The organism is Tautonia marina (assembly GCF_009177065.1).
In the GTDB taxonomy this organism is placed as follows: Bacteria; Planctomycetota; Planctomycetia; order Isosphaerales; family Isosphaeraceae; genus Tautonia; species Tautonia marina.
Map to the genome: position 1 here is coordinate 56,168 of NZ_WEZF01000001.1, position 57,671 is coordinate 113,838.

Below are 57,671 nucleotides of genomic sequence, written 5' to 3' on the forward strand. Positions count from 1 at the left end.
TCGACCCTTCGGGACCTGGCGGCTGAAAAGGGCATCAAAGAGGTGCCGCTGACCCTGATGGACACCCCCGCCGGTCCTCCCTCGTACAAGATTGCCGAGGACGCCGAGGTGACGGTCCTGCTCTGGCGATTCGCCGAGCTGCGCTCGAAGCACTCCTTTGGCCCCGGTGAACTGACCGAGGCTGATATCGAACGCGTGCTCGCCGATCTGCCGAAGATTCTGGACGAGTGATCGACTGACACGTCCCGCTGCTCCCTCGTCGTTCGGGGGACGCGGCGTTCCTCAACGGTTTCTTGAATGTCCGGGCTTGCCTGACGTGCCGAAACGGTCGCCGACTTCCATCGATCCGTTTCGTCTGGCTCTGACCTGGCGAAACTGCAAGCTCCGAAACGTGATGCGTCGTCTTTCATGTCGAGACGGCGCACGCAAAGACGGCCCGAGACGCGGGGGTGTCTCGGGCCGTTTGGCATGGTGGGTTGTGGGTGGGGGTGGGCCCGATCCGGTCGTTGCAACTCGCCTGGAATGAAGGCGAGGCGCGGTGCTCAGCCAGCCAAAGCCGTTTCCGCGATGAGAGGCATTAGCGGCGACCACGGAAGCCTCGGCCGAAGCTTCGCACCCCTCCTGCGTACGGACTGATCATCCGAGGCGCATACGGGTTGCCGACTCGGTAGCCGGGACCGTAACCGTAGCTGTAGTTGAGCGGGTAGCGGGGATATCCGCGCGTGACCATCACCCCGGCATCCGGAGCCACGTAGCCGTAACCATAGCCACTGGTGTAGTAGGGGGTGCCGGTGGTGTAGGGGGCGATGGTCGGATAGGCATAGGCCGGGTCGGTCGCATACGGTGAGACAACACCGCCGTACGGGATGCCGGCAACCGCGGTGGGCTGGGCCGCGACGGGCTGGCGGACGATCACCTGGGCTCCTCGGCTGACCGTGGGATAGCCGTACGTCATGCGGACCTGAGCAAACGCGGTGGACGTCAGGCTCACGAGCATCGCCACGGCGACAATGAGCGATGAGGCAAGGCGCATCATAAGAGGGTTCCCCGTGTGTGTGTCGATCGAAGGCAGGGTTGGCGCCGAGATTGCCGGAAAAACGGTCGAAACGGCGTTCCGGGCGATCGTGTCTTGTCCTGTCTTGCCGGACCTTCCCAAGGCTCCGAGGCGCCCGACCGGGGGCGGATCGTCTCCCCGGTTCGCTTCCCAGTGGCGGCAAGTCATATCTGACTCTAGTTCAGGTTGCGGGCAGGTTCCTTAAAAAAATCGGGTCGCCGTCCGTTGCTCAGCAGGAACGACGAACGCTCTGGCCCGAGGGAACGCCAAGGGCAGGGCAGTGCAGGGAGGCGGGATCGCGGTGCCCAGGCGCTCAGGGCTCTTGGTTGTCGGTCTGGCCCATCGGCGTGAAGCTCGGCCACCCTTCGGGGGGTTCTTCGTGATCGTCCCTGGCCTGGGGAGTGTATCCGGGCATCGTCCGGGCGGCCTGCTCAGCCTCGCGCCGGGTGGCCTCGTCGGGACGGTGTTTCTCGACCTGAGGGTCGGGCTTCTCGTCGTGATGGGGGGCGCGGCGGTTGGTCATCGGAATCGCCTCAGTTTCATGTGTAAGGATGAGTACGCAGGTGATAGGAACTTCTGGTCGTGCCGTCAATCATTCCTGGGCGTCGGGGCCGCGAGGGCCGCTCGGATCACCGGGAACCTGGGGATCGTCGGCGCGGTTTGGGGTTCGGGGAGCCTTGGCCTCTCGGCCGAAGGCGGCCTCGTCGTGTCCCTGGCCGACGGGCGGCTCGATCCCTTCATCGCCGGTCGTTTCGTCGGTTCGGTGCAGGGGTTTCTGGCCCCAGCCGAAGGCATCTCCCTGGGGGGGGCGGTTTGGGTCGTCGGCCACGGGAAGCCTCCTCGTGGGTTGAGTCTCAAGGGGATGTGTTCCGAACGCGAGGGCCCCTCTCGATCCGAGCCGGATGAGAGGGCAGGTCGAGGGGGAGTGATCCTGATCACTCGGTCTGTCCAAGAGACGCTGTGCATCCTGCGTGCCGCGGTTGGCGTTCGATTCCAAAGGTGAGGCCCGGGATGTAGACGAGGATTCGAGGTGTCGTCCTCTCGTCATCCGGCGATCCTCGGCATAGACTACGCGGAAATCGTTCCCGAGCCCTGGTGATTCATTCCTTTGAGACGAACTCGACGGAGCGGCCTCCATGAACCCCTTGATTCTGGCGTTGTCTCGATGGTGCCTCGTGACGGCTGGGGCCCTGGTCCTGGCGTCGGCCTCTGCCGCGTCGGCCTTGCCCGATGAGGGGGGAGATCCGGACGGCTCACGCAACCGGGCCGCGACCAGCCCCTTGCCTCGGGGCGACGGACTGGCCGCGGCGTTCGAGGCCGATCGTGGGATCGAGGCCCATCCCGACGTGATCTTCGCTGACGATTTCGAGGGGGATGCTCCCATCGGCGCGACGTGGGACGAGGTCAGCTACCGTGGCGGTTCGGTGCTGAGCCTGGTCGATGAGTCGGCCGCCGACCCTCGCACCGGGTCGAAGGCGCTCCGGGTCGAGGCCCGGCTTTCCGAAAATACCGGAGGCGGCTTGACCACCTGGTTCGAGTCGAGCGAAACCCTCTTTTTCCGGTTTCTCGTGAAGTTCGACCCCGATTGCGACTACGTTCACCACTTCGTCACCCTTCGGGCCAACAAGGGCTTGACCGGCGGCGACCGCTGGTCCGGGTTCGGGGGAGCGGGGAACCGTCCGGAAGGGGATGAGCGCTTCTCGACCGCCATCGAAGCCTGGGGCGATTGGGGCCGACTTCCTCCTCCCGGCCAGTGGAACTTCTACAGCTACTGGCACGAGATGACGGCCTCTCCCGATGGCCGCTACTGGGGGAACGCCTTCCGACCCGCCGAACAGCCGAACATCCGCAAGGGGGAGTGGATCTGCGTCGAGTTCATGCTCAAGCACAACACCCCCGGCGAAGCCGACGGCGAGCAAGCCTACTGGATCGACGGCAAGCTGGCCGGCCACTGGACCGGGATCAACTGGCGAACCTCCCCCACCTTGATGGCCAACGCCTTGACCCTCGAAAGCTACGTGACCGACCGCTGGACGAAGCAAGAGGTCAACGTTGTTTTGTTCGACGATGTCGTGATCGCCCGCTCCTACATCGGTCCGCCTGCGGCCCCCTGATCGGAGCCGGAGCCGGACCCAGACCCGGGGGCGCGACGGGCCGCGCGCTCCCGTTCCTTGCGAATGGCGACGAGCATTTCGTCGAGCTTGCCCAGGAATCGCGAGCGATCGGTCTTGGCAAAGGCCGACGGCCCGCCGCCGTACTGCCCGGCCTGGCGAAGCTGGTCGAGGATCGCCCGGGTGGCCAGCCGCTCGCCGATCGAGTCGTCGGTAAACGGATAGCCTTTCGGTCCCAGGGCGCGGGCCCCGGCCTTCAGGCAGCGATCGGCCAGGGGAATGTCGGCCGTGACGACGAGATCGCCGGGTCCGATCTGCTCGGCGATCCAGTCGTCGGCCGCTTCGAAGCCGCCTCGGACGACGACTAGCTCAATCTGATCGTGCTCGGGCACCCGGAGCGGCGCATTGGCCACGACCCGGACGGTTTCGCCATAGCGCCGGGCGACCCGGTAGACCTCGTCCTTGACCGGGCAGGCATCGGCGTCAACGTAAATGGCCATGACAACAAAGGGCTCCGAGATCAAAGGGGATCAGGAACAAGGCATTCCGGAACGCTTCGCAAGTGCGGGGCCTCGCTCCGTTTTGGGCGAACATTACGGAAAATCGACCCGCCGGAACGGGGCGATTGATCGACGATCGAAGCCGGTTCCGCCGGTCAGGCATAGAATTCTCAGGAACCTCGTCCGATGCTGGAAGGGGGTGTTGCCGTCGTCTCGGAGGTCGAGACGAACGCCAGAGGGTTCGAACGCCCTGGTGGCAACCAGTGTCGAGAGGCGGATCGGGAGGGTGAACTCATGGCCGACGAGATCAAATTACACAAGCCCTGGATGGTCGCCGTCTGGCCGGGAATGGGCCATGTGGCGATCAGCGCCGGCTATTATCTGATGGCCAAGCTCGGCATGCACATGGTCGCCGAGTTCCAGGCCGAGGAACTGTTCGACGTTGAGCACGTCGAGGTCAAGCACGGCCTGATCCGCACCGGACGGCTGCCCCGGAGCCGCTTTTTCGCCTGGCACGACCCGGAAGGCCGCCACGACCTGATCGTCTTCATTGGCGAGGCTCAGCCGCCGAGGGGCAAGCTTTCCTTCTGCCGTCGATTGATCGAGTTCGCCAAGGAAATGGGGGTCGAGCGGGTCTTTACCTTTGCCTCGATGGCCACCCAGATGCACCCTTCGCACGAGTCGCGGACCTTCGGCGCGGCGACCGACCAGACAACGCTCGACGAACTGACGCAACTGGAGCTGACGATGCTCGATGACGGGCACATCAGCGGGCTCAACGGCGTCTTGCTCGGCGTCGCCGCCGAGGCCGGCTTGCCGGGCACCTGCTTGCTGGGAGAGATGCCGCACATCTTCGCTCAGCTTCCGTTCCCGAAGGCCGCGCTCGGCGTGCTCGAAGTCTTCTCGACGATCGCCAAAATTCAGCTCGATCTGACCGAACTGGCCGAGCAGGCGGTCGATGTCGAGCAGCGGCTGGGCGAACTGCTCTCCCAGGTCGAGCATGCGATGGAAACCCAGCACCAGGAACCGACCGAGGAGGAGGCGTTCCTGGGCTCCGACGGTCCCGAAGAATCGGAGGAGGAGGCCGTCAGCGCCAAGGACCGCCAGCGCATCGACCGCCTGTTCGAAGAATCGACCCGCGATCGCTCGAAAGCGTACGAACTGAAGCGCGAGCTGGATCGCCTTGGTATTTATTCCGAATACGAAGACCGTTTTCTTGACCTGTTCAAGCGTTAAGAGGGAAGGGTTCGACCACCCGTCGCCGGAGGGAGTGTTCAGGATCGTGCCTCGCTTGCTCAAGATGCTTGTCGGAGCGTTCGCCGTTCTCATCGGTGCCCTGGGAACGGTCTTCGGGGTCGGCGCGGTGGTCGGGTCGTGGACCCTGGCCGATCGCCTGAGCCGGGAGGTGCCGGCCTCGATCGCCGACCTCGAGCAGGTCGTCGATCTGGTCCGGCAACAGGGAGACGCCTCGTTGACCCTGATCGACACCGTCCGCGATCGCGTCCGGTTTGTGGGAGAGACGGTCGAAGACCTCTCGGGCATCGCCGAGCGCGACCCGAACGCCCCGACGTTGCTCGAAGCCCTCGACCCCGACATCGAGCAACGGCTGGAAGCGGCCGAGACCTTCATTCTTGCCTTGCAAGACAGCCTTCGCAGCCTCAATCGGGCCCTGGTTCTGCTCGATTCGGTCCCGTTCTTCCCAAGGCGGAGTCCCTCGGAGCGCTCGGCCGACGCGCCACCGCTGAGGAGCGTTGCCGACAGTTTGAACGAAGCCACCGCGCTGCTCGACGAAGCCTCTCGCACCCTGAATCGGATTCGACTGGGCCAGGCGCTGTCTCTCCGGCAGCGGACGCAGTTTCAGGAATTGCTCGACGAGGTCGATTTCACGCTGGGGGATGTCCGCAATCAGATTGACACGTTCTTCGCCAGCCTGAACCAGGCGAGCGAGCGCCTTGCCGTGGTCCGATCGGCGTCCTCGGTCTGGATCGACCGGGGGGCGGGGGTGGCGACGGTCTTCTTTGTCTGCTTCGCCGCCTCGCAGTTCAGCCTGATGCTGCACGGGTGTGCTTTGGTCAACCGGGCGGCACGGTTCAGGCCGATCGGAGCGGAACCTCAGGCGGCCGGTTCCGATCCGGAGCGTTCGGGGAAGCGGCCGGCGCCCTGAGTGTTGAGCCACCATGTTGCCGGGCCAGAACCGACCCCAGGGGAGGGGACCATGACGACCGACCCTGTCTTCGCCGTTCGCCATCGAGTCCGATCGTTCCTCGGCCGATGGCGGCGCAGGACGGAAGGCTCGGGGATCGTCCTCGCCGTCTCGGGAGGGGGCGATAGCGTGGCGCTGTTACGGGCATCGTGCGAGGTGGCGCAGGATCTCGGCCTGCGGCTGTCCGTTGCCCACTTGCACCACGGAGCCCGCGCCGAGGAGGCCGACCGCGATGCCCAGTTCGTAAGCGAACTGGCCGATCGCCTCGGTCTGCCCATGGATCTGGGCCACTGGCGGCCGGAGCGTCTTGCCCATTTCGAGGCCGACGCGAGGCAGGCCCGCTACGGGTGGCTCCTCGACATCGCCCGGCAACGCTCGGCCGAGGCCGTGGCCGTCGGCCACACGAGTGACGACCAGGCCGAAACAGTCCTCCACCGGATCATTCGGGGCACGGGCGTTCGAGGACTGGCGGGCATTCCTCCGCGCCGACGATTGGCCGAGGGGATCGAGCTGATCCGCCCCTTGCTGACGACCTCTCGCGACGAGGTCCGGGCGTATCTGAATGCCCTGGGCCAGCCCTGGCGAGACGACTCAAGCAACGCCGATCCGAACCGAACGCGGACCTTGATCCGCCTCGAAATGCTCCCGAGGCTCGCCACGATCAACCCGAAGGTGACCGAGGCCCTGATCCGGCTCGCTCAGAGCAGCCGAGACGCCGCCCGAGAGGCCGAACGGCAGGCGGCAGGGCTGGCCCGAGCCGTGGTGGTGACGGTTGAGCCGTTCGAGATCACCCTGCGACGCGATCGACTGGCCGGCCTCCCCCGGTCGGTTCGGACCGAGATTCTTCGAATCGTCTGGCGGCGGGCCGGTTGGCCCGAACGGGCGATGTCGAGTGATCGCTGGCGGCGCATGGCGGCCCTGGTCACCCGCGATCACGGGCGGTACGCGATCGGGGCCGGGGTCGATTTGCTGCTGAGTCCCGATCGAGTTCGGCTCGTTCCTCAGGCTCCGGTTGAAGCTCCCGTCATTCCCCCCGCGTCGGCCACCTTACCGATTCCTGGAACCGAGGTTTGGGCCGATTGGCGCATCGTGGCCGAGATCGACCCCGGCCCCGAGGTTCCCAGCGACGAACGCATCGATCTCGACGCGGTGGACCCGTTCCTCGATGCCTCGGGGGCGCATCTGGTCATCAGCGCTCCGCTGCCGGGCGACCGCTTCGCGCCGCTCGGCATGGGGGGGCGATCGATGACCCTGACCGACTTTCTGCGGGGCCGACGCATTCCCCTGGCGGATCGCGGGCGGGTGCCCGTGGTCCGAGATCGTCGCGGGGTGATCTGGGTCGTCGGCCACCGGATCGCCGATCGGGTCCGTCGCACCCAGGGAACCACGCGGCTGCTTGGCCTGCGCTGCGAGGCGGCCCGACGGTGATCGGAAACGACACCTGGGCCGCTCGGTTCCGATCGTTCCACAAATCCTCGCTCAAATCATTTTTTTGGAATCGGCGCTCCTGGATCGGTACGATGCAAAGAGGCATCGAGGCCGGTTCGGGGGAAGGGCTCCATCTGGGGAGGATCACGCGCGTGGGATGGTTTGGATTCGGAAAGAAGACGACCTACATCGTCGCCGTCTCGCACGAAGGGCCCAACCGCCTTCGGCTCAACGGAAATCACTGCCGGGGCGCCCAGTTCAAGCGCAATGCCGCCGCTCACGGTCAGACGGTGCTGTGGATGGAACTGACCACCGGAGGCGGTCGGATCGATCAAGGGCTCGGCCCTTCCGCGTCTCGTCTCGATTCGAAGGAGCTGGAACGCCTTCAGCGCGACGTTCCCCTTTCGATGGCGTTCAAAGCGATCGTCGAGGAGCTTGACGCCGGCCAGGAGCAGGCGAGCAAGTGGTACAAGCGGGGCGATTGATCGGCCCCGACCGGTCGGGGCGCCGATTACCGGAGTCTCGCCAGCCGACGATCGATGGCGTCGAGCCCCTCCGCGGCCCCCAGCGGCAGCCCGATGTGGCCGAGGGGGACCTCTGGCGCCCGGGGGTTCAAGCGGATGAGCGTACCTCCGAGCTGCTCGGCGGTGCGCTCGCAGAGGGATCGGATGGTCGAGATCGCCGTTCCAGCCCCGCATTCAACCACCACGATCGGCCCCGCGTCGATCACGGTCGAGAGCCACGCCCCGAACCGCCGCTCCTGGGCGTCGGTGAGCGAAGCATCCCAGTCAAAATCGCCAAACATTAAGATGTTTGGGCGCGCGATGCCGTGGCATCGCGGGCATTGGGGCAACGGCTCGGCGGCCCGAAGCTCCTCCATGTCGATCATCAGGGGAGTCGGGTCGGCGTCGAACAGATCGGCCCCGCACGAGGAGACGCACTGGAAGACGTCGATCCGGCCGTGGCATTCGACCAGACGATCGGCCGGGAACCCGGCGCGCTGAAACTGCCCATCGACGTTCGACGTGACCACGAAGCCTCCCCCGGCCATCTGCTCCATCCACCGCCGCAAAATGGCGAAACCGGGGTGTGGAGTCGTCGCACGATAAAGGTTCAGCCGGTGTCCGTAGAAGCCCCAGGCGAAGGCCGGATCGTGGCGGAACCATCGGGGATTGGCCATCTCGGCGAAGCTCAGGCCGAGGCGCTCGGCCATCGGGTAGGCTCGCCAGAAACCTTCCCGGCCGCGGAAGTCGGGCAGGCCCGAATCGACTCCCATGCCTGCGCCGGCACCGATGACCAAGGCTCGGGCCGAGGCCACCGCCTCGGCCGCTCGCTGAATCAGATCGTTTGCTTGGGGCGTCGTCATTGAGGGGTTGCTCCTTCCCGGGGCATCTCCCACCCAGTCCAACGATGATCCTCGGATCGGGTGGGCTGATTGGGCTGGTCGTGGCGATTGGGGGCGAGTGTGTCGATCGGGTTTGAGTTTGAATTTGACGAGAAAGAGGCGGGGTCGGGTAAACTTGGGGGATTGTCGCAAATCACTGCTCCTGGAGAAGATCGAAATGGCGACGGCATCCCCCCGCAATGCCGCGGTGACCAAGACCAGTTTTGCCCGAGCGTACCTCGGCGACCATCCGAAGGCCGGATATCGGGCCGTCAATCAGGCCTGGAACGAGGCCGGGCATGACGGGTCGATCAGCGAAACCCTGGTCCACCGGATGCGGGCGAAGCTGGGTTTGACCGGTAACCTCCGGCCGACCCGACCTGCCAAGCCCTCGGCCTCCGCGTCCAGGCCCGAGGCCGCGACGCTCGCCACTCCCTCGAAATCGAAGGCGAAACGGGGCCGCCCCCGGAACACCCCGGCCGCCGCCAGGCCAGCACCAACCCCCGCCCCCTCGCCGTCCGAGCCTCGATCGTCGTCGGCAACGCCGAAGGTCCTTTCCGCCGTGTCGCTGGAAGCCGAGTTCGACCGCCTGCTCTTTCAGATCATCGATCAAGGAATGCCCGAGGTCGAGGAGGCGATCCGAACCGCCCGACGCCTGTTCGTACTCCATCACGGACGCTGAGGACTCCTGAACCACGCCCCGCAAAGGGCTCCGGTCGGTTCTGGGGTTTCGACGCCTCTGCCCTGATTGGCTACGATACTCGTATCGAACCGCTCCCCGACGGGGCGGCAAGGGATCGGGGATCAGAGGGGAGAGCGACCGCGATGGCCAAGAACGTCCTGGGAAGCAATCTGGAGTCGTGCAGCCTGGACCCCGTGACCGGTTTCTTCCGGGACGGCTGCTGCCACACGGGTGCCGACGACATCGGCCTGCATCTGGTCTGCGCCGAGATGACGGGCGAGTTCCTCGAATTCTCGAGACGCCGAGGGAACGACCTGAGCACCCCGATGCCCCAGTACGGCTTCCCCGGCCTGAAGCCGGGCGACCGCTGGTGCCTCTGCGTCGAGCGCTGGAAGGAGGCGCTCGAGGCCGGGATGGCTCCCTCCGTCGTGCTGGAAGCCACGCATATCTCGGCGCTGGAGTTCGTCTCGATCGAGGAGCTGAAGGCCCACGCGATTGACGTGGACGTGGATTGACCTCGCCTGGCGAGGCGGAGCAAGGGGGCCCTCGCCCGGGGAAGTCGTGCGTCCGGACTCGGAGATGCCACGGGATGTCGCTCCGAGTCCGCGGGTTTGATCGAACTGGTGGTCATGCGCAACGGCCGCCCCGCGGCGATTGGCGGCGAAGACCTTACCGGACCACAACCTCCGGATAGGGGCGGGCGTGAAGGACCTGCCATTCCGTAATCCGGCCGCGGGTCCGTTCGATGCCCTCGAAGTAGCGTTCGACCCGGATCGCGATGCGGTATGTTCCTGGCGGGCAGGGGAGCGTCAACGGGGCCACTTCGTTGATGTGCAGCCGATCGCCCGGCGTGAACGGCGGCGAGGTCCATGACCCGAGCGGTTCGGGAGGCGCGTCGCGTTCCTCGTCCTCGCCTCGGGACGATCGAGCCTCGAAGAAGCGGACGTTCAACCGGTGGGGGGCGTCGGCGAAGGTGTTCGTCGTCTTGATTTGGTAGCGAATCGGTATGCTGATCGAGCCTTGGACACGCGTCAATCGAGAGGGGCCGCGCTCGTTGAGGCTCGGAATGTCGACGGCGGCGCGACCGTACGACGGGGGCAGGTCGAACGGCGTCATCTTCCGGATCTCGCCTTCTGCCCGAGCGGCTCGGGCCGCCGGGTCGGCCATGATGAGCGATGTCACCACCGACACGCAACACAGGCCACAGAGGGTAAGTGCAACACGTTGTCTCATGAGGGGCCTCCTGTTTTCTTGTGTGTCGATCGTCAGAAGTGAGTGGTCGCATAATCGCAAGCGTCACCGGGTCGCTCAACATCCTGCCGGATTGGAAGACCAGCGGCGACGCCTCGCCCGACCTGGGCCCGGCGTTGCGATTGACCGGCCGGGAGGTCGGGGCTAAGATGCCGGCCCGCCTGGGACGCGCCGGCCGTTGACGAGATCGGACTGGAACTCCACCCATCCTCTTGGACCCGATCCCGCCGCCCCGGCCTCCGAGGGGTGGCCTTCGAGCGTACCATGCCCGAATCGACGAGACGATCGCGCTGGACCCGGTACGCGATCGTGCCGATGATCGTGCTCGTGGGTCTGGCCTTGCGGCTGCTGGCGGCCGGAGCGGTGCAGCTTTACGCCCAGCAGAAGGGCGTGCTTTGCATCTTCGGCGACACGGGAATCTACTGGTATCTGGCCGAGGCGATCCGGACCGGTTCGCCGTACGTCGTGAATCAGTGGGACGTGCCGCACTACGCGCTGCGGACCCCCGGCTATCCGGCCTTTCTGGCCCTCTGTCAGATCCTGTTCGGCCCCGATGCGGCCTTGGGGGCTCGGGTTTCGCAGGCGGTGCTGGGGGCGGGCGGAGTGGCGGTCGTCTATGCCCTGGTGCTCGCCCTCTGGCGGCGGGGAGACGAGCACGACCGTCGCCGGGCACGGCGGGTGGCGATCCTGGCGGCCACGCTGGCGGCCGTCGAGCCGTACTCGGTGGCCCTCTCGGGGCTCTTGCTGTCCGAGGGGGTGTTCGTCCCGTTGATGCTGCTGTCCCTCTGGGGCCTGGCGGTCCTCTGGCGGCCGGGTCCGAAGGTTCGGGAGCAGGACGCGGCCCATACGTCTCAGGATGAGGTTCCGCACTCGCTCGCCTGGCACGGGCCGACACCAGGGCCGGGGCCGTTTGGCTCGCTCGTCGTGGCCGTTCTCACCGGTCTGGCGATCGGCGCGGCCTTGCTCGTGAGGCCGTCGTGGGCGGTCTTCCTCCCCCTGGCCCTGCCGGCCTGGGTGCTGTTCGAGCGCTCGAAGCGGGCGGTCGGGCTGGCGGCGGTCGTCGTCCTGACGGTCGCCGCGGTGATGGCGCCGTGGTGGATGCGCAATGCCCAGGTTGTCGGCAAGTTCGTGCCGACGGCGCTCTGGGTCGGGGCCAGCCTGTACGACGGCCTCAGCCCCGAGGCGACCGGCTCCAGCGACATGAGCTTCCTGGACGACCCCGAGATCCGGGTGCTCGACGAGGTTTCGCAAGATACCGAGCTACGCCGCCGGGCGATCGCCTTCGCCCGAGAGAACCCGCAACGAGCGTGGGAACTGGCGGCGATCAAGCTCGGACGCTTCTGGAGCCCCTGGCCGAACGCCGATGAGTTGTCGGCCCCCGGCGTCGGAGTGCTCAGCGGGGTGGTGACGATCCCGGTCTTCCTTCTGCTGATCGTTGGGCTTTGGGACCGACGGAAGGACCCGAGAACCTTGGTCCTGCTCGGGGGAACGGTCCTCTGCTTCTGCCTGCTGCACATGGTCTTCGTCAGCTCGATCCGCTACCGCTTGCCAGGGATGGTGCCGGCGATGGGGCTGGCGGCGGCGGGCCTGATGCGGATGGTCGGCGGGCGGTTCGGGCACGATACGAAGAAGATGATCGCCTGGTCGGTCATCTTGCCGGTTGCGGTGTTCATCGGAGGCGGCTGGTACGCCGCCGGGCACGCGACCGACGGCGCCGAGCTGGCCCGCCTGGTCGAGCGGGAGTCGTTGCGGCTCTTGCCCGACTCGAAGGTGAGCGTCGGCCGGGTCCGCCTCCGACCGTTTACCGGCTCAGCGACACTGGAGCAGGTGCGGGTTCACCAGGGAATCGAGACCTTGCCGGGACCGACGATCGAGGTTGGCTGGCTACGGCTGACCTTCGACGTGGCCGCCCTCTTGCAGCAGCGGTTCGAGGCCCGCGAGGTGATCGTCGCGCAGCCGACCCTGCGCCTCGGGCGCCGGGACGACGGCACCTGGAACCTGGAAGGGTTTCTGGCCGACCCCTGGCCGTTGCCCCCTCCCGAGGTCTTGCCGAAGGTCCTGATCCGCAACGGCAAGATCCTGTTGAGCGATTCGAAAGGGACAATGAGCCTGCTCCGGGATGTCGTGCTGACGATGACCCCGCAAAGCTCGACCACCTATGCCATCGAAGGCACCGCCCGGGGAGACGGCTTCGAGCGGCTCGACCTGGCCGGAACCTTCAACGTCAGAACTCGCCGCGTGACCCTGGCCGGCAGCGAGCTGATTCGCCTGGAGCTGGGAGAGAGCCTCCGCAGCCGGTTGCCCGAGGAGTTGCATCCGAGCTACGACCAGCTCGGCCTCTCGGCCGGGGAGCTGGACGTCCGCGTCCATCGCCTGGAAATCGACCCCGACGATCAGGAACAACCGCTGAAGGAGCACGAGCTGGACCTGCTCGTCCGATCCGCCAGCGTGAATGTGCCCGAATTTCCGTTTCCGTTGAACGAGGTCGAGCTGCTGGCGACCCTGCAAGACGGCACCTTGCTCGTCGATCACGCCCGGGGGACCAACGGCCGGACCATCGCCCGAGCCGCAGGCCGACTCGACGTGATGGACCCGATGGCCGGGCCGTTCGATCTCTTGATCGAAGTTACCGACCTGGAGTTCGACGACCGCTTGCGGAACAAGACCCCCGAGCATCTGCTTGGTCTCTGGGAAGAACTCCGCCCCGGAGGCCGAACGCACGCCTACGTGCGGGCCGTGCGGCGGAAGCCCGGCAGTCCGGTCGGGCTCGGCCTGACGCTCGACCTTCAAGGCGCGTCGATGACCCACGCCGCCTGCCCGTACCCGATCCGGCAGCTTTACGGCCGGGTCGTCTGGGAAGGGGACCGCGTGACGATCGCCCCGCCGGGCCTGACCACGATCATCGGCAACCGCCCGGCCCGATGCTGGGGAACGATCGACGAGGTGAGCTCCGATCCCGTCGTCTCGCTCGACTTCGAGCTGGGGGCCTTGCCGATCGACGAAACCTTGCTGGCCGCGCTCAATCCCGACGTCCGAGCCGTCCTGCACCAGTTCCAGCCCAAAGGAACCGTGCGCGTCGCCCACGCCCATCTCGACCGCCGTCCGGCCCCTCCAGGGAGCGACAAGAAGGAGATTGTCGAGCTGACCGCCGCCCTCGACCTGGGGGAACCGGCCGAGGCCGGCGGCTTCGCCTTCACCTGGGAGGGGATGCCCTACGCTATCACCAACGTCAAGGGGCGCCTGGTGATCATGCCCGACCACTGGGAGTTCCACGACCTGGTCGGCTACAACGGCCTGGCCCGGATCGAATGCCCCGATGGTTGGGTTCGCCAGGTCGGTCCGAACACGTTCGACGCCGAACTGGCCATGAGGGCCACGGACCTTCCCTTCGACGAACAGCTCCGGCTCGCCCTACCTCCAGAGTGGCAGGCGACCTGGAACCTTCTGAACCCGATGGGCAAGGCCACGCTCGACGCGGCCATCCAGGTCAAGGGAAACGAGAACCATACCAGGCTGGCGGTCCGGCCCGATCCCGGCACGTCGATCAGCCTGCGCTTCACCCCCGCCCCCGACGAGCCGGGCGGCCCCGACCCTCCTCCGCTGGAACTGCCGGCGATGGAGGCGATCGACGGCCTGTTCGTCTACGACGACGGCCTGGTGACGATGGACGACGTCTCGTTCCAGTTCCGAGGCTCTCCCGTCCGTTTTCGATCCGGGGCGGTGAACCTGGAGCCTGACGGCCGCTTCGGCCTCTCGGTCGATGACCTGCGCGTGGCCCGATTCCGGCTCGACGCCGAGCTGAGAAAGCTGATGCCCTCGGTCATGGCCGAGTTCGCCCGACGGCTCGACGAAAGCCCGGCCATCCCTTCGATGCGAGGCGATCTGCGGCTCGGCTGGTCGGGACAGCCGGGCGACCCCGCCTACGTCGAATGGGCCAACGGCCTGATCGTCCTCAACGGTCAGACGATCCGCACGAGCATCCCCCTGGAGGCGATTCACGGGCGGCTCGTCGATTTCGCCGGTCGCTTCGACGGCCGATCGCTCGGGCTGTCCGGCCTGATCGACCTCGATAGCCTGACGATCGCCGGTCAGCAGGTGACGCAGGTCCGCTCTCCGCTGGTGATCGACGGTCAGTCCGCTCGCCTCGAAGCGATCGAGGGAGACTTGCTCGGCGGTCGCCTGACCGGGCAGGTCGGCCTCGGCATGGACGAGCAGCCCGAGTACAACGCCACCCTGGCCGTTGCCAATGCCGACCTCGCCCGGTTCACCGCCTCGCTGCCCGGGAAGCAGAGCTTCCGGGGGTTGCTCTCAGGGATGATCACCTTCAGCGGGATCGGCAACGAGATGCGATCGGTCAGCGGTTCCGGAGACTTTCGCGTTTCCGAAGGAGACCTGGGCGATCTGCCCGTTGCCCTGCGGTTCTTCAAGGTCCTCAACACCTTGGAGATCGGCGCCCCGTCCAGTGAAACGGCCTTCGACACGGCCGAGGTCTCGGTCCGGATCGAGAACGGCCTGGCCTACCTCGATCCGATCCTCCTGACCGGCGACGCCATCAGCCTTCGAGGGGGCGGTACGATGGACCTGCGCGGTCAACTCGACCTGCGTTTGCGGATCATGTACGGCCGAGGCGGCTTCCGCATCCCCTTGCTCAGCGATGCCTTCCGCGAGGCCGGCGGCCAGATTGCCGACATCCGGGTGACCGGCCCGGCCTCCTTCCCCTTGTTCCGCCCCGAGGTCCTGCCCGGCGGTCAGTGGGTCTTGCGGACCCTCGGCTCAGGGATGTTCAACGCCAGCACTCGGGACGATCGCCCCTCGGTCTTCCGCCGCTGACGGAAAACCGCCGCAACTGGTCCCATCTGGCAATTCAGGCCGAACCGCGCTACGATCATGGTGTGCTCATCTTGCGAAAGCGGGAGGCGAACGTGCGCGGGTTTCGCCGGGATTTTTCGGGGTTCGCTGCGCATTTCTTTTAAATTCGGGAAGAATTGCGGCGCGGAATTCCCGATTCAGGGCGATCCGCATGGCGGCCTTGAACGCTGAGTGATCGACACCCAGGTGGCAACGTGTCTCGGCCTCTCCCTTGGGTGGATCGGGTCGGCACGGACCGTTTGATTGGTCGAGCGAGTGACGCGACGATGAATGTCGAGCCAACACGCCCGCGGCGGTGGGTGCTACGCGTCGCGGTCGGACTGGCGAGCGTGGCCGGGCTGATCGTCGTGATCCGCTGGAGCCTGACCCCCTCGGATGAGCGCCGATGGGAGGCGATTGAGCAGGCCGTGCAGCGGCAGCAATGGGACGACGCCGAGCGTCGGCTCGGCTCGTGGGTCGCTCGGCATCCGAACGACGCGCGAGCCTGGCTCCTGCGAGGGCAAGCGCTGACGAGTCTCGGTCGAGACGACGAGGCCCAGGCGGCCCTCGATCGGATTCCCGAGAACGACCCCGCCTGGCTTCAGGCCCAGATGGGCCTCGGCACGATCGCCATGCAGCGGCACGATCGCATTGAGGCCGAGCGCGCCTTCCGAGCCGTCATGGAGCGCGAACCAGAGGCGATCGAGCCGAAGGTCCGATTGCTCGGTCTGTTGCTCATCCAGCGCAGGCAGGAGGAGGCAAGGGCCTTGCTCTGGGATGTCTTCCGGCAGTCCGGCGACCCTCGCCAACTCGTCTCGCTCACCAACATTGCCCTGGAAGACCGCCATCAGGAAATCTTCCGCGACCTCGCCGGCGACGGCGACCGCCTGCGAAAGGAGCTGGAACCGTACCTTGATCGGTCGCCCAACGATCCCTGGCTGCGGCGAGGTCGGGGGCTTCTCCGCCTGGAGCAAGGGGACCCGGCCGGAGCGTTGGCCGATCTTGAATTGGCGAACCGGGTGATGGACGACGACCCCGCGGTCCGACTGGCCCTGGCCGAGTGCCGGATCGTGCTGGGAGCGTCGGATCAGGCGATCGAGGCCCTCGGCCCTCAGCCCGATCGGCCGATCGAGCAGGCCCGCTGGTGGATTCTCCGCGGCCTGGTTGAGCAGGATCGCCAGCGAGATGATGAGGCGATCGCCTGCTTTCGTGAAGCGGTCAAGGCCGATCCGGAGCACCTGGGCGCCCACTACCGGCTCGGCCGTGCCCTGGTCCGCGCCGGGCTCGACGCCGAGGCCGCTCCGATCCTCGATCAAGCCGAGGCGATCCGGGCTCGCATGATCGCCATGAAAACGCTTCTTGATGATCGGCTCGGCGATCTGAGGGACGCCGAGCCTTGCGTCGAACTCGCCCGCCTTTGCCTCGCATCGAGCATGCCCGTCGAGGCTCGGGCCTGGTTCGCGCACGCCAGCCGCGTCGATCCCTTCCATCGCGAGGCGCAGGAGGCGATTGCCCAGCTTGGCGAGGTGGTGCCCGAGGTTCCTAGAGTTCCTCGGCTGAAGCACGATCTCGTCGAGCAGCCGGAGCATGCCGAGACCGCCGATCAATCCTTGTCGATCTCCGGCGCTCGCTTCGTCGACGAGGCCACGAGCCGGGGGCTCATCTTCCCGTACGACAGTGGGGCTCAGGGGGACCTGTTCATCGCCGACATGATGGGCGGCGGCGTCGGCCTGATCGATTTCGACAACGATGGCTGGCTCGATGTCTACCTCGTCAACGGCTGCCCCTTACCCGTCGATCGGGAGCATCCGCCCGCGCCGAATCGACTGTTTCACAACACGGGTGATGGAATGTTTGTCGATGTGACTGCCTCGGCCGGGGTCGGTGGTCGAGGCTACGGCATGGGATGCGCGGTGGGCGACATCGACACCGACGGCTTTGACGACCTGTTCGTCACCGGGTTCGGCTCGACGGTCCTGTACCACAACAACGGCGACGGGACCTTCACCGACATCACCGAATCGGCCGGAGTTGGCTCCGATCGCTGGAGCACGGCCGCCGGGTTTGCCGACCTGGACCGCGACAGTGATCTCGACCTGTTCGTCGTCACCTACGTCGAGGCCGACCCAAGCACCGCCCCGGAGTGCCGCGATGCCTCGGGCCGTCGCATCCACTGTCCTCCCGGCCGGTTCCCTGCGCAGAAGGAGTTGCTCTTTCGCAACAACGGCGACCTGACCTTCACTGATGTCTCGGCCGAGGCCGGTGTGGAGCGTCCCGACGGTCAGGCGCTCGGCCTGGCGATTGCCGACTTCGACATCGATGGATGGCTCGATCTGTTCGTCGCCAACGACATCACCCCCGACTTTCTCTTGCTCAACCGGGGCGACCTGCGGTTTGAGGAGGTCGGCATTGCATCTGGAGCCGCCTTTGACGGTGCCGGTCGAGCGACGGCCAGCATGGGAGTGGTGGCCGACGACCTCGACGGCGACGGCTTGATCGACCTGTTCCACACCAACTTTCGCAACGAGCCGAACACCTTTTTGCGCAATCTGGGCGGTGGTCAGTTCGCCGACGCAACCTCCGGCTCGGGGCTCGACGGTCCAAGTTTGGCCGTCACCGGCTTCGGCGCCGTGGCCATCGACGCCGAGAACAACGGCACGCTCGATCTGTTTGTTGCCAACGGCCACGTGTTTGATCAACCCTGGATCAACCAGCCGATGGCCCAGCTTCCCCACTGGTACACAGGGAAGGGGAATGGCCGCTATCAGGTGGCAAGCCCTGAGTCAGTGGGCCCGTATTTTTCCCGAGCAGTTGTCGGCCGCGGTGTGGCCAGCGGCGACCTCGACAACGACGGCCGGGTGGACCTTGTGGTCGTGCATCGTGACGAGCCGGCGAGCCTTCTGCACAACGTCTCGCCCGATCCGGGCCACTGGCTCGGCGTGAAGTTGATCGGCTCGGCTTCAGGTCCCTTGCCGGTCGGGGCTCGGGTCGTTTGCCGGGCCGGTGATCGGACCCTCACTCGATGGCAAACCAGCGGCACGAGCTACCTGGCCTCGTCCGACCCCCGCCTCTGGTTTGGCCTCGGATCGGCCGAGGCGATCGAGGCGCTGGAGGTCCACTGGCCGTCGGGAACAATGCACCGCTTCGACGATCTTCCCGTCGATCGCATCGTCCAGATCCGCGAATCGGACGGGCGGATTGTCGAGGCGGTGCCAGGGCAAGCTCCCTGACGGTCGTCTTCGGAGTCAGCGGTCCTGATCGGTGTCGTGGCGGGCCTCGCCGGTCATGGGAACGAAGGAGACGGGGGCGATCGACTCGCGGGTGATCGTGCCGTCAAAGGCTTTCTCGATTCGAACCAGCTCCTGGCCGAACCCTTCCCCGACCGGAAGAATCAGCCGACCGCCAGGGGCGAGCTGTGCGATCAGGGGCCTGGGAATTTCTGGTGGAGAGGCGGCGACGATGATCAGGTCGAACGGGGCAGCCTCGGGCCAGCCTCGATACCCGTCGCCGTGCCGCACCTCGACATTGCGGTAGCCGAGTCGGGCGAGGCGTGCTCGGGCCGAATCGGCTAATTCTTCGTGAATCTCGATGCTGTAGACCTCATCGACCAGCTCGGCAAGCACGGCGGCCTGGTAGCCCGAGCCCGTGCCGACATCCAGCGCTCGATCTCCGGGTTGCGGGCGGGCGAGCTGGGTCATCAGCGCCACGATGTACGGCTGCGAGATCGTCTGATCCTTTTCGATCGGCAACGGTCGATCGGCGTAGGCCAGGTCACGATAATCCTCCGGAACGAACTCGTGGCGGGGGACTCGGGCCATCACCTCCAGCACCTGAGGGTCGTCGATATCTCGGGCGTGGAGCTGGCGATCGACCATGCTCGCGCGCTGCCGGGCGTACTCGTCGTCTCCTCCGGTGGGCGGGCCGTCACCCGAGGGGGGGCGGCCCGATTCCCCGGGGACGCAGGCCAGCACCGGTCCCAGGCTGATCAACCACCCGAGCAATCTCACAAACGACGGTTGGAAGGTCGCAAGGCTTGGAGCATTCATCGGAGGGCTCCTTACTCAACACAAAAGAACGCGACACTTCGGAATCGGAAGTCGATCGGTCAACATCTCGGCTCGTCTCGATGAGATTCGGTGGGGGAATCACGGAGACGCCAGACGCTCAATTTCCTCCTCTGCCAGCGCCCGACGGTGCAGGCGAACCTCGGCGAGCCGCCCCCGAAACGGTGCGTTCGGACCCGAGCCGATCCGCAAGGGCACCTCGGTCGAGAGGTCAAAGGCGCCGGAGCCGTCAATCGTCTCCGATGCGACGGGCCTGCCGTCAACGAACAGGCGGAGCGTCTCTCCCGATCGCACCGCCGCGACATGGTGCCAGCCGTCGGGGAAGGTCTGATTCCAGGAGGTCATCGCCCCGGCTCGGTAGGCAAAGACCTGACCCGAAGGCAAGGTCGAAACGAACAGGCGGCCGGCGTGCTCGGCCATCGTCCAGGCGCGGCGATAGACGACGTCGGGCGTCGTGTCGAGCTGGGTCAAGAGCCGCCAGTCCTGCCCCCCCTCGTATCGGTACACCTGGGCCAGCGGAAGCGACCCGGCCATCAATCGGCCGTTGTGGGGGAGCATGCCCATCACCTCCAATTCCTCGCCGAGGCGGCCCACATCGACCCAATCCCCTCGCTCGCCGAGTCGGTAAACCCGACCGCTTCGCCAGGTGCCCACATGTAACGACCCTTGATACACGGCAAGCGAATACGTTTGCGTGTTGATCTCCGGATCGCCGAGCGCTCCCAGGTCGGTCCAGGTCTGGCCGTCGAAGCGGTACACGTGACCCCGGTCGTAGCTGGTGGCGTACAGGAATCCGTCGAACGGAGCGATCGCCTCGACCCGTTTCCCGTCGGGAGTTTCCAACGCCGTCCAGGTGGTGCCCCCGTCATACCGGAAGAATCCGGCCGGAGCGTAGAGCGACCCGGCGTAGAGCTTCCCCTGGAAGACCACCAACCCGCTCACGGCGATTGAGCCGGGCAACGGGCCGCAATCGGTCCAGGTCGTGCCCCCTTCGTAGCGAAAGACCCGGCCGCCGGGCGTGTCGTTCGGCGACTCGGGCAGGCTCGACCCGGCCACCCGGTAGCGCCCGGTTCCCGCGTAAAGGTTCCCCTCAAAGACGGCCAGGCTCGTGACCGAGTTGCTGCCATCGGGTGCTCCGCAATCCACCCACTCCGAGCCCCCTTCGTATCGGTAGACATGGCCCGAGTCGTCCGCTCCTGGCTCGCAGGTCCCGGCGTAGAGCGCCCCGTCGTGCGAGGCCAGCGCGAAGGCGAGGAGCGTCCCGTCTCCCCCCGGCACGCCGACGGGGCTCCAGTCCGACTCTCGATCGTCGTCGATTCCGAATTGCAGGTGCCGATGGTTGGCCTGGCTGAAGGTCACCCCCGCGTTGGTCTTGATTCCGAGCATCAGGCCGCGCCGGGCGGCACGATCGTAGCGGCTGATCAGATCGCCGATCGGCGTATCGATATCACCTTCTGTGAACACCCAGGCCGAGAGGGTCACATCCTCATCGCCCAGATCCAGCGACGGATGCGAAGGGACGACCAGTCCGCCCCCATGCCCATCGAACTCCGCCGCGTGTCCGGGCTTACCGTCTCGGCCGGGAGCCTGGAGATCGACGTTCCCTTCGGCCTCGGCATGCAACCCGTTTCCCGAGTGATCTCGGAAATCCCCCGCGAGGGGCCAGTAGGCGACGAGGTCACGGTCGAGGGCGTCCGAATTCGGAGTCGAGAGCCCAAGGGCGGTCAACAGGCAGAAGATCCAGGCGGTCGTCATGGAACACGGTGCTCAATCAAAGGGGTGTCGGGGAAAGCCGTCCATTCCTTCCTGTATCGTCGTCGACGCGGGGCTCATTTGCAAAACTCTTGCGCGGGGCCGTATCGGTTCAATTTCCCTCGACGAACCAGGTTCCCCGCCGCGATGCCAGAGTGACGCAGCCCCCCAGGGTCGATTGACTGAGGGTTGAGTCTCGGCGATCGGACCGATACCATAAAGTGTGGCAATCTCGCCGTTGCCAGACGGCGAATCGAGCCGTGCCCCCCGCCTTTTTTCATTGAGACGTGCGCGCACCCCCGCCTTGGTCCGGAACGACGGCCAACGGGCTCCTGGCTGACCCGGAGTCCGCCGCACCTGTCGAACCGACCGAATTTCGAACCACGACGCTCGCGAGGTGACATCGATGACGAGCCGGCCCCGAACCCGCTGCCTTGGGCTCCTGGCCGTGCTGACAACGGCTCTCCCCGCCTCTGCCGTTGCCGACACGCCGATCGACTTCGCCCGGGACGTCCGGCCGATCCTCTCCGACACCTGCTTCCGCTGCCACGGGCCCGACGAGGCCGACCGCAAGGGTGGCTTGCGGCTCGACCTGCCCGGCGGCATGTTCGAGCCGACCCCCTCCGGTGGCGTCGCCGTCGTCCCCGGCAGCCTCGACGAGAGCGAGCTGCACTGGCGGATTACCTCCGACGACGACCTCGACCGCATGCCTCCGCCCGACTCGGGCAAGAGCTTGACCCCCGAGCAAATCGCCACCCTCAACGCCTGGATCGAGCAGGGGGCCCCGTTCGAACAGCACTGGGGCTTCATCCCCCCCGAGCAATCGGAATTGCCGAGCGTCTCCGACCCCGAGTGGTGCCGCAACCCGATCGACTTCTTCGTCCGCGCCCGGCTCGAAGCCGAAGGGCTCGAACCCTCTCCCGAGGCCGACCGTACCACCCTCATCCGCCGCCTCTCGCTCGACCTGATCGGCCTGCCGCCGACCCCCGAGGAGGTGGATGCCTTCGTCAACGACGAGTCACCCGATGCCTATGAGCATCTGGTGAATCGCTTGCTCGCCTCCCCCCATTACGGCGAGCGCTGGGGACGCCTCTGGCTCGACGCCGCCCGCTACGCCGATAGCGACGGCTACGAGAAGGACAAGGCCCGCTTCGTCTGGGCCTACCGCGACTGGGTCATCAACGCCCTGAACCGCGACCTGCCCTACGACCAGTTCGTCATCGAGCAGCTTGCCGGCGACCTCCTGCCCGACCCCACCCAGGATCAACTCGTTGCCACCGGCTTCCTGCGGAACTCGATGATCAACGAGGAAGGGGGCATCGATCCCGAACAATTCCGCATGGAAGCGATGTTCGATCGAATGGACGCCGTCGGCAAGGCCGTCCTTGGCCTGACGATCTCGTGCGCCCAGTGCCACACGCACAAGTACGACCCGATCTCGCACACTGAATATTACCGCATGTTCGCCTTCTTGAACAATGCGCACGAGTCGAACGTCGCCGTCTACCTGCCCGAGGAGCAGCGCCGGCGGGCCGAGATCTTCCAGCAGATCACCGCGATCGAGGACGACCTGAAGCACCGGACCCCCGACTGGCTCGACCGGATGCTCGCCTGGGAAGAGACCGTCCGCGACGACCAGCCCGAGTGGACCGTCGTTCGCCCGGAACTCGACGCCAGCGGTGGCCAGAAGCACTACCTGCTCGACGATGGCTCGATCCTCGCTGCCGGATACGCCCCCACGAAGCACACCACCGACTTCACCGTGAAGGTCGAATCGCCGGGCAAAATCTCCGCCGTTCGGCTCGAACTGCTCAACGATCCTGAACTCCCCAAGGGTGGCCCCGGCCGGTCGATCTTCGGCCTGTTCGCCCTCTCCGAGTTCAAGGTTGTCGCCTCCTCGATCGACGGCGAGCACGGCCCCCGCGAGGTCAAAATCGCCCGCGCCTCGGCCGACGTGAATCCTCCCGAGGCCGACCTCGACCCTGCCTTCGACGACCGCACCGACACCAAGCGCGTGACCGGACCGATTGCCTACGCCATCGACGGCAAGAACGAAACCGCCTGGACCACCGACATCGGCCCCGGCCGCAGCAACGTCCCGCGCAAGGCCGTCTTCGTCTTCGACGAGCCGATCGACTTCCCCGGCGGCGCCTCTCTCACCTTCCGCCTCGTCCAGATGCACGGCGGCTGGAACAGCGACGACAACCAGAACAACAACCTCGGCCGCTTCCGCTTCTCCGTCACCGACGCCCCCGACCCCTCGGCCGACCCGCTGCCCGCCCGCGTCCGGGAGATCCTGGCCATCGCCCCCGACGAACGCTCCCCCGCACAGGTCGCCGCCATCTTCTCGACCTGGCGCACCACCGTCCCAGAATGGGCCGAGGCGAACGAGGCGATCGAGGCCCTCTGGACAACCCACCCCGAAGGCGCCACCCAGCTTGTTCTCCAGTCCCGCGACACCCCCCGGATGACCCGACGGCTTGACCGCGGCGACTTCCTCAAGCCCGCCGAACCCGTCACCCCCGGCGTCCCCGAGGTGCTCCACCCCTTGCCGGATGAGGACGGATCACCCAACCGCCTCAGCTTCGCCCGCTGGCTCGTGGCTCGCGAGTCGCCGACGACCGCCCGATCGATCGTCAACCGCGTCTGGCAGACCTACTTCGGCACCGGCCTGGTCGCCACGTCCGAGGACCTCGGCTCGCAGGCCGCCCCGCCGAGTCATCCCGAATTGCTCGACTGGCTGGCCGTGTCCTTCATGGACAACGGCTGGAGCCTGAAGCAACTGCACCGTCAGATCGTCACCAGCGCGACCTACCGGCAGACCTCCTCGGCCAGCCCCGAGCGCTATGCCCAGGACCCCGACAACCGCCTGCTCGCCCGCGGCCCCCGGCACCGTGTTGATGCCGAGATCGTCCGCGACATCGCCCTGGCCGCCAGCGGCCTGCTCAATTCCGAGGTCGGTGGCCCGAGCGTCTTCCCGCCCGCCCCCGAGTTCCTCTTCCAGCCTCCGGCCAGCTACGGCCCGAAGGTCTGGAACACCGCCACTGGCCCCGACCGCTACCGGCGCGGTCTCTACACCTTCCGCTTCCGGTCGGTCCCGTATCCGGCCCTCGACGCCTTCGACGCCCCGCCGGGCGAATCGTCGTGCGTCCGGCGGACCCGGTCGAATACCCCGCTTCAGGCGCTCATCACCCTGAATGAGCCCGTCTTCCTCGAATCGGCCCGCGCCCTTGCCTGCCGCACGTTGCGCGAGGCCGGCGAGGCCGACGCCGATCGCCTCGCACACGCCTTCCGCCTCTGTGTCTCCCGAACCCCGACCGAGGCTGAGGCCGCCGTCCTGCTGGACCTGCTCGACCGCCAGACGGCCCGTTATGCCTCCGGTGACCTCGACCCCGCCGCCATGATCGCCGACGAGGCCCCGCCCGAAGGCATCTCCCCCGCGACCCTTGCCGGTTGGACCGCCGTGGCCCGCGTCTTGCTGAACCTCGACGAGACGATCACCAAGGAATAGGCCCTGGCATCGACAGATCGGAGGCGAAACAGGCCGAAGCCGGCCGAACGTCATCGCCCTTCATGCCTGGCCCGTCCGCCTCGCTCGTCCCAGTCCTGCCTACTGCCTACTGCCTACTGCCTACTGCCTACTGCCGCCTCTGGAGACCTTCCCGTGAACTGCCAGTCCCATCAGTACCGCCACCTGGATCCGTCGCAGGTCAGCCGGCGCTGGTTCCTCCAGCAGTGCGGGGTCGGGCTTGGTTCCGTGGCCCTCGGCCACCTGCTCGCACAGGAAGGGTACGCGAAGACCCAGGTCGCGGCCGACCCCCTCGCGCCGAAGACGCCGCACTACGCGCCGAAGGCCAAGAACGTCATCTTCCTGTTCATGGCCGGCGGCCCGAGCCACCTGGAGATGTTCGACAACAAGCCGACCCTGGCCGAGTTCGACGGCACCTTACCCCCTCCCGAACTGCTCGAAGGCTACCGCGCCGCGTTCATTAACCCGAACTCGAAGCTGCTCGGCCCCAAATTCAAATTCGCCCGTTACGGTGAGAGCGGCGCCGAGATTTCCGAGCTGCTGCCGCACACCGCCAAGGTGGCGGATGATCTCTGCATCGTTCGATCGATGGTCGGCGACGCCTTCAATCACGCCCCGGCCCAGATCCTCATGAGCACCGGCGCCCAGCAGTTCGGCCGCCCGAGCCTCGGGGCCTGGACCTGTTACGGCCTCGGCTCCGAGTCGAAGGACTTGCCCGGCTACGTCGTCTTCAGCTCCGGCTCGAAGGGGCCGAGCGGCGGTAACGCCAACTGGGGGAGCGGCTTCCTGCCCACGGTCTACCAGGGGGTCCAGTTCCGCACCGGCGGCGAGCCGGTCCTCTACCTCTCCAACCCCGACGGCGTCGACGACCACCTTCAGCGCGACTCGCTCGACGCCATCTCCACCCTCAACCGCATGCGGCTTGATGAAACCGGCGACCCCGAGATCGCCACCCGCATCAATGCCTTCGAGATGGCCTACCGGATGCAGTCGAGCGCTCCGGAGTTGATGGACGTCGCATCCGAGCCCGAGCATATCCTCAACCTCTACGGCGCTGAGCCCGGCAAGCCCTCCTTCGCCAACAACTGCCTGCTCGCCCGCCGCCTGGTCGAGCGCGGGGTCCGCTTCGTCCAGCTCTTTCACGAGGCCTGGGACCAGCACGGTAACCTCGTCGGCGACCTGAAGAAGAACTGCGCCAACACCGACCAGGCCTGCGCTGCCCTGATCACCGACCTGAAGCAACGTGGATTGCTCGACGACACCCTCGTCATCTGGGGCGGCGAGTTCGGCCGCACCCCAATGGTCCAGGGCGGCTCCGACGGCCGCGACCACCACCCCAACGCCTTCACCATGTGGCTCGCCGGCGGCGGCATCAAGGGCGGCCAGACCTTCGGCACCAGCGACGAACTCGGCTTCTCCGTCGCCGAGAACCCCGTGCACGTCCACGACCTGCATGCCACCATCCTGCACCTCCTCGGCTTCGACCACACCAAGCTCACCTTCCGCTTCCAGGGCCGCGACTTCCGCCTCACTGATGTCCACGGCCGGATCGTCACCGACTTGATCGCGTGAGCAGGCTCGGGTATGGAGGAACGCTCCCACGGAGTCGGAAATCGAAATGAGCCACGGATGAAACACGGATAGAAATCAAAGAAAATCGAAGAGTTTGGGCGTTACTGCCTTCGCAATCAAAAACTCTTATTTCTCATCTGTGTTTCATCCGTGGCTCAATATCTTCCCCGGAGCCTCCCCATGCAACGACGTGACTGGCTCGGCTCGGTCCTCGCCGGCGCGGGTGCCGGCGTCTTCGCCTCAGCCCCCTCGGCAATTGCCGACGATCACCACCGTGGCCGCCATCATGATCACGGTCACGCCCCCGGCTCGGAGCAACTCGCCGACCTGAAAATTCGAGACGTCCGCGCCATCCTCACCGCCCCGGCCGGCATCCGACTCGTCGTGGTCAAGGTCGAGACCGATCAGGACGGCTTGTATGGTCTCGGCTGCGCGACCTTCACCCAGCGAGCCCGGCTCGTCGCGGCGGCGGTTGATCAATTTCTCAAGCCCTTTCTCGTCGGCAAGAGTCCGCTGGACATTGACGACGTCTGGCAGTCGGCTCATCTCAGTTCCTACTGGCGACACGGCCCGGTCCTGAATAACGCGCTCAGCGGTGTTGATATGGCTCTCTGGGATATCCTCGGCAAGGTCGCCGGGATGCCCGTGCATCGCCTCTTCGGCGGCAAGTGCCGCCAGAAGGTGCCGACCTATCGCTCCGTCCGCGGCGAGACGCCCGAGGAGGTCGAGGACGCCGTCCGATCCCTCATGGAACAAGGCCAGCGCCACGTCCGCATCCAGTACGGCGGCCGATCCGGCGGCGCCAGCACCTACGGCGTCCGCACCGGAGCCATCGACGAGTCCCAGCCCGAGAACCGCCGCACCGTTGCCTTCGACCCCGTCGCCTACGCCCGAGAGGTCCCCCGCCTGTTCGAGCACATCCGCTCCACCATCGGCGACGACATCGAACTCTTGCACGACGTCCACGAGCGCATCCCGCCCATCCAGGCCATCCGCCTCGTCAAGGCGGTCGAGCCCTTCCGCCCCTTCTTCATCGAGGATCCGTTCAGCCCCGAAGATGCCGATTACTTCACGCATCTCCGCGCCCAGTCGGCCGTGCCGATCGCGATGGGGGAACTGTTCACGAACCCCCGCGAGTGGATGCCCCTCGTCACCGATCGCCTCATCGACTTCATGCGCATCCACATCTCCATGATCGGCGGCCTGACCCCCGCCCGCAAGGTCGCCTCCCTCTGCGAGTTCTTCGGCGTCCGAACCGCCTGGCACGGCCCCGGCGACCTCTCCCCCGTCGGCCACGCGGCGAACGTTCACCTCGACCTCGCCGTGCCCAATTTCGGCATCCAGGAAGGCCGCGTCTTCTCCCAGGCCGAGCAGGACGTCTTCCCCGGCTGCCCCGAACTGATCGACGGCGCCTTCCAGCCGATCGACCGCCCCGGCCTCGGTGTCGACCTCGACGAATCCCTCGCCGCCCGCTTCCCCATCGGCGACGATCCCCCCTTCGACATGCACTGGGGCAACCTCCGCCTCGACGACGGCACTGTCATCCGCCCCTGACCCCGCTTCCCCCCGCGCCGTCCGGCTCGACGATCCCGCCTCTCTCGCGGTATGATCGCGCCGGCGGCCGATCCGCCGGGAGATCCCCTCATGAGCACCGCGACCCCCAGCCTTCCGACCTCTGCCCCGAACCCGGCCTCAGCCCGGGGCGGTCGACCCTACCTCATCACGGCCGAGACGTATTCAAAGATGCTCGCGGCCGGAGCCATTCCGGACGCCAATCGTGTCGAACTTTGGGAGGGGCAGATTGTCGAGAAGATGGGCAAGAATCCGCCTCACTCTGCCGCCTTGAAGACCCTCAACCATTTGCTGGTGAGGCTGCTGCCCGACGGCTGGCATGTCGCCCCCGAGTGCCCGCTCCGGCTCTCGCCGTTGCACGTCCCTGAGCCGGACCTCACCATCGTCCGGGGCGACCCTCACGACTACCTGGACCGCGATCCCACCCCCGCCGACGTCGGCCTTGTCGTCGAGGTCGCCGATTCCAGCGTCCCGAAGAACCTTGGCCGGATGCGAGCCGCCTATGCCGCCGGCGGCGTGTCGAACTACTGGGTCCTCAACCTCCGCACCCGCCGCGTCGAGACCCACGCCGAGCCGGTCAACGGCGACACCCCCGGCTATCTCCAGATCCGCTCCTACGCCCCCGACGAATCCGTCCCCCTCATCCTCGACGGCCAGTCCATCGCAGAGCTGCTCGTCTCATCGCTGCTGCCTGAAGAGCAAAAATTCTAGTATTCTCTTTGGTGTAAATGTGAGAATGCGATTTTGTATTGATGGTTAATCGGTCCTGGTGCCAGGCCCCTCATCTTCGTGTTTCGCACGGCCGGCCGATCCGAGAGTCCTGGCGAGCGTTGGGCGAGGAGGCCGAGGGATGAATCGGTCGAGCGCGCCGGCCTGGCTGGATGATGCCCCCTGGTATTACTCCCTGATCGGAGAGGGAACGGCTCAACCCGTCAGCATCTTCGATGCGACGGGGCGCGACGAGGTGAGCGACGAATCGCCGGGGACGCTCTGCCTGCGATTGGAGCCACGCTTCCGGTACTCGCCAAGGGTTCGGGTCCTCGATGCCGACGGGCGAGAGGCGGGCGTGATTCGCCCCGTGGGGATCTTGCCCGGCCTTCGATACGAGATGGTTCGGGAGTGCGGGCCTGCCTGGGGGCTCTCCGTCCGTTCCCTCGTCCGGAAGCGGCATGTGTTGACGCTGGCGCATGGAGGTTCCTGGACCATCGACACCCCTTTCTTCGGAACCTTCTGGAGGGGCTCCGTGCGGGGCATCCCGAGGTTGGTCGGCATCGTCGGCCCGGGGTGGTGGGGGGCCTGGCAATTCTGGATCGAACCCGGTTGGGAGTCGGTCGAGCTGCTCGCGGCCGTCGCGTTCCTCCACCGGCAGTGGGCCCACATGTGAGGGCGGCGGTCGGCCCGGAAGCCAGGGCGCTCTGAGCATGAGCATCAGCGGTGGTCGGAAGGCGTTCGGTCCTCGACGGGGGCCTTCTCCGCCCGAGCGATGTAGATCGTCAAGGGTGGCAACTCGGGGGAGACGTGCGTCTCGATCCGCTCGAACCGATCGCCGGCCAGGGCGCTGTCGAGCGTCTCATAGGCCCGATTCAGGCCGGGGGCACCGACCAGCAACACGGGGGGCAAGGCGTTGCGGTCGAGGACGACCAGCGCGTCGAACCTTCCGATGCGACGCTCCAGTTCCTCCGGCGAGCATCGCGAGAGGTCGTGCATGACGAAGCAGCTTGCCGGATCAGCCCGGAGTTCATTGATGAATCCCGTCTTGCAGACGTTCCAGTCGGGGCCGTCGCCGATGTTGCCGATGTTCCGGACACCATAACGATCGACCAGGTCGTCGATGAGTTGGCCGGCGGCCCAGTAGGTCGTCGTGCCCGGCTCTCGGTGCAGCGAGGCGCAGGACGACACGACGCCGAAGACCAGGGCGGTGACGACCAGGCCCTTCCGGATCGCGGAAGACCCTGCGAGCGAAGCTCGGATCCATCCCGCTGCGCAAACCGCCACGGCCGGCCAGGCCGGTAGCAGGAAGCGGGCGTCGAAGTGCGAGGGGACCATCAGGATGACCGCCCCGCAGCCCAGGCCAAGCAGGGTGATCCGTTCGAATGCGATCGCGTCCCTCGATCGGGCAGAGCGCTCCGTCCGGCGACTCGTGCTCGACATCAGGCCGACCACCCCCAGGGCGATCGCCACGCCCAGGACCGGCCACCCCGCCAGGTCCTCGCCCAGACTGATCAAACGTTGCCCAAGGGGAGTGGAGTCGGCCCGGCCCTCGGCGACGAGGTTATGTTGCGACGCTCGCAGGGCGAATCGCACGGTGGATTCCCCATGCCGGACATACCAGGGGCCTGCGATGGCCAGCGCAGCCACGAGCATCCAGAACCAGACGCGGGCCTTGACCAGGCGGGGAACGTCGCGACGGGCGAGGGTGGCGGCGAACCAGAGCATGGGGGCCGTCAGCAAGAGCACGATGGTGAACTTGGTCATCGCCGCGGCCCCCACGGAGGCACCGAGAAGCAAGGCCCGGCGCCGGGTCGGTTGCTCCAGGGTCCGGGCGGCCCCATCGTAGGCCCAGAGGATCCAGAGGGCCATGAACGTCTCGACCATCACCTTCGCCCCGTAGGACAGGGCCAGCGGGGACGCGGCCAGGACGAGCACGGCGACCGGGGCGGCCGTCCAACCGAAGCGACGCCGAGCGAGAACCGCGACACTTCCCGAGAGCAGGACGAAGGGGACCACCGCGGCAATCGTGATGATGGCCATCACATGCTGCCGACCCACAACCAGGGCGACGACCTCGATCCATGCCGCCAGCATCGGCGGCTTCGGCCCCTCCCCGAGCACCTCGGTCAGGGCCAATGGCCCGTCTTCCTCGACCAGCCGCGCCAGCCGAAGCCCCTGTTCCAGATACGCTGCGTCATCCCACGCCAGGTTCCCCTGCCGCGCGACGACGAAGGCGGCAAGGAACGCGGCGAGCCCGACCACCAGCACGATAGACAATTCTGTTGATATGATGTTGTGTTGAGATTTGTGCGTGCGGTTTTGCGAGTCCATGGCGCGCCTCCCTGCGGCCGGAGTCCGTCACCCTGAGCCGATTCGATGCCGGCCGGCCGCGCCATGACTGGATGCTGTGGGCTGGTGCTCTCCGATCGGCGTACGCGAGCCCTTATAAGAGCATCATGCGCCGCTCGCAATGCCAATCCCTCGATCGATTCCGTATGCTCAACGCTCACCTCCGAGGATGGCCCGCTGGCCGAGGGGAACGGCGCGGGCCATCTCATCATCGGTGACGAACCGGCAGCGGTCGTCGAGCCCGAGACAGGCGAGGGCCGATCGGTAGAACGATCGCAGGGGCTCGGGGGCGGCGACGACAATCGGGAGGTCCGCGACCGCGTCCGACGCCAGCCCGCCCAGCTCGGTGCCGATCAGGAGGCCGCTGAGCCGGGCGGCATTCTCCTCGGGAGGGGTGCCGTGGAGGACGGACCCGGCCCTCAGGGAGAACAACTCGCCGAGGAGATTGGCGGAGGCAGCGTCGCGGACGCCTCGCTCGAACGCCTCGCCGGGCGTCGGGCTGGGGGCGAGCGAGGGGCGAAGCACGCTGTGATCGCGGACGATGGCAAACAGTTCGCCGGTCAAGTAGGTGTGGAACTGTTCGAGCGTGCCGTTTCGGACGACGGCGTGCTTGGAGTGGGTGCCGGGCAGAATCACGAGGGCGTCGGTCAGGCCGTCGGCGGCGAGGCCGAGGAGGATCGTCTCCTCGCCTCGCATGATGTCGTCGTCGGTGCGGACGCCGGTGACCAGCAGGGTGTCGCACGGGAGGATGCCCGGCGCGATCCGGGCGGTCGGGAGTCCGTCCCCCGAGAGCGGGAGCGGGGCAGGGGCGTAGGGAAGTTCCCGCATCCCGATCGTGGCCGAGGCCATGCCGGAGAGAACCAGGGTCAGGCTCGTCAGATCAACTTCCGAAGCCTCCCCGATCCGATCGACGAGCGGGGCAAGCTCGCGGAGGTAGAACCCCTCGCGGTCGTCGGGCGAGCCCGCCTCTTGCCAGGCGCGGAAGGTCGGGCCGATGCCGTCGTCGGATTCGGCCTCGGCGAGCGTGGCCAGGGTTGCCGATTCCACGAGTCGGAGGCGGAGGCGGGAGGTGCCCCAGTCACCGCTCAGGAATCGGGCCGGTTGGTTTGACATCGTCGTCCCTTCACATCACCAATCGACGACGGAGCCGTCGAAGACGTCGTAGGATTCGGGGTTCGTCCACTCGTGGCCGATCTTGTCGGCCATCGCGTCATCGTCCAGCTCGATGCCGAGGCCGGGACCCTTGGGCAGGTCGATGTAGCCTTCGGAAACGCGGAACGGGTTTTTGATGTATCCGTCGCCCAGGCTCACCTGCTCCTGGCAGAGGAAGTTGGGGATTGAGGCGGCCAGCTGAAGCCCGGCGGCCAGCGAGATCGGCCCGAGCGGGTTGTGGGGGGCGATGGCGGCGTAGTACGCCTCGGCCATCCCGGCGATCAGGCGGGTCTCGGTGATCCCGCCGGCGTGGCAGAGGTCGGGTTGAAGGATCGAGGCGGCCTGTTTCTCCAGGATTTCGCGGAAGCCCCACTTGGTGAAGATGCGCTCGCCGGTGGCGATGGGCAGGTGGGTGCTGCGGGCGATGTCGGCCATCGCGTCGACGTTCTGGCAGGCGACCGGCTCCTCGATGAACATGGGCTGATAAGGCTCAAGTGCCTTGATGAGCAGTTTCGCGGTCTGAGGAGGGACGGCGCCGTGGAAGTCGATGCCGATGTCGCATTCGTCCCCCACGGCCTCGCGGAGCGAGGCGAACCCGTCGGCCACCTTGCGGACGAAGGCGGGGTTCTCGACGATCCGGGGGGGGCGGTTCTTGCTTGGGCCGGTCTTGAAGGCGGTGAACCCTTCCTCCCTGGCCTGCCGGATCGCCTCAGGGGATCGAGCGTGGGCGTAGACCCGGATTCGGGTCCGGGTCGGGCCGCCGAGCAGCTCGTACACGGGAACGCCGAGGGCCTTGCCTTTGATATCCCAGAGCGCCATGTCGATGCCGCTGATCGCACTGGTCAGCACTGGGCCGCCTCGGTAGAAGGCATGCCGATACATGGCCTGCCAGTGGTGGGCGACGGGCCTCGGGTCCTTGCCGATCAGGTAGTCTTCCAGCTCCTTGACGGCGGCGATGCAGGTCTCGGCCCGGCCCTCAACGATCGGCTCGCCGAGGCCGACGATCCCGGCGTCGGTGTGGATTTTCAGGAACAGCCAGCGGGGTTTGACGAGAATCGTTTCCAATCGGGTGATCGTGAGTTTTTCACCTGAGCCGACGATCTGACTTGCCCGATCGCCGCCGACACGCTCGCCCCGGGGGTCGTACGAGTCGCTCGGGTCGCGGCCTTCCTGGGCGGCGAAGGCACCGAGGGCCGCGGCCCCTCCGGCGGCGCCGAGCATGGACGCGAGGAAGAGGCGGCGGCGCTGCGGTGACGGAGTGGGGGTCTTCATGGCGATCACCAGGGGGTGAGGTGGGAGAGGTTGATTCGATCGTGGTTGGCAGAGGCTTATGTGGCGATTTGTGGTGTTCTCTGGTTGAGGGGTTCTGGCCCCCTCTCCCCGCGAGCGGGGTGAGGGGGGCTGGTTCGGTTTGCAAGGCGTGGCGTTCGTGCCCTGGCCCCCTCACCCGGCCTGCGGCCACCCTCTCCCCCGAGGCGGGGGAGAGGGGCGGAGTTGGGTCGGACTCGTGCGGGGCGTTTCCTTGATGAGTGTTTACTTGCTTGCTTTGAGGAATTTGACCAGGTCGGCGAGTTCCTGCGGGGTGAGCTGTTCGTCGAGGCCGGCGGGCATGATGGAGGTGGTGCCGGGCTGCATCTCCTCGATCGCGTCGCGGGCGATTTGAATGGATTCGTCGGCGTTGAGGACGAGAGTGACGTGGTCCGGCCCTTCGTCGCCGATCAGGCCGCTGAGCACCTGGCCGTCGACCGTGGCGACGACAAGGGTTTCGTAGCTGCGGACGAAGCTGGCGCTGGGGTAGGCGATGGCTTCGAGCAGGTCGCGCTCGGTGCGGATGCCACCGATTCGGCTCAGGTCGGGGCCGACCTTGCCGCCGACGTATCCCATGGCGTGACAGGTCCGGCAGGCGGCCTTCTCGCTGTTGAAGACGGCCTGGCCGCGGTAGACGTCCCCTTGCTCGACCAGGGGGAGCAGGGTCTCGATCCGGGCGAGCTTCTCGGCGGCGTCGGCGTCGAGGGCGGCCAGCAGGGCCGAGCCGCGCGCAGCCACGGTCGGGCCGAAGCGGTCGAGCAGGGTGCGGACGTCGCCCGGGGCGAGGCTCCCTCGGCTCGGCGAGGCGTCGATCGCGGCCACAAGTCGGAGGCCGAGCGTTTCGTCGTCCTGGCCGTCGAAGGCCGGAAGCAGGCGAGGGACGGAGAGCGGCCCGGCCTCGGCGATCTGATCGGCAAGCGTGAGCAAGCGATTCTCGCTCAAGGTCGAGGCCACCAGCAGATCGGCGGCTCGGGTCTGTTCGGTCGCGGGGGAGTCGGGGTCGAGGCGATCGAGGAGGAAAGCGAACAGGTCGTCGTCCAGGCGTCCGACCCCTCCCGGCAGGGCCGAGAGGGCGTCGAGCCGGGCGGTCGGTTCGGCGTCGCCGTCGTGGGCGATCCGGAGCAAGGGGGCGCGAAGCGTCTCGGCCTCGGCTCCCTTCACCCTGAGCGCCCGAGCTGCCGAGACGCCCAGCGGGCGGAGGGTGTCGGAGTCGATTGCCTCGGCCACGGCGGCGACCCAGGACGGGGGGGCCGGGTCGATGGTCGCTCGGGCCATCGCGGCCAGGGCGGCCTGCCGAGAGGCGGCGGGGGCCTTCGGATCGTCCAGGGTGTCGGCGATGACCTGCTGAATCTCGGGAGACGAGGCGAGGGCGGCCAACTGATCGACGAGGGCGTCCTGGTCGTCCTCCGTCGCGTCGCGGAGCTGCCGCTCGAAGTGCTGGGCGAGGTCGGCCCCCCACTCGGGCTTCCGGCTGGCGATCCAGGCGGCGGCCTCGCGCAGTTCGGGGTCGTCGGACGACAGCAGGGGGGCCACGTCGCCCGGCTTCAGGTGGTCGCCGGGCATCTGGTCGAGGGCGATGAGAGCGGCCCGGATCACGGTGTCGTGCGGGGCGCTGAGGCCGAACCGGGTGACCTCGGGGGCGTTCAGTTCGATCAGAGCGGCGATGAGCGAGTGCTGCACGGCCCAGTGCGGGGCGTCGGGCAGGTCGGCCATCGCCTGGAGCAGGAAGGGGACGATGGAGGCATCACCGATGCGTCCGGTGGCCTCGGCGGCGGCCCGGCGGTTCTGGGGAGAGCCGGTGTGCAGGAGGTTGACCACGCGGTCGAGGGCCTCGGTATCGCGGTGGACGCTGATGACGTGCAGGGCGGCCTGAACGACGGTTTCAGCCTCGTCCTTCAGGGCGATCCGGGCGACTTCGCGGGCATCGGGAGTGTCGATCCGGCTGCTGGCCCAGACGGCATTGAGGCGAGCTTCGGGAGCGTCGGACTGCTGGACGATCGCGGTGAGCGCGGTCACGGCCTCGGCTCCGAGCTGACCGAGGGCGGCCACGGCCCGTTCGCGGACCATCGGGCGGGGGTCGGAAAGCAGGGGGGGGAGGGCCTCGGCGGTGGCGTTGTCCCAGGCGATTGACAGGCCGCGGGGGTCGTCAACCTTCGGGGCGTCGGCCTTCCGAATCCGATAGATCGCTCCCAGGACGTCGGGCTTGTGCAGTTGCGAGGTCGGGCAGCAGAGCTTGTACCAGCCGCCGGTATCGACCACGAGGACCGAGCCATCGGCATCTTCGAGAACGTCGGTCGGGTGGAAGTCGGAGTTGTCGGACTGGATGAGGATGCCGTCGGTGGTGGTGAACGATCCGCCGTCGGGCTGAAGCTGGTGTCGGCTGACGGCGCGGAGGTTGAACTGGCAGGCGAGCAGGTTGTTCTGGAAGTCGTCGCCCAGGCCGGTGCCTCGGAGTCGTTCCAGGCCGGCCGGGGCGGCGGGGCCGAGGTGGGTGAGGACGGGCAAGACGCCGGGACGGGTGCGGGGGTGCCCCTCGATGACGTTGTGGACCTTGCCGTAGACGCCGCCGTAGAGGGCGTGGATCAGACCGTCGCGGTAGCCGCCGGCGGGGTACTGGAAGAAGGTGGTGGTGAAGATGCGCTCGCCGCCGGGGGTGAAGACGACATCGACCGGGTTATCCATGCCGCCGGTCATGACCGGCTCGATCGGCCCCTGGCGATCGGCTCGCCAGCGGAAAATGTGAGAGGCCCGGGTGACGAACGGGGGGGCGTTGTCGCGTTCGTAGGTCTGCTCGGCGAAGGCTCCCTTGGCCCAGTAGACCCAGCCGTCGGGACCGAGGTAGGGACCGTGCAGGTCGTTGGCGCAGCCGGTCAGGGTCTTGGCGTCGAGCCAGACCTCGCGCTGGTCGGCGATGCCGTCGCCAGTGGTGTCGGTCATCTTCCAGATGTGCGGCGGGGCGGAGACGTAGAGCGAGCCGTCGAGCCACATCGTGCCTTCGGGGAACATCATGCGGTCGGCGAAGACGGTGCGACGGTCGAAGGTGCCGTCGCCGTCGGTGTCTTCGAGGCGGAGGATGCGGTGCGGCTTCTGTTCGAGCTGGACCTGGACCGGGTCGTTCGAGCCGGACGACTCGGCCACGTACAGGCGGCCCTGCTCGTCGAAGGCGGCGGTGATCGGCCGATCGACCAGAGGAGGGCCAGCGGCGACCTCGACGGTGAAGCCGTCGGGAATCGTGAAGCGGTGGTCTCCCAACTCGATCACCTCGTCGGCCCGGAGGCTCGGAGAGACGATCAGGAGCGGAACGAGGAGGAGCAAGCTCGGGACGATCGTCGGAGCGGGTCGCATGGCGGGTGGTCCCTTGGTCGGTTCCGAAGGGCAATGGTCGGGTCGGTCGGTCGGTTCGGCGGGAAGCGGAGCCGGGGCACCTCGACACAAAGGCCCGGTTCGATCGCCCATTCTGCCCGGATCAACGGTGCCGGACAACCGCCAGGCCGCGCCAATCCCGGAGACGGTGCGCCTTGTCATGTGGCCCTGATGCGCCTCGGTGCGCTTCGAGGGAATGACGCAACTTGCCTGATCGAAGGCGGTTCAGTCTGTTTTTGCCATTCGTTTCGGGAAACGGTCCCGCGCACTCGGGACCGGCGAGGGCCGCACTCGGGCGGGAGAGCCGTTCGAGGCAGGTGCGCCGCCGTGTGAGGTGCCGGTGCGCTGCGGTGCGCCTTGTCGAAACAGGGTAACATTCTGTTTCGAGTGGGTTTACGTTCGAACGTCGTGGTTCGTTTCGGGAAACGGCCTGGCGCATCGGGGAGCAGGGAAGGATGCGCTCGCCCGGAACAGGGGGTGTCGTCCCTGGTGCGCTGCGGTGCGCGGGCTGGGATCGGGGCGGTGCGCTTGCAAGAGAATTCGGAAGTCATGGTTTGAGAGGGGTTTAAGGCGATTTTTTGTGTTCGTTTCGGGAAATTGAGGGTTGCGTTTTGGGATCGACCAGGCGCGAGGCTCGCGTTGGGGCGTATCGGGGGGGCAACGAGTGATCGAGAGGGAAGGTGAGGGGATTGCCTGGAAAACGGGGAGGCGCCGGCCGACGGAGCGAGCGGTCATCAAGAGCATCGGGAAATTGGGCAGGGGCAGTCACTTTCAGCGTTCGGAAATTAAAAGGAGCAGGGGGGAGCACTCGGTGGCGAGGCGTGGGAAGACTACCGGGGGGCGATCGCGGGAAGGTGGGGGAACGAAGGGGGAGAGGGCGTGTCCATTGTGACGGGGCCGGGGGCCTCGTAAGATGGGTGCCTCAGCTCGCGGTCTTTTGGATTGGAGGGGAACCCCTCCCTGACCCCGCCCTCATTCCCGAGTCTGCGGAAGAGGGAAAGGGGACGTGATGTCCGTTCGCCTTCTCCGCACCCTCTCCACGCAAGGGCGGGGGAGCGGGGGCAAGAATTGAGTCGCGCGAGCGAACAGGGTTCGAGCCGGTGGCGAGATCGAGGGGCGGTCTAGTTGGGGCCGGTCCGGGTGTCCGAGGAGTGCCCAAAGGTGATCGGCACGACGCTGAAGCGACGGTTCTCGATTGATCGTGAACTGGGACGAGGGGGGATGGGGGCGGTCTTTCGCGCTCTGGACCTGACGCTTCAGCGGCCGGTGGCCATTAAGATCCTCCGTGAGCTGGGCGGGCCGGAGGTTCACGAGCGGCTCGGCCTCGAAGCCCGCATTCTCGCCCGGTTGCAGCACGACGGCATCGTTCGGCTCTACGACTTCGACCAGGAAGACGGCATCACCTACTTCATCATGGAGGAGGTGGACGGGCCGAGCTATCACCTGCGCTGGAAGGACCTGCCGATCCCGAAGCGCCTGGGCATTCTGGCCTCGGTGGCCGAGGCGCTCGACTACGCCCACCACCAGGGGATCATCCACCGCGATCTGAAGCCCGGGAACATCCTGCTGACCCGAGACGACCGGCCGAAGCTCTCGGACTTCGGCCTCTCGGTCCTGATGGAGCAGGAGCAGGAAACCGGCGTCGCCCGCGGAACGCCACTCTATATGAGTCCGGAACAGGCCCGAGGACGGAAGCTCGACCCGAGGTCCGACCTGTACTCGCTCGGTGTCTTGCTCTACGAGGCGGCGACGGGAGGGACTCCCTTTCGAGGGAACCCGATGGCGGTGATGGCGCAGCACGTCAGCTCGGAGCCGGCGGAACCCCGGTCGATCAACCCCGAGATTTCCGAAGCGCTCAACGCCTTGATCCTCCGCCTGATGGCCAAGGCCCCGGCCGATCGCCCGGCCACCGGAGCCGAGGCCGCCGCGGCCATCCGCCACCTGATCGAAGGGGACCGCTGGCGAAGCGGAGCCGAACCCAAGCCCGAAGGCGCGGTCGATGCCGTGGCGGAGACAGTCGCGGCCGCCGCACCGACGGTCGCGGCCGAGGCCGAGGCCGCCCCGGGCTCGAAGCGTCGCTCGATCAAGCGTCGGAAAGACGCGGAGCAGATGATCGCCGAGGTGGAGCGCGTGCCGATCGTGCTTTCGGCCGAGGAGCGGTATCTGAGCGGGCATTATCTGGCCTACTTGCTTGGCGGCTCGCGGCGGCGCGGCATCTTCCTGATGCGGCCGCTCGACCCGAGAAACGCCGACCGGGCTCGCCTGATGCTGGCGATGACCTGGCTGATGACCCTGCGGAAGGTCACCGAGGAGGACATCGCTCGGGCCGCCCGTTTGCTCGATGAGCAGGTGGACATCCGGCCGATGCTGAGCCCGATCGTCGTCATCAAGTACCTGCGCGGTCGGGCCGACGCTGCCCGCCGGAAGCGCTTCCGCAAGATTCGCCAGGCGTTGCAACAGGCGAGCAAGCGTGCCCAGGCCCACCTGACCGACGAGAACGGCCTGCTCAACCCCGGCCTGATGCCCCAGAACCTCGACGACCTGAAGAAGATCGCCCCGCAACGGACCGAGGTGGATGACCATCTGGTCGATCGCTGGAACCGCCTGACCGACGCCTGGCGATCGCGTCCCGAGTTCCGCCGCGCGATCCTGAAGTACGCCACCCTCCGCGCCGCCGACGATCCGGCCAGCGAGCGGCTTTGGCCCGAGGTGGTGCACCCGCTTATCGAACGCGCGTTGTGGCAGCGTCGCTTGCGATCGAAGGCCGAGGGGTTCTGGGACGCCGCCAGTCGGGTCGTGCCCGTTTCGGCTGCTCCGGGCCGGATGATGGATCGGGCAATCGAAACGTCGGTGCCCGTGGATGACGTGGACGACCTGGACGACTCGCTGGAGCATTTCGAGCCGGACCCCGAGTACCTGGACGCGGTGCTCGACGACGAGGAGCCGATCTCCGAACCCGAGCCGGTGTCGAGCCTGACCGTCAGCCGGGCCTCGCTTCGGGCGATCACGGGCGAAGAAAGCTCCTCGTCGCGCGAGTTCATTCCGCTGGTTGATCCCGACCCCGAATGTTTCTCACTGGGAGAACTGCGCGAGCTTCGTCTCGAAGCGCTGAACGCGTTGAAAAACCGCTCGGCCACGCAAGGGCACCGGATCGTGCCCGTCGGGCCGTATCGGCTGGCGGTTGTTCCTTCGGTTCGGGCCAACAAGGCCGGTACGGTGGCGATTCAGGGGATGCCGAACAAGCAAATCGAGATGCTTGTCCCTTCCTTCGCCGGGGGCGGGTCGAACGCGAAGCCGATCCTGGCCGTCTGGCATTATACGAACAAGAGCATGGTGATCGGTTACCTCGATCAGCGCAGCTCGCCGCGCTACATTCTTTGGAACGCCGCCGTCAACCAGCAATCGAACCACCCCGAACCCGCCGACTTGAACAGCGAGCTGTTGAAGCTCAACATGGAAGCGCCCGATCGGCCCGACAAGGCGCTCGTCAAGCGCTTCTGGTCGTCGGGGAGCAAGTGATTTCGACCGATCGACCGACCGCCGAACCCGAGCTGCATTCCCGTGACGACTCCCACGCTCCGCATCGCCGGGGGAACGATTTACGACCCGATCCACGACGTTGACGGCGAGAGGGGGGACCTCTGGATCGCCGACGGCCGGATTGTGCCGCCGCCGGACGCCCCGGAGTCGTTCCGGGGGCGAACGATTGATGCGTCGGGCTATGTGGTGATGCCCGGCGGTATCGACATGCACTGCCACGTGGCCGGGCCGAAGGTCAACGCGGGGCGGTTGATGACGCCGGAGGCGTTCCGCGAGGGGCGCGCCCTGCCTCGGACGGAGCGCACGCGATCGGGCCTTGTCGGGCGAGTGCCGACGACCGCGGCGACCGGGCACCTGTTCGCCGGGATCGGCTACACGACGGCGATGGACGCGGCGATTCCCCCGTTGCACGCGAGGGCCGCGCACGACGAGCTACGCGATACGCCGATTCTCGATAACGGGTTTTACACGCTGCTCGGGAATGCTCATCGCGTGCTCGACTGCGCGGCGTCGGGGGATCTGGAGGCGCTCGACGCCTATTGCGCCTGGGCCCTGGATGCGAGCAAGGGGTATGCGATCAAGGTGGTCAACCCCGGCGACGTGGAAGATTACAAGCATGTCAGTCGGAAAGGGATGCGAGAACTGGACGAGGACGTGACCGGCTTCGGCGCGTCGCCGCGTCAGGTGGTGCAAGGGCTGGCCGGGGCGGCCGATCGCCTGGGATTGCCGCATCCGGTGCACATTCATTGCAACAATCTGGGCGTGCCCGGCAACTGGCGGACGACCCGGGCGACGATGGAGGCGATCGACGGGTTCCGGGGGCACTTCGCTCACATTCAGTTTCACAGTTATGACGGCGACCCGAGCGACCCCCGCAGCTTTTCCTCGGCGGTGCCGAAGCTGCTCGAATACGTCCGCCGGCACAAGGAGATCACCGTCGATGTGGGGCACGTGAGCCCTGGCCCGGCGATGATCTTGACCGGCGACCCCCGCGCGGGCGATCGGCTGCATCGGCAACTCGGCGGCAAGTGGCTGAACGCCGACATCGAGCAGGAAAGCAGTTGCGGCGTGATTCCAATTGAGTACCTGCCGGAGAAAAACCTGATCACGGCGGTTCAGTGGGCGATCGCGCTGGAGTGGTATCTGTTGATGGAAGACCCCTGGCGGATCGCTCTGACGAGCGACCACCCCAACGGAGGGGCCTTCTATCGTTACCCGGAAATGATTTACCTGTTGATGGATCGGGCGTTCCGGACCGAGGCGCTTGCCTCGATGCCGAAGGGCCTGCGCGAGCGATCGGTGATTCACGAGCTCGACCGGGAATACTCGCTGTTCGAGATCGCCATTCTTACCCGAGCGGCCCCGGCTCGGATGCTGGGCCTGACCGCGCGCAAGGGGCACCTCGGCCCTGGGGCCGACGCCGACATTGCCATCTATTCCCCGAATTCCGACCGCCGCGCCATGTTTGAGCGGCCCCGCTGGGTGTTCAAAGGTGGGGAACTGGTCGTGGACGACGGCATCGTCGTGGCCGAGACGTACGGCCGCACCTTCGTCCTGTCTCCCGACTTCGACGCCGGCCGCTTGCCCGGGATTCGCGACTGGTTCGAGCGGTCCTACTCGGTTCAGTTCGCCAACTATGCCCTCGCTCCGGAGGAGCTTCCGAAAGCCGAGGTGGTGCCGAGCGGTGAGGGGTAATGGGGATCACATGTCGCTAAGTCTTCCTCGTGCGACGACGTGCGTGCGGAGCCATTCGATAAACGCATCGCGTTTGAGAAGCCCCGCCGCGAGGTCGAGAATCACCCGCTCCTGCTCATCGACCGATGCCGAAATTTCGAAGCCATTGAGCGCGAGGAAAACTTCCATGGCTGCGTGGCCGATCCGCTTGTTTCCGTCGATGAACGCGTGATTCATGACGAGTGAGAAGCCAAGGGCGGCGGCCTTCTCAATGAGCGTCGGATAGAGATCCTCGCCGCCAAAGGTCATCCGGGGCTGGGCGACCGCCGAATCGAGGGTTTTAGGATCACGAAGGCCGTCGGACCCACCTGACTGGGCGATGAGCATTCGGTGCAGCGCGATGACCTCTTCCAAACTCAGGTATCGCATCGGTTATTGCGCCAGTCGTCGGTAGAGTTCGGCGTTCTTCTTCAGGATGAATTCGGCCACTTCAGCGAAATCGCCGCGAGGCCGAGAAAGCCATTCCTCGATCCCCGCCTGGAGCAACTCTTCCGGGGTTGTCCCCGCATCTCTGGCTCGATCGTTCAGCCGACGCGCGGATTCCTCAGGAAGTGTGATGGTAATGGACGACATCTGCTCCTCCTCACAGTCAACTGTCATGGGATGGGTTGCTCGAACCGGCATCGTAGCGTTCTATTCTAGAAACGTTGTCCAGTGAAGCGAGCCTCTGTCGCTCAGCCCGTGCCGGTCTGTTCCCTGGACATGGCCGGGCGATCGGGGGAGAATGGGCCGCAAGAGTGGCGACCTGCCGCTCGTCCACGGGGTCCATCGAGCCTGACGCCGACCCGAGTCAAACCGCCCGTTCCGTTCCGGGTCGGCGTGAGCCGAAGACGAGACGAACATCGCCAGGAGTCGCTGATGTCGCACGAGCGCCTTGGATCGTACCGCCTCGGGATGGCCGCCGCGGCGGCCGTGATCGCGGGGGGACTCGCCCTGCCGGTCGCGCCGAAGGCAAAGGCCCAGGTCGGGCCGGAGGAATCTGCCGCCCAGGTGAAGCTGGGCGACGGCCTGGAAGCGACCCTCTGGGCCGCCGAGCCGATGGTGGTCAATCCGACGACGATTGATGTCGATTCCCGAGGGCGCGTCTGGGTGACCGAGGGACTCAACTACCGCCCGACCCGCAACCCGAAGTTCGAGCGGATCGACGGCGCAGACGCCATCAAGATTCTTGAAGACACCGATGGCGACGGCAAGGCCGATCAGGTAACGGTCTTTGCCGATTCGATCTTCCCGGTGCCGATGGGCATTGCCATTGAAGAACGCTACGACGAGTCGGGCAACTACACCGGATGTCGTGTGTATGTCGGCAACAGTCCGAATCTTTTGGTGCTGGAAGATACCGACGGCGACGACAAGGCCGACGTGCGCTATCCGCTGCTGACCGGGTTCGGTGGTATCGACAGTGACCACGGTGTGCATGGGATGGTGCTTGGGCTCGACGGCAAGCTCTACTTCACGCATGGCGATGGCTGTTGCTCGGTTCAGCCGGACGGTCAGGCGAAGACCGAGAATTTCGACGTGACCGATGAATCCGGTCGGCGCGTCTCGACCGATCAACTGGCGACCACGCTTCGTGTGAATCGAGACGGCACCCAGTTCGAGGTCATCGCCGATCGGCAGCGGAACAACTACGAGGCAAGCCTGAACTCGTTCGGCAACATCTTCGTCTCTGACAACGATGACGACGGTCAGCGCGGCTCACGCGTCCTCTGGATCATGGACGGCGGCACCTACGGCTACCGGACCCCCGGCTCTCCTCGTCACTGGGGCGAAGAAGTGCCTGGCAACGTGCCGAAGCTCGTCGGCACCGGCAACGGGAGCCCGTGCGGGATCACTGTTTATGAGGGCCGCCTGCTTGGCGACCCGTACTTCGGCGCGATTTTCGAGGCCGACGCCGGGACCCGACAAATCAATCACTTCCCCCTAACCCGAGAGGGGGCCGCCTTCCGCACGGAGTATGAAGTGCTCATGTCGTCGGATGACCCCTGGTTCCGTCCGGTGGACATGACCGCCGCGCCTGATGGCGCGCTGTTCGTGGCCGACTGGTACGATGCCGGGGTCGGCGGGCACGCCTTCAGCGATCAGACGACCGGGCGCATCTATCGGGTCGTGCCGAAAGGGGCGAATCCCGAGCGGCCGTCGTATGACTTCGGCTCGGTGGAAGGGCTGATCGAAGCCCTCAAATCCCCCGTGGTCGCCACGCAGGATGCCGCCCGACGGGCGTTGATTGCTCGGGGGGATGAGGCGGTCGAGGCGCTGAACGCCCTGTTCCAGTCGGACGAGCCGATCCACCGCGCCCGGGCCCTCTGGACCTTGCACGCGATCAAGGGAGACGAGGCCGCCCTGCTCGCGCTCAAGGACGCGGAGCCGCGCATTCGGGAACAAGCCGTCCGCATCCTCGGTCGAGATGTGAGTCGAGAAGGCACGATTGAATATGTGGGTGACGCCGAGCGATCGACTCCGGCGGCGATGGCTCATCTCGACGCTCTCTTGCCGATGGCGATCGACCCCGATGCAGGAGTGCGCCGCGAGCTGATCCTCGCCCTGCGGTCTTTGCCGACCGATCAGGTGGGGGAGGCGCTCCGTGAGCTGGCCAGCTCGTGGGATGGCCGCGACCGGTGGTATCTGGAGGCGCTGGGGCTGGCCCTGTGGGATCGGGAGTCGGACTACCTGGCGTCACTCTTTGACGGATCGCTTTATGGAGATCTGAACCTCGATCAGACCGGCGCGACCACGGCCGCGGCCTTGCCGCCGTATTTCCCGGTCGATCGCAACGAGGCGTTTCTCGCCGCCAGCGAGACCTTGCCGCCGGCCAATGCCCTGAGCAAGACGCTCGGCCTGATGTGGCAGGTCCACTCGCCCGAGGTCCTGCCGTTGCTGGCCCGGCTGATGCCCCGGCTCGCCTCGCCCGACTTGCAGCAAGCGGCCGACGATGTGCTGGCCCAGGTGAAGGACCCGAGCGGCGCGGTGGCGCTGGCGAATCTGGTCTTTGATCTCGATGATCCGGTGCGCGAGCGCCAGATCCTCGCCACGCTGGCCCGACGCCTCGCCGGCGACTGGCGGCCGGCGGCCAATGAGCCTCGGGTCCGCGAGGTGATTCGCGCCGCCATCGAACTGCCCGAGTCGCGCGCCGAGGGAATCGTGGCCGCGGCTTCGACCGGCGATTCCTCGTATGCGGAAACGATCATGGCCTTCGTGAAGGAAGACGACGCCTCGCCGCTCGTGCGGATCGCCGCGGTCGAGGCGCTCGGGCGGCTCAAGGCGTCGGGGGCCCGGCCGATGCTGGAGGCGATGATCGAGCGATCGCGGCAATCGGGCTCGTCTGACCCGGTGGCCGAGGCGGCGCTGCGGACCCTGCCCGAGCTGGGCATGGACCGGGGCCAGTTGGTTGTGATCGTGGCCAACAAGGACTACCCGCTTGGCCTGCGTCGTGAAGCCTTGCGGGCCGCCACCATGCAGTCGGAGACGGCCCGAAACCTGCTTGCCCTTGCCGAGCAAGGGGAATTGCCCGACGACCTGAAGTCGGAGGCGACGATGTTGCTCAACGCCCACCCCGACTACTACGGCGTCCGTCGCCGAGCGGCCGAGGTGCTGCCGCTGGCCGGGATCGGCGGGGGGCGGGAACTGCCCCCGCTGGAGCAACTGCTGTCCCAGGCCGGCGACCCCGAGCGCGGTCGAGAGGTGTTCGCCTCGGCCGGTCAGACCCAGTGCTCCAGTTGCCACCGCGTGCAGGGGCGCGGGCAGTGGGTCGGGCCTGATCTGTCGACGATCGGCACCAAGTACGGCAAGGATGCGTTGTTGACCTCGATCCTCAGCCCGAGCGCCGCCATCGGCTACAATTATCGCAGTTATGTGCTCGCGCTGACCGATGGTCGGATCGTCACCGGCTTGCCCGTGGAAGAAACCGCCGATCGGATCGTGTTGAAGACGGCCGAAGGCCAGCGGCTGGAAATCGACCCGGCCGACATCGACGAGAAACTGATTAGCGATGTGTCGCTCATGCCCGAGGGGCTGGCGCAGCAGATGACCGACGAGCAAATTGTGGACCTGCTCGCTTTCCTTGAAACGCTGCGGCAGCCGGTCAGCATCGTCGGCGAGTTCCAGGCGGTGGGTCCTCTGGCCGAGGTCGATGCCGAACCGGCGGTTGATCCGAAGCAAGCGATCGACACCTCCTTGCCCGTTCGGGGGGCCGATGGCCGCTCGCAATCGTGGCGGCGGATTCGGGCCGATGCGGAGGGGCGGATCGATCTGTCGGCTCTGGCCACCCTCGACCCGAACCAGGCGATCTATCTGCATGTCCCGGTCGCATCTCCGGCCGATCTGTCGGCCTCGCTCGTCATCGAGTCGCCTGCGGCCGGACTCCGGGCCTGGCTCAACGGCCAGCCGCTCGACCTGCCCGACCCCTCCGGCGACGACCCGACCCGCTCTGTCTCGGTGGAACTGAGCCGAGGCTCGCACGACCTGATCCTTCGCCTCCCCGGCGGCTCGGCCGACCCGGGCATCATCGCCACCTTTGTGGCCGATGCCGCCCTGGAGTTCCGCGCGGTCGAGGGGCGGAAGGTGTCGAGCCGATAGTCCAGGTTCACCAGGAAGCGGTCGAGGCGTTCGCAAGCGATGGTGCCGAGCAGCAAGCCCGGTTGCCAACGTTGCGACGCCTCGACCGCTTCTTCCATTCGCCAGGCAGCATTGGGGACGGGCTCAGTCGTCTGAGCATTCCCGCAGGATGTCCTGATACGTTTGTCGAGCGAGATTGTAGGCGGCGCGAGCCTCATCGCGCTCAGCCGGGGCAATCCATTCTCCGCGCCGTCGCCAGAGTTGTTCGAGCGCCTCGAGGCACCACTGGGCACTCTGCCGAGAGGCCCGGATCGGCTGCCCGCTGACGATCACCTCGACGGGATTGGTGTGCATCTGGGGGAATTGCCTGAGGGCGACCCAGCTGCTGCGGTCGATCGGGACGTCGAACTCGAGCGCGTGGATCTCACCATCGGCCGGGACCTCTCGGGACGCGACGGCCTGGCCGTTGACCACCAATTCGACGATCCGGGGCTCGCCCGGCTCGGTGAACTGGTCGTCGAGGCGGGGGCCATGAAGGTCAACCGTGTCTCCCACGAGCCGGGGGCCGCCGGCGGGGACCAGGCTCCCGTACGCCACCGCCCGGGGGATCTCGGGGGCGAAGGCGACCCTGGCGTGGACGGCCAGGGTCGAGGCCCCGTCCCGCTCGACTCGAGAACCCGGCGAGGCTCCCCCCACGGTGAACTCCAGGGCGTGGGCGTATCCGTCGGAGACGTAGGAACGTCCGGCGGCCAGCCCCTCGCACCAGGCGTCGAAGTCGATTGCCTCGACGGCGCCGAGCTGCACGTAGACCCTCCCCTGGCCGACTCGCATGCCGCTCATGCAGGGGAAGTCGGTCTCGCCGCTGACCTTCATCGGGAACCCGCAGTTGAGCAGGTGGTACCACATGTTCCATTCGGCGATCCGGGGGGTGTCCATCGCGCTGATGAAATCGCAGAGATCCAGCGGCGCCGCGACCACGATTTCCATCGCGCCCACGCCGTCCATCTCGGGGACTGCGAGGTTGGGCAGCGTGTCGGCGACCCGGTCGTGGCTGGCCCGCAGCTCGGCGGGGACGATCACCCCGTCACGGTCGGCGTCGACCGTCTCGAAGTCCTCCGTCAAGAGGCCCGCCCGGGCCTCCAGGGGAGACAGCACCCCGTCGGCGTTGGCGTCGAGGGTTTCCATCAGGTGGCCGGAGGCACGCTCGGGGTCGATCTGGAGGCCGGAGGCGGAGTGGGCGTAGCCGGTGATCGCCCCTTGCTGCTTCGCCCAGCGGAGCACGGGGATCGTCCAGCTTGGCCATCCGGTCGTCGCGGTGTTTTCGGAGCCGGGGTAGGTCTGGTCGCGGAGATTCAGGAGGCAGACGTGCCCCAGGGCCTGCGAGCCGAACCCGCTGACCTCGACGTCGTACTTGAGCAGGGTGAACGGCTCGCTCAGCCCGTGGACGGTTGGCTCGAAGAACCCGCGCTGATAGTCGTAACAGGGCCCCCAGGTGAGGACGCATCCCACGTTCAAGCCCTCGCCCTGGACCTGGAGGAAGACGTCCTCCGGCACGATCCCCTGGGTCGGGTCGGTGTAATGGGCACAGCCGGCGGCGTGGATGTGGTGATCGCCGCTGTAGAAGCCGAACCGGGAGGGCTCGATCCAGCGTTCGAGGGGCACCTCAAGGGTCACCTCGCCTTGTTCGGGAAGGGTCACCTCCCGAGACAGCTCGCGGTATTCCGGGCCCCGGGTGGAAATCATCGTCAGGCGTCCCGGAGGGAGCAGGACCACGTCGCCGTCCTTGCGATAAATCTGGCGCTGGAAGAACAGGTCGGGGGCCACGCGCTTGGCCTGGGGCGGGTAGACCTGGCCCGAGCGATCGAGGAAGGTCAGCCGGGCGGTGGTGGGGGAGCCGTCGAGGTCTCGGATGTGCAAGGTGACCGGGATGGCCGGTCGGACCTCGAAAAGGATGGGGACCTCGCCCCGGAACCCCAGGTCCTGGGTGCCCGGGCCGATCTCGAAGCCGAGGGTCGCCTCGCGGATGCCGGCCTCGGCGCTGTAGATCAAGGCCACGGCGTATTCCACCCCCAGGCCGCTGAGGTTCGGTGTCATAGGAGGGTCGTCGAACAGCTCGACCTGGAGGAATCGGCCGGGGGCTCCGCCGGGGACTTCCCCCTCTTTCAGGTGGAGTTGGTCTTGCCGGGTCATGCTGAGCATGGCCGCCCCGGCCGTCACCGGACCCGATTGCGGGCTCGAAATCGTCATCCTGCGGCTGGCCGTGCTCTCGTTGACGACCTTGACGAGCACCGGCGTGAAACCGCCCTGCTGCAGGGTCGCCGGGGCCGGTCCGCGAGCAACCTTGACCCGCTCCTCCGGGTTGATGGAGACCACCGCCAGGACGTGAGCATCAAGCAATTTCTGGATCGATAGCGCGTCGCGGGTCTCAAGGGCGAGCCCCAAAGGCTCGGCGGTCGACGCAGGGAGCGGAGCGCCGAGCAGCTCCAGGGCCTGGAGCACCCGGCCGACGTTCGCCGCCAGGGGCTGGCCCTCCACCGCAATCGGCCTCAAATCCTGGGCGTTCGCCGGAGAGGCGACCGCGATGGTCGCGAGCAAGATGAGCCAGGAGATCCCTCGGCGAAGGATCTTGCAATCAGGGTGCCTCGGAACGATCATCGGGACTCACTCCTTCGGGACGCGGCGTGACGACGACCCATCCTCGGGAGCACGCTCCGGGGCGAGCCATTTCCTTTACTATCCCGGCCGACGGCCTGCGCCGCAACGCCCGGCACGTTCGGGTCTTCGATCGACCTCCACGCTATTCACACCAGGGAGCAACTCATGTCGGGCACCCTGCACCTGTTTGTGTCGCGCGTCTTGCTGGGCCTGACCCTGCTTGGCGTGGCGGTTCTGACTCGGGCCGAGGCACTCGGGGCCGAGGTCGGGACGGTGCGGCTCCAGATCGTCGGGCCGGGCGAGTCGGGAGCGGCCGAACTCATGCCCGCCAGGGTGTCGCTCAGCGGCCCCGACGGCGAGCCGGTGCTCCCTCCCGGCCTGCCGAACTGGCGCGACCACTTCAACTGCGACGGCTCGGTCGAGCTCGACCTGGACCCCGGCTCGTATGCGTACGTCGTCGAGCGGGGGCCGGAATTCACCCGATCGGCGGGACAATTCGCGCTTGAGGGCGGGAAACGCCTGGACCTGACCGTCCCGCTGGAACGGCTGGTGGACCTTCCGGCCCTCGGCTGGTACTCGGGCGAAACCCACGTCCATCGACCGCCGAGCGACCTGCCGCTGTTGCTCCGGTCGGAGGATCTGCACCTGGCCCCGGTCCTCACCGTCTGGAATCGAACGAGTTCCTGGCGCGATCGCCCTTTGCCCGATCAACGGCTCCTTGAGCCCGAACCGGGGCGGGCGTACCACCTGATGGCCTGCGAGGACGAACGCCGTGGCGGGGCGTTGCTGTACTTCAACCTGGATCGGCCCCTCGACCTGGATGCGGACGGCCCCGAGGCCCCCTCTCCGGTCGTCCACCTCCGCGAGGCCGTCGCAGGGCAGGGGGCTTGGGTCGATGTCGAGAAGCCGTTCTGGTGGGACATGCCGACCTGGGTGGCGACCGGTCACGTCCGCTCGATCGGGATTGCTCATAATCACATGTGGCGTCTCGGCGTCCTGGACAACGAGGCCTGGGGGCGGCCGAGGGACCGCGACCAGTATCCCGCGCCCCGGGGTAACGGCCTCTATACTCAGGACATCTACTACCGGCTGCTCAACTGCGGCCTCCGGATTCCCCCGTCGGCAGGCTCGGCCTCGGGCGTGCTGCCCAACCCGGTCGGATACAACCGGGTTTACGTCCACCTCGATGCTCCCTTCTCGTACGAAGCCTGGTGGCAGGGGCTTGCCGAGGGCCGGTCGTTCGTGACCAATGGCCCGCTGTTGCTCGTCCGGGCCAACGGCGAGCGCCCTGGAGCCGTCTTGCGATCGCCCGACGGTGAGCCGGTCCGGATCGATCTCGACGTGCGGATCTGGTCGAATGACCCGATCGAGGCCATCGAGGTCGTCCGAGACGGCCAGGTCGTTCATCGGATTGACGATCCGGACCTCGGCGAGCCGATCCGACTGGAGGCGCTGGACTTCGACCAGGGCGGCTGGTGCCTCGTCCGGGCGATCGCCGACGTGCCGGAGACGTTTCGATTTGCCAGCACGGCCCCGTTCTATGTCGAGGTCGGGGAGCCCCGTCGGCCGGTCCGTCGGGCGGACGTGGAGTTTTTCCTCCGCTGGATCGACGCGAGGGTCGAGGCGATCGAGGCCGACCCCGAAGGCCACCTGGCCGATCCGTCGGCCAAGCAAGGCGTCCTGGAACCGCATCGGGAGGCTCGGCGGTTCTTCGAGCGGCTCCTGGGCCAGGCGGAGTGACGGCCGGGCGATCCCGCGGGCCTTGCTTGCACACCGCCGAGGACAAAGAACCCCGCCCGGCTCGTCGATGGGCGAGCCGGGCGGGGATTTGCGTTTGCTTCCCCGCCAATCCGTGGCCGAGTTGCAATGCGGGGAGGTTCCGTCCCTCCCGACCGATGGCCGCCTTACTCTGCGGCCCAGTTTCCGAGCTTCGTGGTGGCGACGGGAAGCACTTCAAAGGTCCCGTCGCTGGGAACAATCGGAACCTCGGCGGTGAACCAGCCCGCGGGCAGGTCGGCCTCGGTCCAATCGCCAGGAATCAGGCGGATGGTCGGGGGCATGCCCCAGGTCAGGCGGATCAGGCCCATCGGCTCGACCCCCTCGGCCACGGTAAAGGAATCGTCCCGGAAAACAGGCTTGGGATTGGTGCCCATCGCCCCGGGAGGAACGAGAACCGCGCCGGTGGCGATCTCCTGCACCAGCAAGCCGATGACCGGCTGCGAGCAGGCCGACACCATCACCGAGGCCCTCGGTGCCACGATTTGCCATCCACAGCCGTCGATGCGGCCCATCATTTCGGGTTCAAACACCGCCACGCGCAAGGTGCTGTCGGTCTGGTTGACGATTCGATAATCGGCCCGAGCGGTTCCGGCGAACAGGACGACCATGCCCAGCGCCAGCAGCACGGAAATCAGGTATTCGTCCAGGCGTCGTGTGGTAAAAAGAAACATGGCAGCCTCCTCCCCGCTCGGATGCGGGAAACGGGGTCATCCGACCCGGAGGCAGCCGATCCTCGGCTGTCTTCGGCCATCACTGAATCCTACGTCAAACGGCCGAGCTCTTGCAACGAAAATCCCGGAGATTTTGATTCATCGATGTTGCCGATCCTTTGGCACGTCAGAATCGATTTGGTCGATACCGATTCATGAGCCGCCGACCCGAGGCCCGTCGGGGTCGATCCGGGGCAGGGGGAGGAACGGAACAGACGCGCCGGCGTCGTAGGCGCGGTCGCCAGCCTCGAAGGCGGCGAAGCCGTCGGCCATTGCCACGGTGCGCAGGTCGGCCGAGCCAGCCCAGTTCAAGGGCTCGATGATGGAGCCCTCGCCCAGTCGGGCGGGGAAGAAGGTCGGCCGATCGCCTCGGTGGGCGAACGGTTTCGCCAGGCGGGCGGTGATTGTCGCGGCCGGTGCTCCTTGAAGCCCGCGCAAGACGCGAAGGGCCGGGGCGACGAAGAGCAGGAAGCCCACGACGCCGCTGACCGGGTTGCCCGGCAAGCCGAAGACGAGCGTTCCGGGCAATCCGCCGGGGCGATCCGGCCCGATCCCGAACAGCAAGGGCTTGCCCGGCTTCAGTCGGATCTTGTGGAAGACGGCCCTCATGCCGAGCCCTTCCAGCGTGCCCGGGACCAGGTCGAGCTTTCCGGCCGAAACGCCTCCGGTGATGAGCATGACATCGCGCGTGAGCCCTTCGGCCAGGATTTCCCGCAACCGCACCGGCTCATCCGGGGCGATGGGAGCCACGGCGCTCTCGGTGTTCGAGGCTCGCACCAGGGCATCGAGCATGGTGGCGTTGCTGTTGCGGATCTGGCCCGGTCCCGGGGTTTGGTCGGGCGGCACGATCTCATCGCCGGTCGAGACGATGGAGACGACCGGCCTCGGCACGACCTGCGGCGAGGCCCAGCCGACCGACGCGAGCAAGCCCAGCCTGACCGGGTCGAGCCGATCGCCGGGGCCAAGCAGGGTTTCCCCTTGCCGCATCTCCCGGCCTTTCGTCAGGCGGCCCGCGTCGGGGGAAACCGGTTTGCGGGGGGAGAGGGTGACGCGGTCGCCGGTTCGAGCGCTGTCCTCGACCATTACGACGGCGTCGGCTCCATCGGGCAGCGGGGCGCCGGTCATGATCGCCGAGCACTGGCCGGGTCCGATCGGCTTCGTCGGTACCCGGCCGGCGGTGATTTCCTCGATCACGTCCAGGTCGAACGGCCCTTCCCCTTGCAGGTCGGCCGATCGCACGGCGAAGCCGTCGAGGAGGGCCTTATCAAACGGCGGCAGGTCGCGGTCGGCCGTCACCGACTCGGCCAGGACGGCTCCCAGGGCGTCGGCCAGCGGCACCCGACGCGGGGGGAGGGACTGGGCATGATCGAGCACGGCGCGGAGGGCTTCGGCGACGGAGAGCATCGGCGCAGGATCTCGCTTCGAGTCGGAGGGATGGATCGGCCTTGCCGGTCATTTCCCGATGAAGTTCCGCAGCAACTCGGTGCCGGCGTTGGTCAGGAAGCTCTCGGGGTGGTACTGCACGCCTTCGAGCGGCCAGACCTTGTGCCGGATGCCCATGATCTCGTGTTGATCGGTCCAGGCCACGACCTCGAAGTCGGCCGGAACGGTGTCGGGCTTGAGGATCAGGCTGTGGTAGCGAGTCGCCTCGAACGGGTTCGGCAGGCCGCGGTAGACCCCCTGGCTGTCGTGGTAGATCAGGGAGGTCTTGCCGTGCATGATCCGATCGGCGCGGACGATCGAGCCGCCGAAGACCTGCCCGATGCACTGGTGCCCGAGGCAAACGCCCAGCAACGGAACCTTGCCCGCGAACTGCTCGACCACGGCCATCGAGATGCCCGCCTCGTTCGGCGAGCAGGGGCCGGGAGAGATAATGACGTGCGTCGGCGACCGCGAGGCGATCTCCTCGGGGGTCGTCTGATCGTTCCGTACGACCCAGAGATCGAGCGTCGGGTCGATCTCGCCGAGGCGCTGAACAAGGTTGTAGGTGAACGAGTCGTAGTTGTCGATCAGGGCGATCATGCCGGTTCTGCCGGAGGACTGTCGGTCGGAGGCCAGGGGGTTCCCTTGCATCATATCCGGCAACCGTCACAACCGGAAGCGATTGCGGGACAGTCGTGGGGATCGGGAGGGTCGAACCGGGTCGCGGCGTCGATGGTTTAACGATGAACGGGAACGGGGCGTTGTCGGAGTCCGGAGGACTGCCAGCCGACCGCCCGAGCACCATCTCAAAGAGGAGGGAGTCCCGATGCTCGCCGGCCTGACGATTGCTCTGGGTCTGACCGTGTTTGGTGGTCAACCCCTTGGGGGGCAGATCCTCTCCCCACCGCCGATCCCCGCTCATCCGGTCCACGGCATGCGCGTGCCGGCTCATGGTCCGGGAGCGCTCGCGGTCGCGCACGGTGGAGTTGGACACGGACACGAATACGGACATCATCACGCGCACGGCGGCTCGGGGGGCTTCATCCTGCCGAACCCCGGACCCGGCGACGGCTGGGGCTTCCCAAACGATTCGCCCGACGGCTACGGCTGGTACGATCCGGGCATTACCTTGCCGATCCGAGAAGACCGCACCACCGCCTACTACTTCCGCCGCTACATGGCCGTCCCGCCCGAAACCATGTTCCTGCCGAACTACTACAACCCGTTCGTCACCCGAGGTCAGCGGTACTTGCCCTATTCCGGGATGGGCGGCATGCACGCCGCCGGCGGTGCCCCGAGCGGATCGGCCGCCACTCCCGTCAGCCCCTACAGCGATCTGACCCGCGAAGTCCCCTCGGCCGAGGTGCCCAGCTTCTCCGGAGAGGTCCAGGCGCCTCCGTCGAACTCCAGCCGGATTGACAGCATGATCCGCAATTGATTGACGCGGCGTTCGATGGCTCGTCTCCTGGCTTCCACTCCTCCGAAACTGCGGGCCCTCTCGCTCGGGTTGAACCGTTCTTCCTTTCGATCCGCAATCATTCCTGAGCGAAGGGGGCCCGGCTCGTTGAGCCTCGATCGGCCCCAGGCGGTTTGTGGAGCCGAACAACTGCCCTCCGCAGCGGCGCATCGCTACACTGGCGGCGCGATCGTTTCGAAGCGGTCGCTTGTTTGACCCCCTTTTGATCGAGGCCGCCATGCTTCCCGAGCCATCACTGCTGACGTTCCTCGCCCTGCGAATTCGATCCCTTCCGGCCTGGCTGGTCGCCATCACGTTGTTCGCGTGGTTGGCTCCGCTCGCCGGGGCCGACGAGCCGATTCGGCTCCGCGTCTTGAGCTACAACATTCACCACGCCCGAGGGCTCGATGACAGGGTAGACCTGGAACGGATCGCCGGGGTGATCAACGCGGTTGAGCCGGATGTCGTCGCCTTGCAGGAAGTGGATCGCAACGTTAACCGCTCCGGTTCCGTCGATCAGCCCGCCGAGCTGGCCCGCCTGACCGGCACCGAGGCCGTCTTCGAGCGGAACATTCCCCTGCAAGGAGGCGAGTACGGCAACGCCTTGCTCTCACGCTTGCCGATCCTCGATCGCCGCAACGTCCCTCTGCCCAGCTTTTATGAAGGGGAGCAGCGCGGTTGCCTGGTCGTCGATGTGCAGGGCCCCGGTGATTCCGGCCCGATCCGGGTGCTCGCCACCCACCTCGACTACCGAGGCCCGAACGACGAACGCCTGGCCTCGGCCGACCTGATCGCCAAGATCGCCGCCGAGCTTCCCGACCGCCCGACCATCCTGATGGGCGACCTCAACGCGCTGCCTGACAGCCCGACCCTCGAGCGCTTCGATACCACCTGGACCCGGACCAACACCGACCCCCTTCCGACCTACCCCTCCGAACGGCCGACCCGGCAAATCGACTACATCCTTGTCCGCCCCGCAGGCCACTGGCGCGTGGTGGAGATCCGCGTGCTTAAGGAACCGGTTGCCTCGGACCACAGCCCGATCTTCGCCGTCCTCGAATGGGTTGGAAGCGCCGACTGACCTCTCCTTCGGGAGCGAGCGTTGAGCTTGGGAGATTGCGGAGAACGGCCGTTCCCTCACCCTCTCCCCGACCGCGGGGAGAGGGTCGGGCTGAGGGGTCCTGGGCCATGTCGTGAAGCTCTGCGATCGTGCCTTCTCCCCCTCACCGGGCCTCCGGCATCTCTCCCCCCTCAGGTAAGGCCGTGGCGAGGGTTGGGAATCGAGCGATGGGGCTCGACTGCGCGGAATTTCGGCTCAATGCCCCCGAGGACGGCTTGTCTGGGAGCCGTCTGAGGGATCGCCTGGCACGCGGCGTGCCTGTTGAGGATGCTCTCCCTCGGGGCCTCCCCCGGACATCGGGCTGGAACGGGTCGAGTTCGATCGTGATAACCTTTGGTTTGACAGCAGGTTATCGCGGTTCTCTGGCCGTCTCTGACAGTTTTCTTCGCCCGATGCTTCCCCCCCATCCTTGCCTCTTTCGACCCCAGAAATGCCCATGATTCGCGCACGATCGCTTCCGTTTTTGGCACTGACAGCTCTGGCACTGGTTGCGCTTTTTGCGACGGGATGGTCGTCGGGCGTACCCGTCGGCGAGGAGATCAGCCCCGGAGACACGGCCTGGATGCTCACGGCGGCGGCCCTGGTGTTGTTGATGACGCCGGGCCTGTCGTTCTTCTATGGCGGCATGGTCGGCTTCAAGAATGTCGTTTCGACGATGCTGCAAAGCGTGATTGCGCTGGGCGTGATCAGCCTGCTCTGGGTGGCCGTCGGCTTTAGCCTGGCGTTCGGTGATAGCATTGGCGGAATCATCGGCAACCCGTTGACGTTTTTGATGTTCGACGGCGTCGGCGGGGAAACGAGCGAGGCCCTCTCGCCCACGATTCCGCTCGTGCTGTTTGCCATGTTCCAGCTCAAGTTTGCGATCATCGCCCCGGCCTTGATTACCGGGTCGTTCGCCGAGCGGGTCAAGTTCTCGGCCTACTTGCTGTTCATGGTGTTGTTCAGCATCGTGATTTACTCGCCACTGGCGCACATGACCTGGCACCCAGACGGCCTCTTGCGCAACTGGGGTGTGCTCGACTTCGCCGGCGGCACGGTGGTGCACATGTCGGCCGGGTTCGCGGCCCTGGCGGGAGCCTTGCTGCTCGGCCAGCGGCACAGCCACAAGAACCGAGAGAACCACGTGCCGGCCAACATCCCGTTTGTGTTGCTCGGCACAGGGATGCTCTGGTTCGGCTGGTTCGGCTTCAACGCCGGATCGGCCCTGGGGGCCAATTCCGACGCGGCGCTGGCCTTTGCGACCACCAACACGGCGTCGGCCGCGGCCATGCTGGCCTGGATCTTCTGGGACTGGATGCTCGGCAAGAAGCCGTCGGCCCTGGGGGCCTGCATCGGGGCGGTCGTCGGCCTGGTGGCGATCACCCCGGCGGCCGGGTTCGTCACGATCCGGGAGAGCATCATCATCGGCCTGGTGGCCAGTGTCGTGAGCAACATCGCTGTCCACCTGAAGACGAAGTCGACGCTCGACGACACGCTCGACGTCTTCCCCTGCCACGGCATCGGCGGCATCGTGGGGATGATTCTCACGGCTGTCTTCGCCGACGGTGGCCTGGCCGAAGGGGAGTTCACCCTGTTCGGCTATCATATGCTCGCCCTGGTGATCGTCTCGGCGTTTACCTTCTTCGGAGCATTGGCCCTTTACAAGGTGGTTGATTTCATCATTCCGCTCCGCGTCACCGAGGAGCAGGAACTGATCGGGCTGGACCTCAGCCAGCACGGCGAGTCGGCCCTCGGCGGCTACTTGCTCGCGGCCACCGTCTCCAGCAATGGCAACGGGCACGGAAATGGCAACGGCAACGGGCACAGCAACGGCCACGCCGAGGCGCCGAAGCCCGAGTCTCAGCTCGCCGCCGGTGGCCCCGCCTGAG

The 57,671-nt window shown here is 66.7% G+C and carries 41 protein-coding genes (1 of these 41 cut by a window edge); 23 read left to right on the top strand and 18 right to left on the bottom strand.

Annotation, left to right across the window (positions count from 1 at the left end; genetic code table 11):
* Positions 1 to 231 carry the 3' portion of a hypothetical protein gene (locus tag GA615_RS00275; protein ID WP_152049263.1) on the top strand. The gene continues 105 nt to the left of window position 1, outside the view, so the window shows 231 of its 336 coding nt (coding positions 106–336); its start codon lies off the left edge, out of view; its stop codon occupies positions 229 to 231.
* A gap of 346 nt (positions 232 to 577) precedes the next feature.
* Here GA615_RS00275 and GA615_RS00280 read toward each other — a convergent pair whose 3' ends face one another.
* The 3 genes from GA615_RS00280 to GA615_RS00290 form a co-directional block, all read right to left on the bottom strand.
* Complete coding sequence (locus tag GA615_RS00280) at positions 578 to 1,036, bottom strand: hypothetical protein (protein WP_152049264.1); 459 nt, start codon at positions 1,034 to 1,036, stop codon at positions 578 to 580.
* A gap of 331 nt (positions 1,037 to 1,367) precedes the next feature.
* Positions 1,368 to 1,577 carry a hypothetical protein gene (locus GA615_RS00285; RefSeq protein WP_152049265.1) on the bottom strand — a complete coding sequence of 70 codons (210 nt, stop codon included), beginning with the start codon at positions 1,575 to 1,577 and terminating at the stop codon, positions 1,368 to 1,370.
* 69 nt (positions 1,578 to 1,646) lie between these two features.
* Complete coding sequence (locus GA615_RS00290) at positions 1,647 to 1,883, bottom strand: hypothetical protein (RefSeq protein ID WP_152049266.1); 237 nt, start codon at positions 1,881 to 1,883, stop codon at positions 1,647 to 1,649.
* A 307-nt stretch (positions 1,884 to 2,190) separates the two neighbouring features.
* Here GA615_RS00290 and GA615_RS00295 point away from each other — a divergent pair, with 307 nt between their 5' ends.
* Positions 2,191 to 3,168 (top strand): hypothetical protein, encoded by a 978-nt coding sequence (locus tag GA615_RS00295; RefSeq protein ID WP_201750063.1) that lies wholly within the window; start codon positions 2,191 to 2,193, stop codon positions 3,166 to 3,168.
* Here the strand turns inward: GA615_RS00295 and GA615_RS00300 are convergent.
* A complete protein-coding gene (locus GA615_RS00300; RefSeq protein ID WP_152049267.1) occupies positions 3,141 to 3,665 on the bottom strand; it encodes a YaiI/YqxD family protein in 525 nt (174 codons plus the stop codon). The two genes, GA615_RS00295 and GA615_RS00300, sit on opposite strands and share 28 nt — an antisense overlap.
* 294 nt (positions 3,666 to 3,959) lie before the next feature.
* Between GA615_RS00300 and GA615_RS00305 the strand changes: the two genes are divergently transcribed.
* The 4 genes from GA615_RS00305 to GA615_RS00320 all read left to right on the top strand — a co-directional run bounded on the left by GA615_RS00305 (position 3,960) and on the right by GA615_RS00320 (position 7,781).
* Complete coding sequence (locus GA615_RS00305; RefSeq protein WP_161602077.1) at positions 3,960 to 4,901, top strand: PAC2 family protein; 942 nt, start codon at positions 3,960 to 3,962, stop codon at positions 4,899 to 4,901.
* Positions 4,902 to 4,947: 46 nt separating this feature from the next.
* Entirely contained in the window at positions 4,948 to 5,829 is an 882-nt protein-coding gene (locus tag GA615_RS00310) for a hypothetical protein (RefSeq protein WP_152049269.1), read from the top strand.
* Positions 5,830 to 5,880: 51 nt separating this feature from the next.
* Positions 5,881 to 7,296, top strand: a complete 1,416-nt coding sequence (tilS, locus tag GA615_RS00315; RefSeq protein WP_152049270.1) for a tRNA lysidine(34) synthetase TilS — start codon at positions 5,881 to 5,883, stop codon at positions 7,294 to 7,296.
* A 152-nt stretch (positions 7,297 to 7,448) separates the two neighbouring features.
* Positions 7,449 to 7,781 carry a hypothetical protein gene (locus tag GA615_RS00320; protein ID WP_152049271.1) on the top strand — a complete coding sequence of 111 codons (333 nt, stop codon included), beginning with the start codon at positions 7,449 to 7,451 and terminating at the stop codon, positions 7,779 to 7,781.
* A gap of 26 nt (positions 7,782 to 7,807) precedes the next feature.
* Here the strand turns inward: GA615_RS00320 and GA615_RS00325 are convergent, their stop codons facing one another.
* Positions 7,808 to 8,662: an SIR2 family NAD-dependent protein deacylase gene (locus tag GA615_RS00325; RefSeq protein ID WP_152049272.1), complete on the bottom strand. Its 855-nt coding sequence runs from the start codon at positions 8,660 to 8,662 to the stop codon at positions 7,808 to 7,810.
* A 196-nt stretch (positions 8,663 to 8,858) separates the two neighbouring features.
* On the opposite strand from GA615_RS00325, the gene GA615_RS00330 reads away from it, so the two are divergent.
* Both GA615_RS00330 and GA615_RS00335 read left to right on the top strand, forming a co-directional pair.
* On the top strand, positions 8,859 to 9,362 hold the full coding sequence (locus tag GA615_RS00330) for a hypothetical protein (RefSeq protein ID WP_152049273.1): 504 nt from the start codon (positions 8,859 to 8,861) through the stop codon (positions 9,360 to 9,362).
* Between the two features lie 143 nt (positions 9,363 to 9,505).
* Positions 9,506 to 9,877, top strand: coding sequence for a DUF2237 family protein (locus GA615_RS00335; protein ID WP_152049274.1), 372 nt, complete (start codon positions 9,506 to 9,508; stop codon positions 9,875 to 9,877).
* A gap of 154 nt (positions 9,878 to 10,031) precedes the next feature.
* On the opposite strand, the gene GA615_RS00340 is transcribed toward GA615_RS00335, so the two are convergent.
* A complete protein-coding gene (locus GA615_RS00340; protein ID WP_152049275.1) occupies positions 10,032 to 10,595 on the bottom strand; it encodes a hypothetical protein in 564 nt (187 codons plus the stop codon).
* A 38-nt stretch (positions 10,596 to 10,633) separates the two neighbouring features.
* On the opposite strand from GA615_RS00340, the gene GA615_RS27290 reads away from it, so the two are divergent.
* The 3 genes from GA615_RS27290 (at position 10,634) to GA615_RS00350 (ending at position 18,691) form a co-directional block, all read left to right on the top strand.
* Positions 10,634 to 10,795 (top strand): hypothetical protein, encoded by a 162-nt coding sequence (locus GA615_RS27290; protein WP_161602078.1) that lies wholly within the window; start codon positions 10,634 to 10,636, stop codon positions 10,793 to 10,795.
* A gap of 82 nt (positions 10,796 to 10,877) precedes the next feature.
* A complete protein-coding gene (locus tag GA615_RS00345) occupies positions 10,878 to 15,443 on the top strand; it encodes an AsmA-like C-terminal region-containing protein (protein ID WP_152049276.1) in 4,566 nt (1,521 codons plus the stop codon).
* 305 nt (positions 15,444 to 15,748) lie between these two features.
* Positions 15,749 to 18,691 carry an FG-GAP-like repeat-containing protein gene (locus GA615_RS00350; RefSeq protein ID WP_152049277.1) on the top strand — a complete coding sequence of 981 codons (2,943 nt, stop codon included), beginning with the start codon at positions 15,749 to 15,751 and terminating at the stop codon, positions 18,689 to 18,691.
* Between the two features lie 15 nt (positions 18,692 to 18,706).
* Here the strand turns inward: GA615_RS00350 and GA615_RS00355 are convergent, their stop codons facing one another.
* A complete protein-coding gene (locus GA615_RS00355) occupies positions 18,707 to 19,507 on the bottom strand; it encodes a protein-L-isoaspartate(D-aspartate) O-methyltransferase (protein WP_201750064.1) in 801 nt (266 codons plus the stop codon).
* A 99-nt stretch (positions 19,508 to 19,606) separates the two neighbouring features.
* The gene (locus GA615_RS00360; RefSeq protein WP_152049278.1) at positions 19,607 to 21,280 is read right to left on the bottom strand and encodes a LamG domain-containing protein; all 1,674 of its coding nucleotides are present in this window, start codon (positions 21,278 to 21,280) and stop codon (positions 19,607 to 19,609) included.
* A 403-nt stretch (positions 21,281 to 21,683) separates the two neighbouring features.
* Here GA615_RS00360 and GA615_RS00365 point away from each other — a divergent pair, with 403 nt between their 5' ends.
* The 5 genes from GA615_RS00365 to GA615_RS00385 all read left to right on the top strand — a co-directional run bounded on the left by GA615_RS00365 (position 21,684) and on the right by GA615_RS00385 (position 29,334).
* Entirely contained in the window at positions 21,684 to 24,788 is a 3,105-nt protein-coding gene (locus tag GA615_RS00365; protein ID WP_152049279.1) for a PSD1 and planctomycete cytochrome C domain-containing protein, read from the top strand.
* Positions 24,789 to 24,941: 153 nt separating this feature from the next.
* Positions 24,942 to 26,378 (top strand): DUF1501 domain-containing protein, encoded by a 1,437-nt coding sequence (locus tag GA615_RS00370; RefSeq protein ID WP_152049280.1) that lies wholly within the window; start codon positions 24,942 to 24,944, stop codon positions 26,376 to 26,378.
* A 180-nt stretch (positions 26,379 to 26,558) separates the two neighbouring features.
* Positions 26,559 to 27,932, top strand: coding sequence for an enolase C-terminal domain-like protein (locus GA615_RS00375; protein WP_152049281.1), 1,374 nt, complete (start codon positions 26,559 to 26,561; stop codon positions 27,930 to 27,932).
* A 90-nt stretch (positions 27,933 to 28,022) separates the two neighbouring features.
* Complete coding sequence (locus tag GA615_RS00380; RefSeq protein WP_161602079.1) at positions 28,023 to 28,661, top strand: Uma2 family endonuclease; 639 nt, start codon at positions 28,023 to 28,025, stop codon at positions 28,659 to 28,661.
* 139 nt (positions 28,662 to 28,800) lie between these two features.
* Positions 28,801 to 29,334: a hypothetical protein gene (locus tag GA615_RS00385; protein WP_152049283.1), complete on the top strand. Its 534-nt coding sequence runs from the start codon at positions 28,801 to 28,803 to the stop codon at positions 29,332 to 29,334.
* A 44-nt stretch (positions 29,335 to 29,378) separates the two neighbouring features.
* Here GA615_RS00385 and GA615_RS00390 read toward each other — a convergent pair whose 3' ends face one another.
* From GA615_RS00390 to GA615_RS28390, 4 genes are all read right to left on the bottom strand, one after another.
* Positions 29,379 to 30,992, bottom strand: a complete 1,614-nt coding sequence (locus GA615_RS00390) for an ArnT family glycosyltransferase (protein WP_152049284.1) — start codon at positions 30,990 to 30,992, stop codon at positions 29,379 to 29,381.
* Between the two features lie 168 nt (positions 30,993 to 31,160).
* Positions 31,161 to 32,123, bottom strand: a complete 963-nt coding sequence (locus GA615_RS00395; protein WP_152049285.1) for a 2-dehydro-3-deoxygalactonokinase — start codon at positions 32,121 to 32,123, stop codon at positions 31,161 to 31,163.
* A 15-nt stretch (positions 32,124 to 32,138) separates the two neighbouring features.
* A complete protein-coding gene (gene dgoD, locus GA615_RS00400; RefSeq protein ID WP_201750065.1) occupies positions 32,139 to 33,434 on the bottom strand; it encodes a galactonate dehydratase in 1,296 nt (431 codons plus the stop codon).
* A gap of 261 nt (positions 33,435 to 33,695) precedes the next feature.
* The gene (locus GA615_RS28390) at positions 33,696 to 36,815 is read right to left on the bottom strand and encodes a PVC-type heme-binding CxxCH protein (protein WP_161602080.1); all 3,120 of its coding nucleotides are present in this window, start codon (positions 36,813 to 36,815) and stop codon (positions 33,696 to 33,698) included.
* A 1,179-nt stretch (positions 36,816 to 37,994) separates the two neighbouring features.
* On the opposite strand from GA615_RS28390, the gene GA615_RS00410 reads away from it, so the two are divergent.
* Together GA615_RS00410 and GA615_RS00415 are read left to right on the top strand one after the other, a co-directional pair.
* On the top strand, positions 37,995 to 40,352 hold the full coding sequence (locus GA615_RS00410) for a serine/threonine-protein kinase (protein ID WP_152049287.1): 2,358 nt from the start codon (positions 37,995 to 37,997) through the stop codon (positions 40,350 to 40,352).
* Between the two features lie 42 nt (positions 40,353 to 40,394).
* Positions 40,395 to 42,068, top strand: a complete 1,674-nt coding sequence (locus GA615_RS00415) for a formylmethanofuran dehydrogenase subunit A (protein ID WP_152049288.1) — start codon at positions 40,395 to 40,397, stop codon at positions 42,066 to 42,068.
* A 6-nt stretch (positions 42,069 to 42,074) separates the two neighbouring features.
* Here GA615_RS00415 and GA615_RS00420 read toward each other — a convergent pair whose 3' ends face one another.
* Together GA615_RS00420 and GA615_RS00425 are read right to left on the bottom strand one after the other, a co-directional pair.
* A complete protein-coding gene (locus tag GA615_RS00420) occupies positions 42,075 to 42,476 on the bottom strand; it encodes a type II toxin-antitoxin system death-on-curing family toxin (RefSeq protein WP_152049289.1) in 402 nt (133 codons plus the stop codon).
* Between the two features lie 3 nt (positions 42,477 to 42,479).
* Positions 42,480 to 42,707 (bottom strand): DNA-binding protein, encoded by a 228-nt coding sequence (locus GA615_RS00425; RefSeq protein WP_161602081.1) that lies wholly within the window; start codon positions 42,705 to 42,707, stop codon positions 42,480 to 42,482.
* Between the two features lie 258 nt (positions 42,708 to 42,965).
* On the opposite strand from GA615_RS00425, the gene GA615_RS00430 reads away from it, so the two are divergent.
* Positions 42,966 to 46,682: a PVC-type heme-binding CxxCH protein gene (locus GA615_RS00430; RefSeq protein ID WP_235904953.1), complete on the top strand. Its 3,717-nt coding sequence runs from the start codon at positions 42,966 to 42,968 to the stop codon at positions 46,680 to 46,682.
* Between the two features lie 123 nt (positions 46,683 to 46,805).
* Here the strand turns inward: GA615_RS00430 and GA615_RS00435 are convergent, their stop codons facing one another.
* The gene (locus GA615_RS00435) at positions 46,806 to 49,316 is read right to left on the bottom strand and encodes a CehA/McbA family metallohydrolase (RefSeq protein WP_152049291.1); all 2,511 of its coding nucleotides are present in this window, start codon (positions 49,314 to 49,316) and stop codon (positions 46,806 to 46,808) included.
* A gap of 165 nt (positions 49,317 to 49,481) precedes the next feature.
* Here GA615_RS00435 and GA615_RS00440 point away from each other — a divergent pair, with 165 nt between their 5' ends.
* Positions 49,482 to 51,056 carry a CehA/McbA family metallohydrolase gene (locus GA615_RS00440; protein ID WP_152049292.1) on the top strand — a complete coding sequence of 525 codons (1,575 nt, stop codon included), beginning with the start codon at positions 49,482 to 49,484 and terminating at the stop codon, positions 51,054 to 51,056.
* A 164-nt stretch (positions 51,057 to 51,220) separates the two neighbouring features.
* Here GA615_RS00440 and GA615_RS00445 read toward each other — a convergent pair whose 3' ends face one another.
* The 3 genes from GA615_RS00445 to GA615_RS00455 form a co-directional block, all read right to left on the bottom strand.
* Positions 51,221 to 51,766, bottom strand: coding sequence for a hypothetical protein (locus GA615_RS00445; RefSeq protein ID WP_152049293.1), 546 nt, complete (start codon positions 51,764 to 51,766; stop codon positions 51,221 to 51,223).
* A gap of 192 nt (positions 51,767 to 51,958) precedes the next feature.
* The gene (locus tag GA615_RS00450) at positions 51,959 to 53,209 is read right to left on the bottom strand and encodes a molybdopterin molybdotransferase MoeA (RefSeq protein WP_152049294.1); all 1,251 of its coding nucleotides are present in this window, start codon (positions 53,207 to 53,209) and stop codon (positions 51,959 to 51,961) included.
* A gap of 48 nt (positions 53,210 to 53,257) precedes the next feature.
* On the bottom strand, positions 53,258 to 53,827 hold the full coding sequence (locus GA615_RS00455; RefSeq protein ID WP_152049679.1) for an anthranilate synthase component II: 570 nt from the start codon (positions 53,825 to 53,827) through the stop codon (positions 53,258 to 53,260).
* A 226-nt stretch (positions 53,828 to 54,053) separates the two neighbouring features.
* Between GA615_RS00455 and GA615_RS00460 the strand changes: the two genes are divergently transcribed.
* From GA615_RS00460 to GA615_RS00470, 3 genes are all read left to right on the top strand, one after another.
* Entirely contained in the window at positions 54,054 to 54,665 is a 612-nt protein-coding gene (locus tag GA615_RS00460; protein ID WP_152049295.1) for a hypothetical protein, read from the top strand.
* A gap of 226 nt (positions 54,666 to 54,891) precedes the next feature.
* Entirely contained in the window at positions 54,892 to 55,764 is an 873-nt protein-coding gene (locus GA615_RS00465) for an endonuclease/exonuclease/phosphatase family protein (RefSeq protein WP_235904955.1), read from the top strand.
* Positions 55,765 to 56,239: 475 nt separating this feature from the next.
* On the top strand, positions 56,240 to 57,670 hold the full coding sequence (locus tag GA615_RS00470; RefSeq protein ID WP_152049681.1) for an ammonium transporter: 1,431 nt from the start codon (positions 56,240 to 56,242) through the stop codon (positions 57,668 to 57,670).
* Position 57,671 lies beyond the last annotated feature (1 nt).

Bases quoted from the DNA above. Each gene is read 5' to 3' on its own strand.
- GA615_RS00280 (WP_152049264.1), bottom strand. From the start codon at position 1,036: ATGATGCGCCTTGCCTCATCGCTCATTGTCGCCGTGGCGATGCTCGTG.
- GA615_RS00285 (WP_152049265.1), bottom strand. From the start codon at position 1,577: ATGACCAACCGCCGCGCCCCCCATCACGACGAGAAGCCCGACCCTCAG.
- GA615_RS00295 (WP_201750063.1), top strand. From the start codon at position 2,191: ATGAACCCCTTGATTCTGGCGTTGTCTCGATGGTGCCTCGTGACGGCT.
- GA615_RS00300 (WP_152049267.1), bottom strand. From the start codon at position 3,665: ATGGCCATTTACGTTGACGCCGATGCCTGCCCGGTCAAGGACGAGGTC.
- GA615_RS00305 (WP_161602077.1), top strand. From the start codon at position 3,960: ATGGCCGACGAGATCAAATTACACAAGCCCTGGATGGTCGCCGTCTGG.
- tilS (WP_152049270.1), top strand. From the start codon at position 5,881: ATGACGACCGACCCTGTCTTCGCCGTTCGCCATCGAGTCCGATCGTTC.
- GA615_RS00325 (WP_152049272.1), bottom strand. From the start codon at position 8,662: ATGACGACGCCCCAAGCAAACGATCTGATTCAGCGAGCGGCCGAGGCG.
- GA615_RS00330 (WP_152049273.1), top strand. From the start codon at position 8,859: ATGGCGACGGCATCCCCCCGCAATGCCGCGGTGACCAAGACCAGTTTT.
- GA615_RS00335 (WP_152049274.1), top strand. From the start codon at position 9,506: ATGGCCAAGAACGTCCTGGGAAGCAATCTGGAGTCGTGCAGCCTGGAC.
- GA615_RS00340 (WP_152049275.1), bottom strand. From the start codon at position 10,595: ATGAGACAACGTGTTGCACTTACCCTCTGTGGCCTGTGTTGCGTGTCG.
- GA615_RS00345 (WP_152049276.1), top strand. From the start codon at position 10,878: ATGCCCGAATCGACGAGACGATCGCGCTGGACCCGGTACGCGATCGTG.
- GA615_RS00350 (WP_152049277.1), top strand. From the start codon at position 15,749: ATGAATGTCGAGCCAACACGCCCGCGGCGGTGGGTGCTACGCGTCGCG.
- GA615_RS00355 (WP_201750064.1), bottom strand. From the start codon at position 19,507: ATGAATGCTCCAAGCCTTGCGACCTTCCAACCGTCGTTTGTGAGATTG.
- GA615_RS00360 (WP_152049278.1), bottom strand. From the start codon at position 21,280: ATGACGACCGCCTGGATCTTCTGCCTGTTGACCGCCCTTGGGCTCTCG.
- GA615_RS00365 (WP_152049279.1), top strand. From the start codon at position 21,684: ATGACGAGCCGGCCCCGAACCCGCTGCCTTGGGCTCCTGGCCGTGCTG.
- GA615_RS00375 (WP_152049281.1), top strand. From the start codon at position 26,559: ATGCAACGACGTGACTGGCTCGGCTCGGTCCTCGCCGGCGCGGGTGCC.
- GA615_RS00380 (WP_161602079.1), top strand. From the start codon at position 28,023: ATGAGCACCGCGACCCCCAGCCTTCCGACCTCTGCCCCGAACCCGGCC.
- GA615_RS00385 (WP_152049283.1), top strand. From the start codon at position 28,801: ATGAATCGGTCGAGCGCGCCGGCCTGGCTGGATGATGCCCCCTGGTAT.
- GA615_RS00390 (WP_152049284.1), bottom strand. From the start codon at position 30,992: ATGGACTCGCAAAACCGCACGCACAAATCTCAACACAACATCATATCA.
- GA615_RS00395 (WP_152049285.1), bottom strand. From the start codon at position 32,123: ATGTCAAACCAACCGGCCCGATTCCTGAGCGGTGACTGGGGCACCTCC.
- dgoD (WP_201750065.1), bottom strand. From the start codon at position 33,434: ATGAAGACCCCCACTCCGTCACCGCAGCGCCGCCGCCTCTTCCTCGCG.
- GA615_RS28390 (WP_161602080.1), bottom strand. From the start codon at position 36,815: ATGCGACCCGCTCCGACGATCGTCCCGAGCTTGCTCCTCCTCGTTCCG.
- GA615_RS00420 (WP_152049289.1), bottom strand. From the start codon at position 42,476: ATGCGATACCTGAGTTTGGAAGAGGTCATCGCGCTGCACCGAATGCTC.
- GA615_RS00425 (WP_161602081.1), bottom strand. From the start codon at position 42,707: ATGACAGTTGACTGTGAGGAGGAGCAGATGTCGTCCATTACCATCACA.
- GA615_RS00430 (WP_235904953.1), top strand. From the start codon at position 42,966: ATGTCGCACGAGCGCCTTGGATCGTACCGCCTCGGGATGGCCGCCGCG.
- GA615_RS00435 (WP_152049291.1), bottom strand. From the start codon at position 49,316: ATGATCGTTCCGAGGCACCCTGATTGCAAGATCCTTCGCCGAGGGATC.
- GA615_RS00440 (WP_152049292.1), top strand. From the start codon at position 49,482: ATGTCGGGCACCCTGCACCTGTTTGTGTCGCGCGTCTTGCTGGGCCTG.
- GA615_RS00445 (WP_152049293.1), bottom strand. From the start codon at position 51,766: ATGTTTCTTTTTACCACACGACGCCTGGACGAATACCTGATTTCCGTG.
- GA615_RS00450 (WP_152049294.1), bottom strand. From the start codon at position 53,209: ATGCTCTCCGTCGCCGAAGCCCTCCGCGCCGTGCTCGATCATGCCCAG.
- GA615_RS00455 (WP_152049679.1), bottom strand. From the start codon at position 53,827: ATGATCGCCCTGATCGACAACTACGACTCGTTCACCTACAACCTTGTT.
- GA615_RS00460 (WP_152049295.1), top strand. From the start codon at position 54,054: ATGCTCGCCGGCCTGACGATTGCTCTGGGTCTGACCGTGTTTGGTGGT.
- GA615_RS00470 (WP_152049681.1), top strand. From the start codon at position 56,240: ATGATTCGCGCACGATCGCTTCCGTTTTTGGCACTGACAGCTCTGGCA.